Origin of the sequence: Manganibacter manganicus, from assembly GCF_002075885.1 — a bacterium.
GTDB lineage: Bacteria > Pseudomonadota > Alphaproteobacteria > Rhizobiales > Rhizobiaceae > Mesorhizobium > Mesorhizobium manganicum.
In genome coordinates this window covers 57,672-114,524 of sequence record NZ_MDET01000001.1, presented here as the reverse complement: position 1 = coordinate 114,524, position 56,853 = coordinate 57,672, and the positions used below count along the sequence as shown (strand labels likewise).

The following is a 56,853-nucleotide window of genomic DNA, read 5'->3' as shown; positions in this document are numbered from 1 at the left end:
CGGGACAGGCTTTCGGCACCGGCCATCATGGCACGACCGCCGGCTGCCTCGAAACGCTGGAACGCGTGACCGCGGCCGAGCAACCGAAAAATGCTCTCGATCTTGGCACCGGCAGCGCCGTTCTGGCCATTGCGCTCGCCAAGCTCGCCGAAATTCCTGTGCTGGCGACGGACATCGACCCGGTGGCGACGAAGGTCGCGGCCGGTAACACCGAATTGAACGGCGCCTCCTCACTGGTCGAGACTGTGACCGCCACTGGCTTCGATGACCCGATCTTTGCCGCACGCGGCCCGTTCGACCTGATCGTTGCCAACATCCTGGCCGGTCCCCTGATGGACATGGCGCCCGACATGGCCGCCAATCTTACGCTTCATGGATCACTTGTGCTTTCCGGCATTCTCGACAGGCAGGAGGACGCCGTGCTTGCAGCCTACGCACAAGCGGGTTTCAGTCACGTCGATACATTGCATCGCGAAGGCTGGGTGACGATCCATCTCAAGCGTTGACAATGCTCGCCGGATCGGGCGGCGATGATTGTCAGCCACCCATCTTGCGATTACGGTCGGGCGCAATAACGCTCCGAAAGGCGATCCATGTTCCAGACATTCGATTCCGTCAGCGATCCCGCTGTCGGCAAGCCTCGGGTTGCAAAGCTGCGTGAATGGCTCTCCGAAAACGAGTTGGACGGCTTCATGGTACCGCGTGCCGACGAGCATCAGGGCGAATATGTGCCAGCACGCGCCGCCCGGCTGAAATGGCTGACCGGCTTTTCCGGCTCCGCCGGCGTTGCCATCGTGCTCGCCGACCACGCCGTGATCTTCGTCGACGGCCGCTATCAGCTTCAGGTACGCGATGAGGTCGATCTCGACATCTTTGGCATCGAAAGTCTCGTGGACAATCCGCCCTCCTCCTGGCTTGGAGAAAATCTGGCAAAAGGCACCAGGCTCGGCTTCGACCCATGGCTGCACACCATCGGCGAGATCAAGGCACTTCGGTTAGCCGCCGACAAGGCCGGCATGGTGCTTGTGCCGGTCGGACGCAATCCCATCGACATCATCTGGCAGGACCAGCCGGCAGCACCGGCGGCACAGGTCGAGCTTCATCCGATTGCCTTCGCCGGTGAGTTGGCCAGAGACAAGCTCGAGCGGCTGGCGGCAGATATCGCCAGGGACGGCGCCAGCCATGCGGTGTTGACAGACCCTTCGTCGATTGCCTGGGCGTTCAATATCCGTGGTGATGACGTGCCGCACACGCCGCTGGCGCTCGGCTTCGCCATTCTCGCCGCCGACGGCAAGCATCGGCTTTTCATGGACAAGGCCAAATTCTCGCTCGAAGTCGAGGCCTATCTCACGCAACTGGCCGACCTGCATCAGCCCGACGAATTCGAACGCACCGTTGCCGATCTCGCCAAAAGCAGCGCCAGGATCGCGCTCGATCCGGCACTTGTCGCCGACAGGCTGCGCATGATCGTTGAGGAAAATAACGGTGCTGTCGTTGAAGCAGCCGATCCAGCACGCATTCCCCGCGCGGCCAAGAACAAGGCCGAGATCGCCGGCAGTCGTGCAGCGCATCGCCGCGATGGAGCCGCCGTGGTCAAACTGCTTTGCTGGCTGGATCGCCAGATCCCTGGCTCGCTCGACGAGATCGCCGTGGTGACAAAGCTGGAAGAATGCCGCCGCCAAACCGGCGAGGAAACGCAGATGCCGCTGCGCGACGTCTCCTTCGATACGATTTCGGGGGCCGGCCCCAATGGCGCCATCATGCACTACCGCGTGTCGCGCGCCACCAGCCGCAAGCTGAATGCAGGCGAACTGTTCCTGCTTGATTCCGGTGCGCAATATCAGGACGGAACCACCGACATCACCCGCACCGTGCCAGTCGGAAATCCGACGGCAGAGATGCGTGAGCGCTACACACTGGTTCTGAAAGGCCTGATCGGCATTTCCACCTTGCGTTTCCCGGCAGGGACGCGCGGTTCCGAGATCGATTCTGTTGCCCGCATGGCGCTGTGGAAGCACGGCCACGACTTCGCCCATGGCACCGGCCACGGTGTCGGCTCTTATCTCGCCGTGCATGAAGGACCGCAGCGCATTGCCCGCACCGGCACGCAGAAGCTGTTGGAAGGTATGATAATTTCCAACGAGCCGGGCTACTACAAGAACGGCCATTACGGCATCAGGCTGGAAAACCTGATCCTCGTCACGCCTGCCGAAGATCTCGAAGGCGGCGACATCGCCATGCACCGCTTCGAGACACTGACGCTGGCTCCGTTCGACACCCGCATGGTGGAAACCGAACTGCTGACCCGTGACGAATTGAACTGGCTTGATGCCTACCACACCCGCGTTCTGGCCGAGATCGGCCCGATGCTGGACGGCGAGGTGCTGGCATGGCTTGAGAAAGCCTGCGCGCCGCTACCGTATCAGCCCAAGGGCTGATCCGCCTTCACCCCATGAATTGCCGCGCGACGATCAGCACGGCCGCACCGGCCAGAAACATCGAAAGCAGGTTGCCGCGCAGCGCCACCAGCGCTGCGACGATCAACGCTATCCATTCCGCCGGTCCGGCGCCAAGCACGGCCGGCGCCACCAGCGTGGTCAGCACCGCCGCCGGCACCGCATTCAGGCCGGCCTCGACGCGTGGATGAATGCGCTCGAAGCGCGACAGCACCAGATGCCCGCCGACGCGGGTGAGATAGGTGGCGATCGCCGCAGCAACCGTGATCCAGAGGGTCGTGCTCATGGCAATTTCTCGATCTCGGTTTCGCCCGGCTCAATACCGACACCGCTATGGTGCGGCGGCAGGATGACAGCCAGCGCGACGCCCGCCAGCGCGCCGAGCGAGACATGCCAGGGCGAGCCGACAAGCTTGTAGGCAAGGATCGACGCCACGGCACTGACCGCGACAATGGGCAGCCACAGCGGCCGCTTGCGGAAATCCATCACCAGGCCGAGAAAATAGATCGGCAGCAGGAAATCGATACCGAGCGCGCCGGTATCCGGAATGAACTGGCCGAAGAAGGCACCGAGTGTCGTGAGGATCACCCACGAGACATAGACGGCAAGTGCAGCCCCCATATACCAGACGAAACCGACCTTGCGGCCGCCCAGCGCCTCGCTCTCCGCAAAGGCATATTGCGGATCGGTGAGCAAGAAATAGGCCGCTGCCTGCTGGGCAAGCGGCCAGTGCGCAAGCTGCCGGCCGATCGCCGCCGAATACAGCATGTGACGGAAGTTCACCGCGAAGATCGACAGCACGATCAGCCACGGCGCGACATGATGGCCGAACAGTTCGATGCCAACCATCTGGCTGGCGCCGCCGAACACGGCCGCGCTCATGAAAAAGGCCTCGAACACCGAGAAGCCGTTGTCCACCGCGAGCGCGCCGAACAGCATGGCGAACGGCCCGGATGCCACCATCACCGGAATTGCCAGCCGCGCGCCGCGCCAGAATTCGCTCGATGCGGGCCGTTCCGAAATCGCCTGCGCGGACATCTGCTTCTCCTTGAGAAGGTGGGTTCTAGGAGGCACACCGGCCACTGTCACACGAATTCATTTGAGCCAAACGATCAGCGAAAATGATGTATCCGGCCCCTACCCTTTTCCCACCAGCGCGAACCAGGCGTCCTCGTCGATCACCTCGATGCCCAGTTCGGTCGCCTGCTTGAGCTTGGAGCCGGCCCCCGGCCCGGCCACCACAAGATCGGTCTTCTTCGACACCGAACCGGCTGTCTTCGCGCCAAGCTTCTCCGCCATGGCCTTGGCTTCGTCGCGCGACATTTTCTCCAGCGCCCCGGTGAACACAACGGTCTTACCCGCGACAGGCGACGACACGTCGCCCACCTGTTCCTCGTCGAGCACGGTCACCTGCTCCAGCAATGTCGCGACCACCTCGCGGTTGTGGGCCTCGTTGAAGAATTCCACCACCGCCTCGGCGACAATCCCGCCTATGCCGTTGACGCCATTGATCTCCTGCCAGGCGGCGTTGCCTTTGTCGCCCTTGCCTTCAGGGATTTCGGCCGCTTCACCCGCCGCCACAAGTGCGGCGAAACTGACGAAATGGCGCGCCAACCTCCTGGCATTGGTCTCGCCGACATGGCGTATGCCAAGCCCGAACAGGAGCCGGGAAAACGCGATCTCGCGCCGGTCGTCGATGGCGGCGAACAGCTTCTTCACCGAAACCGCGCCGAAACCGTCGATATTCTCCAGCTTGGTCAGCGATTGCTCCTGCCTCGCCTTCAGCGTGAAGATGTCGGCAGGCGAACGCACCGCCAGCGCCGGATCTTGCGCCTGGAAGAAGAACTCGATCTGTTTTTCGCCAAGCCCCTCTATGTCGAAGGCGTTGCGCGACACGAAATGCCTCAGCCGCTCCACCGCCTGTGCCGGGCAGATCAGCCCGCCGGTGCAACGCCGGACCGCCTCGCCCTCCTCGCGCACCGCATGGCTGTTGCAGGCCGGGCAGCGGTCGGGGAAGATGTACGGCACGGCAGTGGCCGGCCGCTTTTCCGGCACGATATCGAGGATTTGCGGGATGACATCGCCGGCGCGCTGGATCATCACCGTATCGCCGACCCTGATGTCGCGGCCGTCGCGGATCGGCAGGCCGGTATTGCCGATGCCCTTGATGTAATCCTCATTGTGCAGCGTGGCGTTCGTCACCACCACGCCGCCCACCGTCACCGGCTCCAGCCGCGCCACCGGCGTCAGTGCGCCGGTGCGGCCGACCTGAATGTCGATGCCGTTGAGTATGGTGAAGGCCTTTTCGGCCGCGAATTTGTGCGCCGTCGCCCAGCGCGGGCTGCGCGAACGAAAACCAAGCCGCTCCTGCAAATCGAGGCGGTCAACCTTGTAGACGACACCGTCAATGTCATAGGGGATTTCGGCGCGCTCGGCCTCGATGACATGATAATGCGCAAGGATTTCCTCGACCGAATGGCACCTCTGCATAAGGGCGTTGATCGGGAAACCCCAATCGCCGAAGCGCTTCACCACGTCGTATTGTGTTGCGCCCAGCGGCGCGCTTGTCTCGCCCCAGGCATAGGCGAAGAAGCGCAGCGGGCGCGTGCGGGTGACTTCCGGGTCCTTCTGGCGGAGACTCCCGGCAGCCGCGTTGCGCGGATTGGCAATCGACTGGCCGGTTTCGGCAAGTCTTGTCTGCAATGCGAAGAAATCGTCGCGGCGCATATAGACTTCGCCGCGCACCTCCACCACGTCCGGCGCGTCGTCGGGCAGCGTCTCGGGAATATCTTCGATGGTGCGTATATTGGCGGTGACATTCTCGCCTGTCGTGCCGTCACCGCGCGTTGCCGCCGTCACCAGTCTCCGGTTTTCATAACGCAGTGACATCGACAGCCCGTCGATCTTCGGCTCGGCGGTGAAGACGATTTCGCGCTCAGCCGGAAAGGCAAGAAAACGCCGCACGCTGGCCAGAAAATCGCGCACGTCGTCGTCGGAAAAGACATTGTCGAGCGACAGCATCGGCACGGCATGCACGACCTTGCCGAAAGCGCCGGATGGCGCGGCGCCCACCTTTTGCGACGGCGAATCGGCGCGCACCAGTTCGGGAAAGCGCGCCTCGATCTCAGCATTGCGGATTCTCAGCGCATCATAGTCGGCGTCCGAAATGGTCGGCGCATCCTCGCCGTGATAGCGCCGGTCGTTCTCGGCGATTTCCGCGGCAAGCCGCTCCAACTCCTTTGCCGCCTCTTCAAGCGTGAGCGTGTCAACGGGCTTTTCGGACAATGACATGGCGGTTTCCGTGGTGATCTCGCGGCGGCGACTATGAGCGCATGGCAGCGCAAGGTTCAAGAGGCCACACTTCATTGCTGCCACGCTGCCTTTCGGCCCTGGCCATTTCAAAGAACTGACCTTTCTGGCTGAAAGGTCGGGAGACGGCGCATGGCATTGCGCCTGATTGATTAAGTAGTGACGCTCTGCCATGCGCCGCCGGCGTTTCTACCCTTGCCTTTCCCGGCCCATCGCCCATTTGCGAGCGCGAGCATCTCAGGTCCGGTTCGGGCCGGGCGGTTCCGTTCACTGTTACGGATAACGCACCCGGCGCCACACTTGCCTGGATGCTCGAGTGTGCACACCCGTTCCCGCTGGCAAGCTGCTGTGGGGATTATGGGGGAGCGGTGGAGGGTGTGGATAAAGCGGGCAAGAAGAAATCGTCGCGGACTGGATAAACGCTTGATCGGTGACGGAATTATCTTTTTCGATGATTGGCGTCGTGATTTTTCATCCACGCCAATCGCGACTGTTCGCGGGACAACACCCCCCTCTGGCCTGCCGGCCAGAGGGGGGTGCTTTCAAACTCCAACCTTCCCTCACCCTGAGGTGATAGTCCGAAGGGCGAGCCTCGAAGGGTCGAAGCACGCGCCCTACCCCGCCGACGCCAAATTCTCCTTCAGCAGCCGTTCGGCAGCGGCTCGCGCCTCGTCGGTGATCGTCGCGCCTGCCAGCATGCGGGCGATCTCTTCCTGCCGCGCTGCCTTGTCCATCTCGGCAACGCTGGTCGCCACTTTGTCGGCACCACCCGATTTCGAGATCAGGAAATGCGTGTTTGCCCGCGCCGCGACCTGCGGCGCATGGGTGACGGAAAGCACCTGCACGCGCCTGGCCAGCCGCGCCAGTCTCTGCCCGATGGCATCGGCCACCGCACCGCCGACACCGGTGTCGATTTCGTCGAAGACAAGCGTCGGCGCCGAGCCGCGGTCGGCCAGCGCCACCTTGAGCGCCAGAAGGAACCGCGACAATTCCCCTCCGGAGGCCACCTTCATCATCGGCCCTGCCCGCGTGCCGGGATTGGTGCGCACCCAGAATTCGATGCGATCGATACCCTCTTCCATGCGGTTGTCCGGCTCGCTCGCCATCTCGACCAGAAATTCAGCGCGTTCGAGCTTCAAGGCCGGAAGTTCGGCCATGACGGCGCGCACGATGCCGGCGGCGGCAGCCTCGCGCAATTCCGATAAATGTGCCGCGCACACATCATAGGCTTCACGGGCGGCGCGGGCCTGCTTTTCCAAGCCGGCCAGCCGCTCCTCGCCGGCATCGAGATCGGCAAGATCGGCGGCCATGGTGTCGCGCAATTGCGCCAGATCGTCCACCGCGACATTGTGCTTGCGCGCGACGGCTCGCAGCGCAAACAGCCGCTCTTCCGCCTTTTCCAGCCGCTGCGGATCGTACTCCGTATCGCGCAGCGCAGCCTCCACACTCTCCTGTGCGGCATCCAGCGACAGCATCGCCTCGTCCAGAGACGTGATGACCTCATCCAGCAGGCCGGGCGCTTCGTTGACCTTGCGCTGAAGCCGCCGCAGCAGGCCGGCAAGCTGCGGCAGCGGCGAACTCGGCCCCGAAAGCACGTCCTGCGCATCCCTGATTTCGGTGGCGATCTTTTCCGCCCGCATCATCGCCGTGCGCGTTTCGGCAAGATCGCTCTCCTCACCGGGTTGCGGATCTATGCGCACGAGTTCGGCGACAGAAGCGCGCAGATAATCCGCCTCGCGCGCCGCCGCCTCCACTCTGGCGCGGTGGCGCGAAAGCTCATTCTCGCAGCCGCGCCAGTGACGCCAGGCCTCGCCAACGGCGCTGGCCGCGCTCTGGTGAGCGCCAAAGGCATCCAGCAGGTCGCGATGCGCACCGGGATCGACCAGTGCGCGTTCGTCGTGCTGGCCATGGATTTCCACCAGAAGACGACCGATATCGCGCATCAGCGTCACGCTGGACGGCTGGTCGTTGACGAAGACGCGCGTGCGGCCGTCGGCATTCTGGACACGGCGCAGGATGATGTCGTCGTTTTCGTCGATCGCGTTTTCGGCCAGAAGCGCGCGCGCCGGATGGTTGCGCGGCACGTCGAACACCGCCGTCACCTGCCCCTGGGCAGCACCATGGCGTACCAGCGAGGCATCGCCGCGCGCGCCGAGCGCCAGCGAAAGCGCATCCAGAAGAATGGATTTGCCGGCACCGGTCTCCCCGGTCAATACGGACAGACCGGTGGAAAAGTCGATGTCCAGCCGTTCAATCAGGACGATATCGCGAATCGACAACCTGGAGAGCATCGCAACGCTATAGCATGGAGCCGCACAAGCGCTCCATGTGCCTTATCAGGACGCGCCGGTGATGAGCTTGCCAGCCTTGGATATCCAGGACGCGCTGTTCTCACGCGGCTGCAAGCCGTTGTTTTGCAGCAGCTTGTAGGAATCCTTGTACCACTGGCTGTCAGGATAATTGCGGCCGAGCACGGCTGCCGCCGTCTGCGCCTCGCTCGTCAGGCCCATGGCATAGTAGGCTTCGGTCAGGCGCGCCAGCGCCTCCTCGATGTGGCGGGTATTGGAATAGTTCTCAACTACATTGCGGAAGCGCTTGATGGCGGCGATATATTCGCGGCGTTCCAGATAATAGCGGCCGATCTGCATTTCCTTGCCGGCCAGTTGGTCCGTGGCGAAGCGGATCTTGGCCTTGGCGTCATCGACATATTCGGAATCCGGCCACCGCGTCACGACGTTCTGCATCGCCTGGATGCACAGGCGCGCTTCCTTCTGCTCCTGGGTGACGTCCTTGATCTGGCGATAATAGCTCAGGCCGATGATATACTGGGCATAAGCGGCGTCATCGGTCGAGGGATAGAGATTGAGGTAGCGCTTGGCGCCGGAAATCGCATCCTCGTAATTGCCCTGCCGGTAATTGGTGAAGGCGCCCATCACCATCGATTTGCGCGCCCATTCGGAATAGGGATGCTGCTGATCGACGGCGGCGAACTTTTTCGCCGCCTCGCTCAGCCGGCCGGCATTGAGATTGGCCAGGCCCTGGTTGTATAGCACGTCTCCCGGTTCCGTCTGGTCGACATAGGTGGACAGGTCGATGTCTTTTTCCGAAGACATGCAGGCCGACAAAAGCAGCGGCGCACCGACCAGCGCGCAAGCCATGAGAGCGGCTCTGGCCGGCCCCTTCACTCGATCAGCCCGTTTGGAAGTCATGCAGAATATCGCCCCTTCGGCGGATTTTCATCGTCGGCGTGCAGCCATAGCCCAAAACCGCCCTACCCAGCAACGCTATCGACAGGCAATCGCACATTTTTGTGGCAAGCCGAAAAGCTGGCCATACAGCCTGCAATCGAACTGGAGCATGGTGCAATCGGGCAACACATATTTGCGGCGAGTTGCCGACGAGGGCAGCGGTCAAATCACCCAGGGCGCGTGAACAGGTGCGCTGACGGCGCTCATCTCGAGGCCCCGCCCGCGCTCCGGCCGCGACGTCTCGACAATCTCGAACGCCGAGCGGTCGGATAACAACCGGCGCAGCGCCGCAGCATTCATCCTGTGACCGCCGCGATAGGAGCGGAAGCAGCCGATGAAGCGCGCGCCGGCCAGGGCCAGATCGCCCATCGCGTCCAGCATCTTGTGGCGTACGAATTCATTCGGATAGCGCAGCCCGCCCATATTGATGACGCGGTTGTCGTCGCCGATCACCAGCGAATTTTCGAGCGAGGAGCCGAGCGCGTAGCCCGCCGCCCACAGCCGCTCGACATCCTTCATGAAGCCGAAGGTGCGCGAGCGCGAAATCTCGGTGCGGAAGGTCTCAGCCGTAAGATCGCAGGCGAAATGCTGGCGGCCGATCGCCGGACTCTCAAAATCGATCTCGACGTCGAAGCGGGTTCCCGCATAAGGCTGGAACTCGGCCCAGGAGGCGCCGTTTTCGATGCGCACCGGCTTCAGGATACGGATGAAACGGCGCTTGACCGGCAGAATCTCGATGCCGACATGGTCCACCGCTTCAACGAACGCGGCGGCACTGCCGTCGAGGATCGGCACTTCGCCGCCGCTGATCTCGATGAAAAGATTATCGAGGCCGAGGCCGAGCACGGCCGCCATCAAATGCTCGACGGTGGCGACATGCCCACCGTTCGGATCGCCCAGCATGGTGCAGAGATCAGTGGAGCCGACCTCCGACACCAGCGCGCGGATTTCCTTGCCCTGCTGCGGCCCGTCGAGAAGCTGAAAGACAATGCCCGTGTCGGCATCCGCCGGCATAAAATTGACCGACACCGGCTTGCCACTATGCACACCCGTGCCCGAAAGCGTCACGCGCGATTTGATCGTCGTCTGATAGATATTCAAAATGAGCCCCGTACGCCCAAGCTTGCGTGCCGTCCTGACAGATTCATCATGCGGCTCTTTTCTATCGGCAGGGGCCAATCCCCACAAACCCATACCGACCTTGTTTCGCTGGCGAAGATAATGTCGGGTCCACTGAAGTCCAAATCACGCTTTCTTTCCCTGTGTAATGCCGAAAGAGTGTTGACAGGCGCTCGCAACCCCTTGTTTCAAAAGGCTTACACATAAAAACAGGCAGGCGGTGGCCCCGTCTGCCTGTTAACACATGTTACATTCCGTTAACGGATCAGTTGGCCTGGCGGCGCAGGAAGGCCGGAATCTCGAGCTGATCCTCCTCATGCGCGCGCTGAGTCGGTACCGCCAGGCGGCCGTGATCGTCAAGCTGGCCACGGCGCGGCGCGTAAAGCTGCGCGTCCTGGCTGGCGAGACGCCGCGTCTCCGGCGCGGCCTGGCGCAGTTTCGGCTCGCGCGGCTGGGCGGGCTGCAGGCGCGCCGGCTCTTCCTCGCGGCGCGTCAGGCCGTTGGTCAGGCGCTTCAGGAGTCCCATCGGGCCGCGATCCTCATGGTCGATCGGATGCGTCTTGGCTTCGACCTCGGCGCGAACGACCGGCGGGAAATCTTCGACACGCGGCATGCGCTGCGGCGCCTGCTGGACCGGTTGCGCCTGCTGCACGTCGCGGATCTGCGGTGCAGCCTGCACCGGCGCGGGCTGGGCCGGCTGGGGCGCCTGCTGTTGCAGCGGCACATGGCGAAGGTCCGGCTGCGGTGGCGGCGGCGACTGGAACAGCCTGCTGTGCGGGCGGAAATCGTCAGTCGAAGCAGCAGCTGCCGGCCGCGTTTGCGACGGCTGCCGGCTCATGGCCGCGGCGTTGGCCTCGGCCTGCTGGATCGCTTCGGCGACGGGGTCGGCCCGGACCGGCTCGGTTGCCGGTTGCACCACTGCGGCGGCGGGTTGGCGGCCCTCGGCCGCAGCCGGACGCGGCGCAACCGCTGCCTTGGCCTGCGCCGGGCGAATGGCGATCGGCGCGGCAACCATGTCGGCGGCCGACTTGTCGATGCCGGTGGCCACGACCGACACGCGGATCACGCCTTCCAGTTCCTCGTCGAAGGTAGCACCCAGAATGATGTTGGCGTCCTGATCGACCTCCTCGCGGATGCGGGTCGCCGCCTCGTCCACCTCGAACAGCGTCAGGTCGCGCCCGCCGGTGATCGAGATCAGCAAGCCCTTGGCGCCCTTCATCGAGGTCTCGTCGAGCAGCGGGTTGGCGATCGCGGCCTCTGCGGCGGCCATCGCGCGGCCCTCGCCCGATGCCTCGCCGGTTCCCATCATCGCCTTGCCCATCTCGCGCATGACCGAACGGACGTCGGCGAAATCGAGATTGATGAGGCCTTCCTTGACCATCAGGTCGGTGATGCAGGCAACACCCGAATAGAGCACCTGATCGGCCATCGCGAAGGCGTCGGCGAAGGTCGTCTTGTCATTGGCCAGCCGGAACAGGTTCTGGTTGGGAATGACGATCAGGGTGTCGACGCATTTCTGCAATTCCTCGATGCCCAGATCCGCCGTCTTCATGCGGCGCTGGCCTTCGAAATGGAACGGCTTGGTAACGACGCCGACGGTCAGAATGCCCTTTTCGCGCGCAGCGCGGGCGACCACCGGTGCGGCCCCCGTGCCGGTGCCGCCGCCCATGCCGGCGGTGACGAAGCACATATGGGTGTGGGTCAGGTGGTCGACGATCTCATCCAGGCATTCCTCGGCAGCCGCGCGGCCGACTTCCGGCTGCGAACCGGCGCCCAGCCCCTCGGTGACATGCGCGCCGAGCTGGATCAGGCGCTCCGCCTTCGACGTGGTCAGCGCCTGGGCATCGGTGTTCGCCACCACGAACTCGACGCCGCGCAAGCCCGCGGTGATCATGTTGTTGACCGCGTTGCCGCCACCGCCTCCCACACCGAAAACGGTGATGCGTGGCTTCAGCTCGGTAATGTCCGGCTTTTGCAGATTGATGGTCATAATCCTCGTCCTTTTGCCTTTTCCGCCGCTACAATTATGGGGCAGTCCCCTACAAACTCATGGCCTCAACGCCGGCCCTAAAAACTGTCTCTCAACCACTGACTCATGCGATGCAGTTTCCCACCTGTCCCCGTCATCCTGAAACGGGAAGCTCCTTGCGCAACATGGCTCTCGAAACTCGCCATTTGCGGATAAATCAAAAGCCCGACCGCCGCCGAGAAGGCCGGCCCCTTGGCCGCTTCCGGCAATCCGGCCACGCCGAGCGGCCGGCCGACGCGCACATTACGTCCGAGAATGCGCCTTGCCGCTTCCGGCAGGCCCGAAAGCTGGCTGGCGCCGCCGGTCAGGACGATGCGCCGGCCAACGACATTGCCATAGCCGGATTTGCCGATGCGCTCGCGCAACATCTCCAGCGTCTCGTCGATACGGGCGCGCACGATGCGCGTCATCACCGCACGCGGCACCTGCAAAGGCGTCTCGCCCTCTTCGCCGATCGGCTGGATGCTGATGAGGTCGCGGTCGTCGGCGCTGCCCGGCAGCGCCGAACCGTGCATGACCTTGAGCCGTTCGGCGGCGTCCAGCGTCGTCGAAAGCCCCTTGGCCAGATCCAGCGTCACATGGTTGCCGCCGACGGGAATGGAGTCGCCATGAACGAACCGGCCCTCGGCAAAGATGGAGATTGTCGTCGTTCCACCGCCCATGTCGATGCAGGCGGCGCCCATTTCCAACTCGTCGTCGACCAGCGCCGCAAGACCGCTGGCATAAGGCGTCGAAACCATGCGCTCGACCGAAAGGTGCGAACGGTTGATGGCCAGTTCGAGATTGCGCAGCGGCGCGGCATCGGCGGTCAGCACATGCATGTCCACGCCGAGTGTCTCGCCCACCATGCCGCGCGGGTCGCGCACGCCACGCTCGGCATCGAGCGAAAAACCGACCGGCAGCGAATGAACGACCTCGCGCTCGGATTTGAGCGCCTGTTTGGCGCCCGCACCGAGAACCCGCTTGATGTCGGCCTCGTCGACCTCGTGCCCGCCGAGGTTGATGGTGGCCGAAAACGACTGACTCTTCAGCCGTCCCGCCGTCATGTTGACGAAGAGTGAATCGACCGTCAGTCCCGCCATCCGTTCGGCCGCATCCACGGCGAGCCGGATGGCCTGCTCGGCGCGGTCGAGATCGATGACGACGCCGGATTTCACCCCCTGCGACTTCTGGTGGCCGATACCGATCACACGCGTCTGATGAGAGCGCCCGCGCAACAGCTTGCCGTCTTCGCATGGCTTCAATCGCGCGACAACGCAGCACACTTTGCTCGACCCGACATCGAGCACCGTCAACACGCCGGAGCGGCGCATGGAAAGATCGCCGTACCCGCTCAGCCAGCTCATATCCTCGCCTCCGCCCTGCGCTTGACAGATTTTTCCGCTTCCTTGAGCGCGGTCTGCCGGGCTTTCACCCCGTCCGGCGTCAGTTCAACAATCAGCCGGTTGGAGATGCGCATGTCCACGGTGACGATATCGCGCTCCAGAAGCCCTTTTTCATGCTCCAGGCGCACGATGTCGGCGATGGCCTGTGCTTCGTCCTCCTCCGGCAATTTCACCGTGACGCCGTTTTCCAGCCGCAGATCCCAGCGGCGCCCCCCAACGCGGATGTAGGCTTTGATCCGCGACGCGAAGTCGGGATATCTGTCGATCTCGGCGAGAAACTCAGGCGCCGGCGCCGCCGCGTCGGAACCGACCAGCAACGGCAGAAGCGCGTCCTTGCCGCCCGAATAGGGCACGATGACCCGGCCCGAGCGCTCGATCACGTCGAGCCGGGAGCCCTGCTGCAACAGCGCGAACGGCGCGCGCTCGGCGATCTTCACTTCCAGCGTATGCGGATAGACCTTGCGCACAGCCGCCCGCTCGACCCAGGGCAGTTGCGCGACGCGTTCCCTCGCCTGCCCCACATCGAAACCGATCAGCGACGTCCAACCATCGAGACCCAGCGCGCCGAGCACGTCGATCTCCGAGGTACGCTGGTTGCCGACGACCTTGATCTGATCGACGGCAAAGCCGGTGCGCGCGGTCACGCCCTGCACGAAACCGTCGAGATGGCCGCCGAGATAGCCGCCGTAAATGGAACTGGAAGCAAGCAGCACCGCCGAAAGGACGGTCGCCGAAAAAGGCGGCGCCTGGAACTCACCGTCATTGAGACGGGCGAAGAGACGCACCGGCCGGCGCAGCCAGCGCGGCAGCACGAAACGGTCAAGCGAAAGCGGCAGACCGAACAGCGCCAGCCTTGCCGCGCCACTCCTGTTCTGGCTCCACCTCAACGCAGACACGAAGCGTCCTCCACCAACCAACTCAACAGATCACCGAACGAATGCCCCGCCTGGGCTGCGATCTCAGGGACCAATGACGTCGGCGTCATGCCAGGTTGCGTATTGATCTCCAGCCAGACAAGTTCGCCATTTTCCGAATGGCGGTCGTCGTAGCGGAAGTCCGACCGGGAGACGCCCCGGCAACCGATAGCTTGATGAGCCTTGAGTGCCAGTGTCTGTATTTTTTGGTAAATATTCGGTGAAATTTTTGCCGGGCATTCGTGTTTTGAGCCGCCCGGCACATATTTCGAATCATAATCGTAGAAGGAATGGCCGGTCGGAATGATTTCGGTAACGCCGAGCGCGACGTCGCCCATCACGGCGCAGGTCAGTTCACGTCCATGAACATAGCGCTCGACCATGACGCGCTCGCCATATTTCCACTCGGTCGAGCTGATGATCTGTGGCGGATGCGACTGATCCTCCTTGACGATCACCACGCCGAAACTCGATCCTTCATTGACCGGCTTCACCACGTAGGGCGGCGGCATCGGATGCTGGTCGCGCACCGCAAAGCGGTTGATGAGCTTCGATTCCGCGACCGGAATGCCAGCGGCGGAAGCCACCGTCTTGGCCAGATCCTTGTTCATCGCCAGGGCCGAAGCCAGCACGCCCGAATGCGTGTAGGGAGCAGCCAGATATTCGAGGATTCCCTGGATAGTCCCGTCCTCGCCAAAGGGACCATGCAAGGCATTGAAGCAGACGTCAGGCTTGAGCGCGAGAAGCACCGGTCCGATATGACGCCCGACATCGACCCTCGTCACTTTATAGCCAACATCCTCAAGGGCGGCAGCGCATGCATTCCCCGACGAGAGCGACACGGGCCGTTCGGAAGAAAAACCACCCATGAGAACGGCAACGTGCTTGTTTTTCATACCCCGTCATCCCCTCTTGCGGCGGGTCGCGACATGTCTCCCTGATATTGAGTCCGAGTCTCCCGGCAGGCTACCCCCCAAGCGGAAAACGCGGTCACGCGTCGAACGACTCAAATCAGGAAACGCTCTATGCCCAAAGAATCAGAGAGTTGATTCCCTGACAAGGGCCTAGGATTCGCGGAGATTCACTTTCCGTGAAAACAGGGCAAATAATTCGCCGGAAAGGCGGCTAACCACTACAGCAACTGCCCGAGAAACTCCTGTACCTCATGGCCGGGGCGAAAATCGCCAATGCGCTTGATCTCCCAATGGAGCCGGATGCCGGAGTTTTCCAGCACGCGCGCGCGTACCGTCTCGCCGAGATATTCGAGTTCGTAACCGGTGGCCGCACCGGTGTTGATCATGAAATTGCAGTGCATGGGCGACATCTGCGCCCCGCCCACCATCAGGCCACGACAACCAGCCTTGTCGATTTCCTTCCAGGCGGACGTGCCTTCGGGATTCTTGAAGGTCGAGCCACCGGTCTTCTCGCGGATCGGCTGCACCGTCTCGCGGTGATGCTGCACGCCATCCATGGCGGCGCGGATCGTCTCGCGGTCTTGCCCGTAGCCTTCCAGCACGGCGGACGTGAAAATGAAATCCGCGGGCACGGAGGAATGGCGGTAGGCATAGCCCATATCCGCATTGGACAGCACATGCAGTCGGCCCTCACGGTCGAGCGCCCGCACCTCGACCACGCGCTCGCGAGTCTCGACGCCATTGGCGCCTGCATTCATACGCAGCGCCCCGCCGATGGCGCCGGGAATGCCGTGATAGAAATGAAAACCGCCGATGCCGGCCTCCAGTGCCGCCGCTGCAACCCGCTTGTCAGGCGTTGCCGCGCCGGCCTGGATGCGAGTGTCGGAAAGCGCCCGCGCCTCGCCGAACCCTTTGGCCGAAAGCCGTATCACGAAACCGGGAATGCCGCCGTCGCGCACCAGAAGGTTGGAGCCGATGCCGACCACCATCAGGGGAATGTCGCGCGGCACCGCCTTCAGGAAGGCGGCGAGATCTTCCTCGTCGGCGGGCTGGAACAGCGCATCGGCCATGCCGCCGGCACGAAACCAGGTGATCTTGTCCATCTCGGCGTTGGGCGTGATGCGCCCGCGCAGGCCGGCAAGCCTGTCGCCGAGTTTTGCAACAAGCGCCTCGCCACCTCCGGTCATGCGCCCTCGCCCAGTTCCTTCGGCAGCGCATAGGCCCATTGCGTGATGTTGCCGGCACCGAGGAAGACGACGAAATCGCCCGGCTTGGCGAGATCGCGCACCAGCGGCGCAATGGCCTGCGGGCCTTCGATATAGCGCGCGTCGCGATGGCCGCCAGCACGGATGCGCGAAACCAGCGCATCCGAAGTCGCCGCATCGATCGGCTCTTCGCCGGCTGAATAGACGGGCGCTATCGCCACCGTATCGGCATCGTTGAAGCAGACGGCGAAATCCTCGAACAGGTCGTGCAAACGGGTGTAGCGGTGCGGCTGGGCGATGGCGATGACGCGCCCCCTGGCCGCGCCGCGCGCCGCCTTCAGCACCGCCTTGATCTCGACCGGATGGTGGCCGTAATCGTCGAATATCTCGACACCGTTCCACGAGCCGGTGTGGGTGAAGCGGCGCTTGACGCCGCCGAAGGAGGAAAGCCCCTTGCGGATCGCGTCGGCCGAAAGGCCGAGTTCATGCGCTACTGCGATCGCCGCTGTGGCGTTGGAGACATTGTGGTGGCCGGGCATCGGCAGCCTGAGGCCTTCGATCAATGTCTGGCCGCCGCCCTTGCGCGCGCGGATGGTGACGTCGAACTCCGACGACGCGCCGTTGACGCGATGATTGACGAAGCGCACGTCGGCCTGCGCGTTCTCGCCATAGGTGATGACGCGCCGGTCGCCGATGCGTCCGACCAACGCCTGCACCTCCGGATGATCGATACACATGACGCCGAAGCCGTAGAACGGCACGTTCTCGACAAACTGCTTGAACGCATCACGCACCTTGTCGAAGGAGCCGTAATGATCGAGATGCTCGGGGTCGATATTGGTGACGACGGCAATGTCCGCCGGCAGTTTGAGGAAGGTGCCGTCGCTCTCATCGGCCTCCACCACCATCCACTCACCGTCGCCCATGCGCGCATTGGTGCCGTAGGCATTGATGATGCCGCCATTGATGACGGTCGGGTCGAGCCCGCCGGCCTCGAGCAGCGTCGCCACCATGGAGGTGGTCGTGGTCTTGCCATGCGTGCCGCCGATGGCAACGGCCTGACGGAAACGCATCAGTTCGGCCAGCATCTCGGCGCGGCGCACCACCGGCAAAAGCCGTTCGCGCGCGCCGATCAGTTCCGGATTGTCCTTCTTGATGGCGGTGGACACCACAACCACCTCGGCATCGCCGAGATTCTCTGCGCTATGGCCGACAAAGCATTCGATGCCTTTCTCGCGCAGCCGCTGCACATTGGCGCCTTCCGCCTGGTCCGATCCCTGAACCTTGTAGCCGAGATTGTGCAGCACCTCGGCAATGCCGCTCATGCCAATGCCGCCAATGCCGATGAAATGCACGAGGCCGATAGTCTGCGGCATCTTCATGCGCGCGCTTCCTTCCTGAAATCCTCAATCGATCTGCCCGAGGCAATAGCCTCTGTGAAATCGGCGAGCAACCGTACCGCTTCCGGCCGGCCCACCGACTTCGCCGCCGCGGCCATTGTCGCCAGCCGTTGCGGTTCGGCCATCGCCGCACTTAACAGCGCCGCGATCCTCTCCGTCGAAAGCGTGGATTGCGGATGCACCTCAGCCCCTCCGGCCGCCGCCAATGCCGCCGCGTTCGCCGCCTGGTCGTGGTCGAGCGCATGCGGGTAAGGCACCAGAAGCGCCGGGCGGCCGATAACCGCGATCTCCGACACCGTGGATGCGCCGGAGCGCGAAATTACCAGATGCGCCGCCGCCAGATGCGCCGCCATATCGGTGAAGAAAGGCGAGACCTCGGCACGCACCCCAAGTTCGGCATAGATCGCCTTGACCCGCTCGGCATCGTCGGCGCGCGCCTGCTGCGTCACCACCAATTGCCCGCGCGCCGGCGAAGACAGCCGCGCCACCGCCTGCGGAACGGCGTCGGAAAAGAACTTCGCGCCCTGGCTGCCGCCGAAGACGAGAAGCCGGAACGGCGTGCCGGCGGACGACGGCGCATAAGGCGTGGCGGCAGCCGCGAGCACCTGCGGCCGGACCGGATTGCCGGTAATGACGGTCCTGGCGCCGGCTACACTTTCATCTTCAGGCAGGAAGCCGCCGGCAATGGCGCTGACCCGGCTGGCCAGCGCCCTGTTCGCCCGCCCCATCACCGCGTTCTGCTCGTGGATCAGGGTTGGCACACCACGCCGCGTCGCCGCATAGAGCGGCGGTAGCGTCGGATAGCCGCCAAAGCCGACCACGGCTGCCGGCCTGATCCGGCGAATGACCGCCGACGCCTGGCGCACGCCGCCCCAGATCGTCCAGAGCGCGCGGGCGAGAGCGACGGGATTCTTCGAGCCGAACGTGGCCGAGCGGATGCGATGCACCTCTTCTGCCGGAAAATTCGCCGCAAAACGCTCGACGCGCTCATCTGTCGCCAGATGCACGCTCCAGTCGCGCTGGTTCAGCGCATGCGCCAGCGCTTCAGCCGGAAAAAGATGCCCGCCGGTTCCACCCGCCGCAAGAAGGATCGTTCCTTTGCTCATTGGCCGCGACTATTCCGCCGCCATGGTGCGCTGCACGAAATCGGCGAGTCCGAGCGATTTGCGCCGTTCCGGCTTCTTGCGTGTCAACGCCAGCACCATGCCCATCGAAAGCGCGATCGCGATCTGTGACGAGCCGCCATAGGAGATGAACGGCAAGGTCATGCCCTTGGCCGGGATGAGTTGCAGATTGACGCACATGTTGATGATTGCCTGCAGGCCGAACACCGTCACCAGTCCGCCCACCGCATAGCGGGTAAAGTCATCTTGCTCCTTGAGCGCCTTGTTCAATCCGCGGATGACGATAAAGGCAAAGATGAGCATGATGAAGAAACACAGAACCAGGCCAAACTCCTCGCCGGCTACCGCAAAGACGAAGTCGGCATGGCTGTCGGGAATAAGGCGCTTATAGGTGCCTTCGCCCGGCCCGACGCCGAACCAGCCGCCATTGATGAGCGCCTCGCGCCCCATGTCCACCTGATAGGTGTCGCCCTCGCCGGTCAGGAAGCGGTTGATGCGGCCCGAAACGTGCGGAAACACTTCATAGGCGGCGAATAGGCCCAAAACGCCGCCGGCACCCAGCAGAACGATCCATATCCATGACAGGCCGGCCATGAAGAACATGATGCCCCATGTGCCGGAAACCAGCATGGTCTGTCCGAGGTCCGGCTGCGCGATCAGAAGCGATATGACCAGCACCAAAAGGATCATGGAAAACAAATTGCCCGGAATGTCGGGCTGGCGCTTGTGCTCGGCAAACAGCCAGGCGCATACCACGACGAAAGCCGGCTTGAGGAATTCGGACGGCTGGATCGATAGCCCGATGATCGACACCCAGCGCCGCGCGCCCTTGACCTCGACGCCGATGTAAAGCACGGCCACCATCAGCACGAGCATGACGCATAAAATGGCCAGCGACAGGCGTCTGATCTGGCGCGCGTCGAGGAATGAAACGGCCAGCATCACGCCAAGCGCCGGAATGGTATAGATGATCTGGCGATCCGCGAAGTGGAAAGAATCGAGGCCGATACGTTCCGCCACCGCCGGGCTCGCGGCAAAGGAGAGCACGATGCCGAGCCCCATCAGCAACAGGAATGCGGCGAGGAACCATCGGTCTATGGTCCACCACCAGACCGCGACCGGGCTTCTGTCAAGTCGGCTTGCCTGCGCCATTTTAGACCATGCTCCCTTTGATGGGTTTCACGCCTTCGATAGCGTTCACGGCTTGCCTGAAGGCTTCGCCGCGGACCTCGAAATTCTTGAACTGATCGAAGCTGGCGCAAGCCGGTGAAAGCAGCACCACCGCCTCGCCGCACGCATCGCCGGCGGCATCGGCCGCCGCATGCTCGACAGCCGCCGCAAGCGTGCCGGCAATCTCATAAGATGCCGCTTCGCCAAGCGTCGCCGCGAAGACCGGCGCGGCCTCGCCGATCAGATAGGCTTTGGCGACGCGCGGAAAGAAGCCGCGCAGAGGCTCGATGCCGCCTTCCTTGGGCAGGCCGCCGGCAATCCAGTAGATCCGTGCAAAGCTGGAAAGAGCCGGTGCCGCCGCATCGGCGTTGGTCGCCTTGGAATCGTTGACAAACAAGATATGATCCTTGCGGCCGACCTGCTCCATCCGGTGCGCAAGACCGGGAAAGCTTTCCAGTCCGGATTGGATTTCGCCAAGCTCAAGCCCGACCTTGAGACAGGCGGCGACCGCCGCGAGCGCATTCTGCGCATTATGCTGGCCGCGCAGTGAACCAATGCCTTCGAGGAAGGCGATGCGGCTGTAGCGGCCGTCGATGGCTTCCATGAGATTGCTGCCATCCGCGAAATAGCCATCGGCCAGAGGCAGCCGCTTGGAAATGCGCACCACCGGCTTGCCGGCGCGCTCCAGCCGGTCGGCGATCTGCGCGCACCAGGAATCGTCAACGCCGATGATCGCCGTCTCCGATCCGGCCACCAGCCGTTCCTTGATCAAGGCGTAGTGCTGCATGGTGCCGTGGCGGTCGAGATGGTCCGGCGTCAGGTTGAGCAGGATGCCGGCAGTCGGATTGATCGAGGGCGCGAGATCGATCTGGTAGGAGGAGCATTCCACGACATAGTTGCGATCCGGCGCCAGCGGATCAAGCGTCATCACCGCACGGCCGATATTGCCGCCCATCTGGGCATCGCGGCCCGCCGATTTCAGGATATGGGCGGCGAGCGCCGTAGTCGTCGATTTGCCGTTGGTGCCGGTTATGGCAATGAACGGCGCGGTCGGGGCCTGTCGTGTGCGCTCGCGCACGAAAAGCTCGACATCGCCGATGATTTCGACGCCCGAGCCGCGTGCAAGCTCCACCGTCCAGTGCGGCTTGGGATGGGTAAGCGGCACGCCGGGCGACAATACCAGGGAGGCAAAATTGCCCCAGTCCTCGGCGCGCAGATCGGCGGTGCCGATGCCCTCGGCCTGAGCCTTGGTCACGCTGCCGGGATTGTCGTCCCAACCGACAACATCGGCACCTCCCTCGATGAGCGCGCGCGCCGTGGCGACGCCCGAACCGCCGAGCCCGAACAGGGCGACGCGCTTGCCGGAAAATGACGTGGCGGGGATCATCGCGACCGCGATCCTATCTGAGCTTGAGGGTGGAAAGGCCGATCAATGCCAGCATCACCGCGATGACCCAGAAGCGGATCACCACCTGGCTTTCGGTCCAGCCAAGCTTCTCGAAATGATGGTGGATCGGCGCCATCAGGAAGACGCGCCTGCCGGTCATCTTGAAATAGCCGACCTGGATGATGACCGAAAGGATTTCCAGTACGAACAGGCCGCCGACAATGACCAGCACGATCTCGTGCTTGGTCGAGACGGCCACCGTGCCGATCAAGCCACCCAGCGCCAGTGAACCCGTGTCGCCCATGAAGATCGCCGCCGGCGGCGCGTTGAACCACAGAAAGCCGAGGCCCGCACCGATAACCGCGCCGAGGATCACCGACAGTTCGCCGGTGCCGGGCACGAAATGAATTTGCAGATATTCGGCGAACACCGCGTTGCCGGACAGATAGGCGATGACGCCGAAGGATGCGGCCGCGATCATGATCGGCACGATCGCCAGCCCGTCGAGACCGTCGGTCAGGTTCACGGCATTGCCGGCGCCCACCATGACGAAGGCGCCGAAGGGAATGAAGAACCAGCCGAGATTGATCAAGAATTCCTTGGCGAAGGGAAATGTGAGCGACGAGGAAAACGGCTCCTGGCCGTTATGCATGATGATCCATGCGGCAATGCCGGCGATGACGAATTCGAGCGCCAGCCGCGCCTTGCCGGAAAAGCCCAGATGCGATTGTTTCGTCACCTTGAGATAGTCGTCATAAAAACCGATGCCGCCGAAGCCGAGCGTCACCAGAAGCACGACCCAGACATAGACACTGGACAGGTTCGCCCACAGCAGCGACGAAATGATGATGCCGGTGAGCATCATCAGCCCGCCCATGGTCGGCGTGCCGGCCTTCTTGAAATGGGTCTGCGGTCCGTCGGCGCGGATCGGCTGGCCCTTGCCCTGACGCAGCCTGAGTGAATTGATGATGGCCGGGCCGAAAATGAAAACGATCAGCGCGGCAGTGATCAGCGCGCCGCCGGTTCGAAAGGTGATGTAGCGGAAGACGTTGAAGACCGTGATCTGGTCTGCGAAGTCGACAAGAAGCGTAAGCATGCGGTTTCGTCCCCCGATTCCGCCTAAATGTCTGGCTGCCCGACGCGCTGCGCCGGAAATGTCTTGAGCATGGCCTCGACCAGTCTGGAAAAGCCGATACCCTTGGATGACTTGACCATGACCACGTCGCCCGGCCTGATCGCATCCAGAAGCATCGGTTTGAGTTCGTCGGCGCTGTCGCGGTGCTCGACTGCAACATCACTCGGCAGGGCATCCGTCAGCGCCCTCATCTCCGGCCCGCCGAGAAACGCGACATCGACGTTCGCATCGGTGACGAAATTGGCCAGCGCGGCATGCAGCTTGGCCGAATGCGAGCCGAGTTCCAGCATATCGCCCAGCACGGCGATGCGGCGGCCATCGCCGGAAACCGGCGTCGTGGCCAAAAGGTCCAGCGCCGCCTTCATCGAGGTCGGATTGGCGTTGTAGCTTTCGTCGATAAGGGTAAAGGGCCCTTCGGGATGCGCCAGGACATGACGCTGCCCCCGCCCTCTCTCCGGCGCCAGATCGCCCAGCGCCTGCGCGGCGCGCGCGACATCGGCGCCGGCAAGATGCACGACCCCCAACACGGCCAATGCGTTTTGCGCGATATGGCGGCCCGGCGCGCCGATCCGCGCGACAACCTCTTGCCCGGCAATTTTCGCCGTCATGATCGAGTGATCGGCATCGAGCACGCAATTCATAAGCCGATAGGTGGCGCGCGTGTTCTCGCCGAAGCCGTAGAGGTGTTCGATGCCGGCTTCACGCGCCATCTTTCCCAGCAGGCGCGAACGCGGATCGTCACGGTTGAGCAGCGCTGCCCCGCCCCGCACCACGCCCTCGAAGATTTCGGCCTTGGCCTTGGCGATTTCGTCGAGGTTGCGGAAAAAACCGAGATGCGCCGGGGCGATGATCGTGATCAACGCAATATGCGGACGCACCATCCTGACCAGCGGACGGATCTCACCGGGATGGTTCATGCCGATCTCGAACACGGCATAATCGCAATCCTCGGGCATGCGCGCCAAAGTCAGCGGCACGCCCCAATGATTGTTGAAGGATTTGTCCGAGACATGCACCTTGGCCTGTGCGGCAAGCACATGGCGCAGCGCCTCCTTGGTGGTGGTCTTGCCGACGGAACCCGTCACGGCGATGATCTTTGCCTTTGTGCGTGCCCGTGCGGCGACGCCGAGCTTGACCATCGCTTCCAGCACGTCCGGCACGACGATCATCGGCGCGGTCAGCCGGCCGAGCGCCGGCAATCGCCCCTGCGCCACCACCAGCACGCCCGCGCCCGCCTTGGTGGCGGCGGTCGCGAAATCATGGCCGTCCATCGTCTCGCCCTTGATTGCGAAGAAAGCCTCACCGGGTTTCAGCGTGCGGCTGTCGATGGAAATTCCGGTGATACCCTGCGGCAGCTGACCGAGCGGCCGCCCGTCCATGGCCGCGACCAGCGCATCCGAGGTCCAGAGCATGCTCATGCGCCGGTTTCCTCCAATACCATTCCGAGCGCCGCGCGCACCGCCTCATGATCAGAGAACGGCAGGGTCCGGTCGCCAACGGTCTGTCCTTCTTCATGCCCCTTGCCGGCAACGATCAGCGTATCGCCTGCATGCAACATGCCGACCGCCTCTTCGATTGCCTGGCGGCGGTCGCCGATCTCGATGGCATCGGGCGCTGCCGCCAGGATAGCCGCGCGGATTTCGGCCGGCGCCTCCGAGCGCGGATTGTCATCGGTAACGACGACGACATCGGCAAGGCGCGTGGCAATCTCGCCCATGATCGGGCGCTTGCCGCGGTCACGGTCGCCGCCGCAGCCGAACACCACCACCACGCGGCCGGTGGTGAAGGGCCGCACGGATGCCAGCACATTTTCCAGCGCGTCGGGCTTGTGGGCATAATCGACATAGACCGGCGCGCCCTCAGTCGTGGTGCCGACAAGATCGAGCCGCCCCGGCGCGCCTTTCAATTTTTCCAGTGCGTGCAAGGCCTTGGCCGCCGGCGTTCCGGTAGAGATCGCAAGCCCTGCCGCCACCAGCGCATTGAAAATCTGGAAATCGCCGGCCAGCGGCAGATCGATTTCGTAAAGCGTGCCTCCGGCCTCGATCTCCGCGCGCTGGCGATGCCGCTCATGCTCGACGCGCTTGAGTTGCAGGAAGGCCCCGCCCCTGCCAACGGTCAGAACATCCAGCCCGGCCGCCCTTGCCGCCCGCACCGTCAGCTCCGACCAGGCGTCGTCGGCAAAGATCACGGCCGGCGCGCCCTTCGGCAGAAGCGTATCGAACAGCCGCAGCTTGGCGCGGTGATAGTCCTCCATCGTCGGATGATAATCCATATGGTCGCGGCCAAGATTGGTGAAGGCGCCGGCGGCCAGCCGCACGCCGTCGAGCCGGCGCTGGTCGAGGCCATGGCTGGACGCCTCCATCGCCGCGTGGGTAACGCCCGCCTCGGCGAGTTCGGCGAGCAGCCGATGCAGCGCCACCGGATCGGGCGTCGTCAACGAACCGTAATCGTTGCGGCCGGGCGCCACCACGCCCGTCGTGCCGATCGACGCCGCAGCAAGGCCAGCGTGCTCCCATATCTGGCGCGTGAAGGCGGCAACGGAAGTCTTGCCGCTGGTGCCCGTCACCGCGACCATGGTTTCAGGCTGGCGGCCGAAGAAGCGTGCCGCCGAAAGCGCAAGGGCCAGCCTTGGATCGTCGGCACTCATCACCGGCACACCCAAGCCTTCCAGCGCCGCACCCGGCGCGGCCACCACGGCCACGGCCCCGCGGGCCACCGCATCGGCGGCAAAGCGCGCGCCATCGGCCTTCGTGCCGGCCAGCGCGAAGAACACCATGCCGGGACCGATCTGCCGCGAATCGGCGGAAAGTCCGGCCACGTCCACATCCAGGGCGCTTGTCCCCTTGGCAGGCAGGACACCGGCTAGGTCTTTGAGCTTCATGGAAATCCAGTCATCGCAACGAATTGGGGCGCGCCACGCCGCTTGGCCGGGCAGGCAGGGGGTGAGTATCGACGCCGTTCAAGAATCATTCATACGAAACCAGCGTTGCCGCATCTTCATGGCTGAAATCTGGCTTCACACCAAGCATGGCAGCCGAGCGGGCGATGATGTTGTGGGCAATGACGCCAGCGTTCCAAGCCGCCGTTTCTCCCATGCCGGGCTTTTCCGCTTTCGGCTCGTCGGCGATGGTGAGCACGATATATTCCGGATCATCCATCGGAAACGCGGCCACGAAAGCATTGAAATTCTTATCGTGCGAATAGCGTCCGTTGACCACCTTCTCGGCCGTGCCGGTCTTGCCGCCGACCCGATAGCCCGGAACAAGCGCCTTGCGGCCGGAACCCTTCACCGCATTGAGCCGGTAGACATAGCGCATGGCGCTCACAGTGCTGTCCTTCACCACGCGCTTCGCCACCTCCATCGCCTCCTGCGGGGTGCGCATCAGGAATGTCGGTTCGATCAGGAAACCGCTCATCAGCGCAGCGCAGCCCACCGCGGTCTGGAGCGGGGTGGTCGAGACGCCGTGACCGAAGGCAATGGTGATGGAGTTGATCTTCTTCCACACTTTCGGCTCGGTCGGACGGGCCACTTCGGGCAGTTCCGTATCCATTCGTTCGAGGATCCCGAGACGATGCAGGAATTCGCGATGCCCGTCGATGCCGACGACATCGGCCTCCCGCGCAGAGCCGATATTGGACGAGTAGATAAAGATCTCCGGAATTGTCAGCCAGCGATGCTTGCCATGGAAGTCATGGATGGTCTGGCCGGCGATGCGCAGCGGCTTGGTGGCGTCGAGCTTGGTGTCCATCGTCACCTTGCCGGAATCCAGCGCCATGGCGGTGGTGAAGCTCTTGAAGGTCGAGCCCATTTCGTAGAGGCCGGCGGACATGCGGTTCAGCCGATCCTTATCCTCGACATTATACGGATTGTTCGGGTCGAAATCCGGCACCGAGGCCATGGCCAGCACTTCACCGGTCTTGATGTTGAGCACGACCGCACCGGCGGCAATTGCATGATAGCGCGCCATTCCGGCCGTGATTTCATCATGCACCACATGCTGAACCCTGAGGTCGATCGACAGGCGAACCGGTTTCATGTCCGTGGCCAACCCCACCGACTGGAGATCGGTCAGGCCCTGATCGTCCAGGTATTTCTCCATGCCGGAGATACCTTTGTTGTCGATATTGGTGAGTCCGACCACATAACCCGATGTCGAACCGCTCGGATAAAACCTGCGCTTTTCGCTGCGGAAACCAACACCGGGAATGCCGAGCGCGAAGATTTCGCTTTGCTGCTTCGGTGTAAGTTGGCGCCGCAGCCACACGAAACCCGCACCGCTCTTCAGCTTGCGGTAAGCCTGCTCGTAGTCGATGTCGGGAAGCACGGTCGCGAGTTTCTCGATCGCCTCGTCGGCGTCGACGATACGGCGCGGTTCGGCATACAGCGAGAACGTCTTGATATCGGTGGCCAGCACCTCGCCGTTGCGGTCGAGAATATCCGGGCGCGAGGCGGTGACGCGGCTTTGCGGCGGCCCTGAATCGTCGATATCCTTAAGGCCGAAATAGACCAGCCGCCCGGCAATCGTGGCGTAGATGGCGAAGAAAACCGCAATGGTCATCGCGACGCGCGCGCGGCCATTGCCTCCCGATGCCTTGCGGGCGCTGTCCACCACGATGGAACCGTCGTCCGCTGTCGTCGTACCGCGTTTCAGCGGCTTGCCGAGCTTTCCGATCATTGACCGATGCTCCCGGTCACGATCGCATCTGTGTCGCTGCCATTGCCGGCGACCCTGCCCGAACGGGCGACCAGTTGCTCGATGGTCAGGGGCTTGACGGGAAGCGTGTCGATCCCGCTGAACTGATGCGGATCAACGGGAACGAGACCGAGTTGGTCCTGGTAAAGTTCAGTGAGTTGCTGCAAGCGGGCGGGTTGGGTAAGAAGGCTCCAATCGGCCTTCAAAAGATCGATCGTATCCTCTTCAGTATGGATCTGTGCCTGCAACTTCTGCACCATTTCCATCTGGTTCTCGGCATCGCGCTTGATCTTGTAGGTCATGGCGGCGGCTGAAACCATTACGGCGATCAGGATAATATCTGTGGTGCGAAACACGCGCTTACCTCTCACCCATGGCGCCGGGGCCGGGAAGCCGCGGCAGGCCGAAAACTGAAAAATCACCGTCGCGCGCCGCTGCGTCGGCGCGCACCGCAGCCCGCAGGCGCGCCGAGCGCGAACGCGGATTGGCGGCAAGCTCGACTTCGCCCGCCGTCACACCGCCACCCAGCTTGCGAAATGTCGGCGCCTGCACCGCCAGTTGCGGCATGTGGCGCGAGCCCGCCGCCTGCTCCGAGCGGTCGCTCATGAAGCGCTTGACGATGCGGTCTTCCAGAGAATGGAACGTCACCACCGCCAGCCGCCCGCCCGGCTTCAACACCCGCTCGGCCGCCAGCAACGCCTTCGCCAGTTCGCCCAATTCGTCATTGACGAAGATGCGCAGCGCCTGGAACACCCGCGTGGCAGGATGGATTTTGTCACCGGGCTTGCGCCCGATATGAGTCTCGATGGCGTCCGCCAGATCGAGCGTACGCTCGAAAGGACGTTTCTGCCTTCGCGCCTCGATCATGCGCGCGATGCGGCCGGCATGACGTTCTTCGCCAAGAAAACCGAAAATGCGCGCCAGATCGCCGGCCTTGAATTGATTCACCACGTCGGCCGCACTCATGCCGGCCTGCGCCATGCGCATATCGAGCGGCCCATCGGCACGAAAGGAAAAGCCGCGATCCGGCTGGTCAAGCTGCATGGACGACACGCCTATATCGAGCACCACGCCGTCGGCGGCATCGCTATGGGCATCGAGCGTCGAGAACGGCGCCTGAACCAATCTCAGCCGGCCATCGGCTTCGCGCTCCAACACCCGCCCGGCTTCGATCGCGTCGGGGTCGCGGTCGATGGCAACCACCGAAGCGCCGGTGTCGAGGATCGCCCGCGCGTAGCCACCCGCGCCGAACGTTCCGTCGATGAGGAGATCGCCCGGTTTCGGCGCCAGCGCGCCCAGAACTTCTGTGAGAAGGACCGGAATGTGACGGGCCGGTCCGCCAGCGGCGTCAAGGTCATCGCCGTGGTCCGCCATCACTCCGGCCACTCCCCAGGCTTCGTCCCCTGCCGAAGCTGCAACAGCCGGGCGCGCGCTTGCGCACGATAGGCGGCAAGCCTGCCCGGTTCCCACATCTGGAAGAAATTGCCGCGCCCGAGAAAAGCCACCTCGCTGGTGATACCCGTATGCTCGCGGATGAAATCGCTCACCCCGATACGCCCGTCCTGATCGAGCTTCAGAAAGCTGCTGTCGCCATGGCAGTAGAAGGACATATCGTCCGCGGTCTGCAAGAACGGATCTTCCTGTGCAATGCGCTGTTCGTAGCGATCGAGAAGGTCCAGCCCGCCGACATCCAGCGCCGCCACGTCCAGGCAGCGCAAGGCGTAAAGTTCCGTATAGCCACGCTTCAGCACCACCGAGCGGAAATGCGCCGGAACCGAAACCCGGCCCTTGGCATCGATCCTGTTCACGGCACTCGACAGAAAACGGTCCATGACGCTTTACAACGGCTTGCGCCGCCGCACCCCTTTCCATCCCTGCGCCTCTGCCTTTGCGGCACGATCCATTCCGAGAAAACTTCCCTCCCGCATAGCTGCGCGAAAGCCAACGCGCGACCGCAGCGGCGGCCCGATCGGCGTACGCTTCACCCTGACACGGAACAAAGGCTTGAGTATCGAAATGGGATAACATGGGACATCATGGGCGTCAACGGGAACAAACTGGGTTTGCCTGCCATCCGGACCGCGCATGGCGACCGTGACGGCATCCTCGCCTTTATCTTCCATTAAGCCTAACGAAGTGTTTAAGCCGCATGGATCGACGCGCAGCGTGCTTGCCTTGTCAGGCGCACAGGCCTAAGCAAAACGGAGCCAAACGCGGACCTTGCGTGGTCCCGTCCGCCGGCCAAGAGGTTCACTCCATGACAGACACTGCAAACGCGCGCGCCGCAACTCTAGCCCATCTGCGCAAGCCCAAACTGGCCAAGGGCGACCCGATCCCGCTGCCTCTGGTCATGGCCTCGGTCTTTCATGCGCCTGGCGATGCGACCGGCTATAACCAATATGGCCGCTTCTCCAATCCGACATGGAGCGAACTGGAGCACATGCTGGCGCATCTTGAGGACGCGCCGTGCGTGGCCTTTCCTTCCGGCATGGCCGCAATCTCGGCAGTATTCTTCGGCTTATTGAAAGCCGGCGACCGCATCCTTGTCGCGGCTGACGGTTACCCGACCACGCGCGGCATCGGCGAGCGCTACCTGAAAGGCTTCGGCGTGACGATGGACGTCCGCCCCACTGCCTCCTTCCTCGACGGCGGGTTCGATGGCTATAAACTGGCCTTCGTGGAGACGCCGTCCAATCCGGGCCTCGACATTTGCGACATCGCCGCTGTCGCCAACACCGCGCACCAAGCCGGCGCCCTGCTCGTCGTGGACAACACCACCATGACGCCTTTCGGCCAACGCCCGCTTGAACTTGGCGCCGATATCGTGGTGGCTGCCGACACCAAGGCGCCGAACGGCCATTCAGACGTGCTGTTCGGCCATGTCGCCAGCCGCAACCCCGAAATCGTCACCGCCGTCCAGGACTGGCGCAAGACCACCGGCAGCATTCCCAGCCCCTTCGACGCATGGATGGTACATCGCGGGCTGGAGACGCTGGAACTGCGCTTCGAGCGCATGTGCGCCAATGCCGAATTCATCGCGCCTCGCCTGCGTGAGCATCCGGCCATCAGCGCCGTTCGCTTTCCCGGCCTTGCCGACGACCCCTCGCACAATCTCGCCCGCGCCCAGATGGAGCGCTTCGGCTTCCTCATCAGCCTGGTGCTGGATTCGGAAGAAAAGGCAGAGGATTTCATCAATGGCTGCGCGCTGATTGAGGCAGCCACGTCCTTCGGCGGCGTTCACACCTCGGCGGAGCGCCGCACCCGGCGCGGCGATGTCGTGCCGCCGGGCTTCGTGCGGTTGGCGGTCGGCTGCGAACCAGCCGAGGAATTATGGGCTGCGATCAAAGCGTCGCTCGACCGGCTTTGACCACGATTTCGTGGCAACCAACTTTGAATCTGTTTGCCGCCGTTCCTTCCTGACCGATCGGGAAGAAAAGCAAAAGTGCCAGTCGGCCTGTAAGCCGGGTTTTGTATGGCCCCGCCTCTTGCGAAACGGGAACGTGGCGGCCATTCATCTTGGATGCGTGTTGCCACGCATCTCACGCAACCTACCCGGATGGCGAGCCGGAAACAGCCCCTGAAGGTTGCCCTCCAAGCCATCCCTATTCGGTCTTGCTCCCGGTGGGGTTTGCCGTGCCGCTCCTGTTGCCAGGCGCGCGGTGGGCTCTTACCCCACCCTTTCACCCTTACCGCGCAATAAGCGCGGCGGTCTGCTTTCTGTGGCACTTTCCCTGGGGTCGCCCCCGCCGGCCGTTAGCCGGCACCGCATTTCCATGGAGCCCGGACTTTCCTCACCCACCACCTTTCGGCGATTGCGGGTGCGGCCGCCCGGCCGACTGGCAGGGCGTATAAACGGGCTGGCGCACCAAAACGCAAGCCCGCTTCACTCACGCAGACGAACCAAGTGCGGCCAACCGCACCTTGACCTTGCGGCAATAGGCCGAGGATACGGGGTTCATGCGCGTTGCGGCATGGCCGGCATTGTATTTCAATATGGTGCCGCAGGTTGTGCCATTGCCGAGTTCCTGCGCCATGGCCAGGTATTTCATACCGTATTTGATATTGGTTTCGGGATCATAGAGGCCTTTGACCGAGCCATTATAGCCGAGCATGCGCGCCGTCGCCGGCTTGATCTGCATCAGACCGACCTCGCCGGCGCTGCCGGTAATGTTTGGACGATAATTGCTCTCGACATGAATGACGGCGCGGGCCAGTGAAACCGGCACGCCGTAGGCCGAGGCATAGCGGGCGATGATCGCCGAATAGGGCTTGCTTCCATTGGTCGAAGCGGCCTTGTCCTTTTCCTTGCCGATCGACGCGGTGGTGAAATTATCCACCTGGACACGCGCCGATTTATGCCGGGCCTTACCTTTGCGGACCTTGGCCTTGGCGCTTTTCCCGGCCGGCTTGGCTTTGTCGCTTTTTGGGGCGGGGGCTTGCGCCTTCTTGTCTTCCGACTTCTTGCAGCCGAACAGATAGGGGCACGGCGCCTCTGCCTTCGCATTCTTCTGCTTGGCCTTGGCTGTAACCGGCTTTTTCACCACGGCAACGCTCTCACGATCACGTGGACTTTTTGCGACGGCTTCGCCATTTGCGGCAAAAGTCATCATGCCGGCAGCAAGCGCTGCCGCTAAAATGGTCAGTCTGTGCATGGAGTCCTGTTTGTCTGATCGCGCTACGGGAGGGGACGGCGCGACAATCCACATTGAATGAGCAGTAGCTAAATTAGCAACGCGTCATCGGCGTGTCTCTGCCTTTGGACGTGGAACCGGCCCCAATAAGGGCAAGGCGAATCACTTTGCGTGACGACTTGTAACCGCGGTCTGGGTCAGCCGAGTTGCGCGGCAACCCCATCCAACGCGGTGCGCAATGTGCGCAGCGTCGAACCGTCCGCAATGCCGTCCACCCGGCGCGGCCGGAAATGGCGCTGAAAAGCCTCGACCGCGATGCGGGTCTGGTCGTCGAATTGCCCGGTGATCTCAACGCCATAGCCATAAAGCGCGAGCATGGATTGCAGTTCCTCGACCGCGCAGCCTTGATCGCCAAGACAAAGGCTCGGCCCGCGCCGGATCGGCGCTGCGGGCACCCAGTGTCCGATACCGGCGGTGGCAAGCGCCTTCCACGGAAACTTCTCGCCGGGGTCGATCTTGCGACCAGGTGCCACATCGGAATGGGCGAGGACCCGTTCGCCCGCAATGCCGTGACGTTGCACGATACCGGTACAAAGGCCGATCACCGCCTCGATCTGTCGGCGTGGAAATGTGCGATAGCCGAGCGCGTGTCCAGGATTGACGATTTCGACCCCCACAGAGCGGGAATTGATATCGGTGACTCCGGCCCATGAACTCTTGCCGGCATGCCACGCCCGGTCACTCTCGCGCACCATCTGAACGATGCGCCCATCCTTATGGACCAGGTAATGCGATGACACCTCGCTCGCCGAATCGCACAGCCAGGCCTCGGCGGCAGCGCCGGTCGGCATGCCGGTATAATGCAGGACGATCATGTCCGGCCGGGCGACGCCAAGGCGCGGCCCGAAATTCGGCGAGACACGCACATCGGCTCCGGCATGGTCTGGCCGAAAGCCGGTCATGCCGCTTTCAGCCGCCGTTCGATCGTCTCATAAGCGGCATTGATCGCGGCCAACCGTGCGGTGGCGATCTTGATGAATTCCTTCGGCAGCCCGCGCGCGATCAATCTGTCGGGATGATTGTCCGCAACCAGCTTATGGTAACGCTTCTTGACCTCTTCCAGCGGGCGCCCGCGCTCGATACCCAGCACTGTATAGGGATCGGCCTCGCCGAGATGGACGTGCCGGGCAAGAATGGTCTGGTAATGTTCTTCGTCAATGCCGAAAATTCCCGAAACCCGGTGCAGGAACTGCCCTTCGCGCTCGTGCAGCACGCCATCGGCGGTGGCGATGTGAAACAGTCCGTCGAGAACATCTTCCAGCATCATGCAATTGGGCTGCCCGGAGCCGCAAAGCTGCGCCAGTTTCTCGGCGTAAATTTCGTAGCCGGCCACGTCGCGCTTGGCGAGATCGTAGAGCCGGGCGACATGCCCCACCTCCTCGGGCGGCACCTCGAAGATCGCGCGGAAGGCGCGAATCTCATCCTGGGTGACGACGCCGTCGGCCTTGGCCATCTTGGCTGAAAGCGCGATCATGGCAATAGAGAAGGCCACCCGGCGCCGCAAATCCGCGTCCCCGGAAAAGACCGTGCGCACCGCCTCCACGAAATCGGCGATGCCGGACGCAGTGGAGGCCGATATACGAGCGATGAAGTCGCCGAGACGATCCCAGATGGACATGGGCGCTTCTTAAAGCGAACGCCCCCTTGCTATCAAGTCAAAGAAGGATGGCGAGAGGCCTTCATGTTGGTTCACGCGAATTCTTCGCGACAGAATTATCAAGGACGTCGATTTTCGGGTCCGGCAACAAATTGCCAATAGGCATCACGGATTGACGCAGCTAGATTTCCGGCCGTCAATAGTGGAGGGCTTTCTTGAATGAAGAAATTTGCGATAGCGATCGTGGTCGCCGGACTGAGCGGGTGCCAGTCAGTCCCTCAAAGTGCGGCGCATTTGGGCGTCAATTTTCAGTTTTCACCAAGCAGTCGGTGCTCGCCGGTCAATCCCCAGATCACCTTAACCGGTGTTCCGACGGGAACAGCGAAATATGCCGTCCATATGACAGATCTGGACAAGCCCGATTATAATCACGGCGGCGGGACAATTATTGCGAGCGGCAACGTTATCCCATCTGGCGCTCTCAAGGTTTATAAAGGCCCTTGTCCGCCGGCCGGCCCCCACAGATACGAAATTTCCGTGAAAGCACTGGACGCTTCTGGCGAGATTGTCGGCTTCGGCAAATCGAGCCAACGTTTCCCTTGATAGCAAAAGGCCCGCCATGACGGCGGGCCTTCCTCGTTAAAACCAGTTTACTGCGCGGGCGCAGCCGGTTGCATCGTGCCGCCGTCAGTACCGGTGCCGGTATCCGGCTGCATGGTGTCGTTGGCCGGCGGGGCCGCTGGCTGTTCGGTGGCGGGCGGATTCGTGCTTTCCGTCGTCGTATTATCCGTGCCGCTGTCGCTGCAAGCCGCAACGCCAAACAGGGCCAAAGCCGAAACCGACGCTAAAATAAGCTTCTTCATCGCATCTCTCCTTGTAAACCGGCACCTCCCTCAGGCGCCGCTCGCAAGGATAATGCATGCCCGCGAAATCCGTTTCGTCACGTTGCATTTCGCAGCGTAATCTTGCCGCTCCCCCTTTATTCCATGGCAATCCCTCGCCCTTGCCATTGATTTCGCGGCTGTCCTTCCGCAAGGTCGTCCGGCGATCTGGCCGAGAATCAATGCCATTCGTGACAGGCCGCAATAGCATCGATATCGGCTGCAAACGGGGTTGGCGGGTTTGGGAAAAATGACGCGCAGCGCGACAGCCTTGTCCATAATGTTTATCCTGGGCGGCTGCACCACGATCGAAGACCTTGCCCCGACACCCGGCGCTTCCGCGCGTGCAACGAGCCACACGCCGCGCTTCACCGATAGTGACCCGTATAAGTGGGAGGGCACTGCGCCCTGGACCTATGGCGTGCACGGCACGGACGTTTCCAAATACCAGACGTCGGTGGATTGGCACAAAGCACGGGCAAGCGGAATTTCCTTCGCCTTCATCAAGGCGACGGAGGGCGGCGACCGCTTCGACGAATATTTCAACGAGCACTGGCGCCGCACGAAAGCCGCAGGCATCCCGCGCGGTGCCTATCATTTCTACTATTTCTGCACGCCAGCGGCAAAGCAGGCGCGCTGGTTCATCGAGCACGTTCCCAAGGACGCCTCGGCCATGCCGCCTGTGCTCGACATGGAATGGAACCCGCATTCACCGACCTGCAAACTGCGCCCCGGCAAGGAAACGGTACGAAGCGAGATGAAGATTTATCTCGGCATGCTGGAACGCCATTACGGCAAGAAGCCGATTATCTACACCACGCTCGATTTCTTCGATGACAATGATCTGTCCACGTTCCGCGGCTATCCCTACTGGCTGCGCTCGGTCGCCGGCCACCCGAGCGAAAAATACGGCAGCCACCCTTTCACCTTCTGGCAATATACCGGCACCGGAGTGGTGCCGGGCATTGACGGCAATGCCGATATCAATGTCTTCAACGGTTCCAAAGTCGCCTGGGAAAAATGGCTGCGGCTCAACACAAATTGACCGGACTTAACTTGCCTGTTTTTTGCCATTTGTGGCAGGCACAGAACGCAGCCGACAACGAAGGTCTGGAGAAATATCGATGCGAGCACCCCTGAGTGCCCTCGCGGCAACGTTGCTTTTTACCGCCGCCGGGACGGTTTCGGCCATGGCACAGGAGTGCGGTGGCGATTTCCAGGCATGGAAGCAGGGCGTTGCGGCCGAGGCCAGGGCGGCAGGCGTCGGTGAAAAGGGCCTTGCGGCGCTGGCGGCCGCAACCATCGATGACAAGGTTCTGGCGCGCGACCGAGCGCAGGGCGTATTCACCCAAACCTTCATCGAGTTCTCCAGCCGCATGATTTCGGCCTATCGCCTCAAGCATGGCGACGCCAATCTGAAGAAATACGCCGACGTCTTTTCGCGCGCGGAGCAGGAGTTCGGCGTACAGCCTCCGGTCGTCGCCGCCTTCTGGGCGCTGGAGACGGATTTCGGCGCGGTTCAGGGCGATTTCCACACCCTCACCGCGCTGGTGACGCTGGCGCATGATTGCCGGCGCCCGGAATTGTTCCGGCGCCAACTCGTTCCCTTGCTGACGCTGATCGATCGCGGCGTCGTGCCCGCCGATGTCGAGGGCGCCTGGGCCGGCGAGATCGGCCAGACCCAGATGCTCCCCGTCGATTATCTCCATGACGGCGTCGATGGCGATGGAGACGGCCAGGTGGATCTGCGCAACAGCGCGCCCGATGTCATCATGACCACCGCGAAGAAGTTGCAGGTCATGGGCTGGAAGCCGGAGCAGCCCTGGGTCGTGGAAGTGCGCGTGCCCGACCAGATGCCATGGGACCAGACCGGGCGCGACAACAAGCTGCCGCTTGCGCAATGGTCGCAATGGGGCGTGACGCAACGCGACGGTGCGCCGCTGGAAGACAACGGCCTGAAGGCCGGGCTGGTGCTGCCCATGGGTCGCAAAGGCCCGGCGTTCCTGGCCTTCGACAATTACGATGTCTATCTCGAATGGAACAAGTCGGCGACCTACGCGCTGACCGCCGCCGTATTGGCGACCCGCCTGGCCGGCGCACCGGCCTATGACCGGCGCGATCCGGACCCCGGCTTCAGCGCCGAAAGAATGAAGGCGCTCCAGACCAGGCTGGAAGCGAAAGGCTATGACGTCGGCAGCGTCGATGGCATCCTCGGCAACAATACGCGCGAGGCGATCCGCCAGGAACAGAAACGCCTCGGCCTGCCGGTGGATGGCTGGCCGACCGCGGAATTGCTGGCAAAATTATAAGTGCAAACCGAACGCTCCGCGGAGACGAATCACGGTAGGGCCGGAATCCTGCCATGATTTGTACACAACCGGCTGACCCACCTTTTGTTGAGGGTTTTCAACCGCTAACGGGCTGTTTCAGGTCGCAAATTCCACAATTCCGTCGCAATGCAGCAAATTTTTCACTTGTCTGTAGCGCAAATGCCCTTAGATTCTGGCGATAGCTTTTCAACAGGAGGCTATCATGGGACTGACAAAGCCAATCAACGCATTGATGATTTGTGCTGCGTTCGCCTTCATCGGCGCCCTCATCATGGGCGTTCTTCCATAGACAGCGCCAGAGAGAAGAAACGAGATAAAAAGGCCGGGCATTTTGCCCGGCCTTTTTCATGCAAGCGATAACCTGGTCAAGCTGCGGCCGACCCGACGATCCCCTGCGGCGACCGTATGCCGATCATGTGACAGATGGCGACGACGAGGTCTGCCCGGTTCATCGTATAGAAATGGAAGTCGCTGACGCCACGTTCGACAAGGTCCATCACCTGCTCGGTCGCCACAGCGGAGGCAACGAGCGCATGCGTCTGCGGGTCCTGTGCAAGCCCCTCGAAACGCTCCGCCAGCCATGCCGGGACATGAGTGCCGGCGCGGGAGGCGAAATTCGCCACCTGCCGGAAATTGTGCACCGGCTGTATACCCGGCACGATCGGGATATAGATGCCGGCGCGGCGCACCCGCTCGACATAGCGTTCGTAAAGATCGTTGTCGAAGAAGAACTGGGTGATGGCTCGTGTCGCGCCATTATCGACCTTTCGCTTCAGCATTTCGATATCGGTGGCGAAATCCGGACTTTGCGGATGCTTTTCGGGATAGGCGGCCACGGAAATATCGAAATCCGCAATCGACTTCAGCCCGCCAACCAGTTCGGCCCCGTTCTGATAGCCGCCGGGATAAGGCTGATAGGCTTCGCCAACGCCGTTTGCGGGATCGCCCCGCAACGCGACGAAGCGGCGGATGCCCATGGCATCATACTCGCGAATAACTGCATCAACCTCTTCCCGCGTCGCGCCGACGCATGTGAGATGCGCGGCTGCCGGGATGCCGGTCTCGGTCAGGATACGCTTGATGGTACGCCCGGTACGCTCGCGCGTCGTGCCGCCGGCGCCGTAGGTCACAGAGACGAAATTCGGCCTGAGAGGCTCCAGCCGCGTTACGGTGTCCCAAAGGCGGGTTTCCATCTCGTCGGTTTTGGGCGGAAAGAATTCAAACGACACGCGAATGCGTTCGCCGATATCCGGCTGGCGGGAAAAGCGGAACTGGTTCATCAGGCGATCTCCCCCAACGGGCGGGCATTTGTCGATTGAATGGCGCCGTTGGATTGCGGCCGATCGGCCGGATCGGCAATCAACAGGCGACGGTCGCGGCCAAGCCAGAGCTTGACGGTAAGCCCCGCCTCGCTGCCGCCATTCGGCGCGAAATCCTGTGTCTCTTCGAGGTCGAGCCCCGCCTCACCCAGCCATTCGCTAATTTGCCGGTCGCCAAAACCGAGACGCTGGTGCGCATGCGCGTCGCGCAAAAACTCCAACGCATGCGGCGCAAAATCAACGATCACCAGCCGCCCTGCCGGCCTCAGCAACCGTGCCGCTTCGCGGACCGCGCGGCCCGGATCATCGAGATAGTGCAGAACCTGATGGATGGTGACCAGATCGAACGCGTCGCGATCGACCGGCGGCGAGAAGATATCGCCCTGGCGCACCTGCGCATGAGAAACGCCGGATTTGTCGAGATTGGCGCGCGCCACCGCCAGCATCTCGCGCGACATGTCGATGCCGATGCCGCGGCGATAAAGCGGCGCGAAGATTTCCAGCAGCCGGCCGGTGCCGGTGCCGAGATCGAGCATGGACTGGAACGGCCGTTTGCCGATGAGCTTGAGTAGCGCAGCCTCGACCGCCTTGTCCGGCACGTGCAGCAGCCTGATCTGATCCCAGCTTGCGGCGTTGCGCGAAAAATATTCCGCTGCCCTGTCCTGACGGCGCCGCTTGACCGCGCTCAACCTTTCAAGGTCGCGCTCGACCTGCGCATCGCCGGCATCGATGTTTGAGACCAGGCGGAGCACGAAGTCGTGTGCCGCATCGGCATCCGACAGCCTGAAGAAGGCCCACGAGCCTTCCTGATAACGCCCGATCAGGCCGGCTTCCAGCAGCAGCTTGAGATGGCGCGACACGCGCGGCTGCGACTGGCCGAGGATTTCCGTAAGATCGGAAACGGTGAGGTCGCCGCGCGACAACAGCGCCAGAATCCGCAAGCGGCTGGATTCGGCGGCAGCCTTCAATGTATCTACCAATGTGTCGAGCGCAGGCATGAACGGCATTGCTCCAGAAAAGATATAAAGATATGTTTATATCATATTTTATCTTGTGGCAAGCGCGTGTCGTTAGAAAGCAAGAAAATGACGCATCAGAGATTCACCTCGCCCGACCACGCAGACACTGGAAAGGTTAGAGCGATGTTCGATATCCGCGACGGCGAACGGGTGCTTGTTGACGATCCAGTGACGATGGCCGCAGATGGCCACATCGTCTTTATCGGCCGCATCGCCTCACCCTGGACGACGCGCGAGGCCTGCCCGAAGAACATGCGCGCGGCGCGTGAGGCCGCTAAGTCCGCAACGCTCCACCTCGATGAACCCTATCGCGCCGGTCTCCTGGGCCTTGAAGGCGCCAGCCATGCCGTCATCCTGACATGGCTCGACCGCGCGCCGCGGAATCTGATTGTTCAGAAACCACGCCACGCATCTGAAGCGAAAGGCGTTTTCGCTTTGCGCTCACCGGTGCGGCCGAACCCTATCGGCCTTCATATCGTCCACCTGACGGCACTCGACATCGACAAGGGGCGGCTGGAACTCGACGCCATCGACGTCCTCGACGGCACTCCGGTCATCGACATCAAGCCTTACTTCCCTTCCAACGACGCATTTCCCGATGCCGTCACCGGGCGGAGCGGTGCATGAGGCGCTATACCGGCCGCCGCCGGGCGATTGCCAGGGCGCTTACGGCGCTGCTGCCGATGGCGCCCTATGCCGACATGGAAGCGATCCGTGCCGATGCCGGGGCCGCCCACCTCAAGACACTGCCGCCCTCCATCGCCGTCTGGCTGGCGACGGTGGCGCATGTCCGCCATGCCCATACCGGCTATGAGCAACTGCTCGCCGAGGGGTACGACCGCGACGCCGCGCGCTTCTTCGTCATCGACGAGATCAACGCCGTCCTGACCCGATGGCGTGCTACGCGCCTGCTCGACCCGGACGACGACGAAATCTGACTGCCAGTGGCCATCACATCATTCTGAGCAGCGCACCGCCGATGGAATAGCCGGCGCCGAAAGCGCAGAGCAGGCCGAAATCGCCGGCCTTCATGTCGGCATGATATTCCGACAGCGCGACGACCGAACCCGCGCCCGCCGTATTGCCGAGCCGGTCGAGCACCATCGGCGCGCGATCCTGATCGACATCGTGGCCGAACGCCAGCCGCAGGATCATCGCATTCATGCGCGCATTGGCCTGATGCAGCCAGAACCGCCTTATCCCCTCCGGCGTCTGCCCATGCTCGGCCAGAAAATCAACGATGAATTTATGGCCGGCCACGGTGACCTCCTTGAACACCTTGTTCCCGACCTGCTTGATCATGTTGCCTTCCAGGTCGATCCGATAGGGGTCGTCCAATGCGGTGCGGGTGAGATAACCGAGATTGGTGCGGATATTGTTCGACATCTGCGTCCACAGCCGCGTGTCCAGTACCTCGAAGCGGCCCGACTGCTCCTCCCCCTCCTCCAGCGCCTCGATCACCATCGACACCGACGCGTCGCCGAAAATGAAATGCGTCTGGCGGTCGCGGAAGTTGAGATGGGCGGTGATGATTTCCGGCACCGTTACCAGCACCCTTTTCTGCGCGCCGGAGCGCACAAGATTGGCCGCGACATGCAGTGCAGCAACAGCCGACGAGCAACCCAGCCCCATATCGAACGCCGCGCCGCTGGTGCCGAGCGCCTGCTGCATCTCGATGGCGAGGGCCGGGTAAGGCCGCTGCAAGTGCGACGACGAACACATGACGAGATCGATCTGCGAAGGCGCGACATCGGCGTGGGCAAGCGCCTTACGCGCCGAGGCAAGCCCGAATTCGGCCTGTATGGAAAGCGCATCGTCCGGCCGCGCCGGAATGTGCGGCGCCATGCGCGCCGGGTCCAATATGCCCTCGCGCTCGACCACATGGCGGCTGCGAATGCCAGAAGCATGCACGATAAAATGGCTGTCTGATCTTTGTAGCGGCGGCTCGCCCCGCGCTTCACGGGCCGGATTTTCGACATCGACCCAGCTATTGAAGCTCGCCACCAATTCCTCATTGGTAATCGAGGCTTCGGGAATTTCGACCCCCATGCCGCTGATGATGACGCGTTTCATGCTTTATGTCCGTCTGGAGCGCGGCGACTCTCGGATGGGCCGACCTTGAACGACGCCAATGCCCGGACGGCAAACACCGCCAAAAATCGTCGCGGAAGCGAATATCGGCGCTGAATTGCGCATGGCTGGCGTGGCGGGTCAAGCCGCCAAGCCAGCCATGCAGATCAAGATTTGCGGCGTGCGCTAATGAACAGGCGCGGGAAGCGCAACAGCACCTTGCCGCCGGCGGCCGGCTGATAGGCCTGCCGCAGCTTGGCCGCGTAGCGGTCAAGGAACCATCGCCGCTCGTCATCGGTCAGCGGATCGAGGAACGGCCGCAACCCTGTCGCCTTGAGCCATTCCACCACCGCATCGGCACCCGCAAGCGGATGGTTATAGATGGTGTGCCAGATGTCGAGCCGATCCGACAGGGGCAACAACAGGTCGTAATAGGTCGAAACAGGCGGCAGCGGTGCTTTTTGTGCGTTCCTGAGCTTATCCGCGAACGGCGATTCGGCTGCCGCTTCCACCATCAGGCTGTGGGATGGCTCGCCGAGATTGTCCGGCATCTGCACCGCCAGCACGCCGCCGGGTGTCAGAAAACCCATCAGCCGCTTCAGGATCGCCGGATGTTCCGGCAGCCACTGGAACACGGCATTGGCGAAGATCACATCGACCGGCTTCGCCGGCTGCCATGTCGCCGCGTCGGCAAGCTCGAAGGTAAGGCCGGGAAGGCGCTTTTGCGCCTTGTCGATCATGTCGGGCGAAGTGTCAAAGCCGCTGACCTGAGCCTGCGGCCAGCGTGCGGCCAGAAGTTCGGTGGAATTTCCCGGTCCGCAGCCGATATCGACCACGCGTCGCGGCCTGTCTATCGGCACCTGCGCCAGCAGATCGCGTGCCGGCCGCGTGCGCTCATCCTCGAATTTGAGGTAAAGAGAAGCGGACCAGTCTGCCATCAAGGCCTCCTCGAAACGAAAACGCCCCGCAAAAGCGGGGCATTGTAGAATCAGCGCGTCAGTCTCTTGTGCGTCATGCGGTGTGGGGTCAGCGCCTCCGGCCCCAGCCGGCGCACCTTGTCCTTCTCGTAATCCTCGAAATTGCCCTCGAACCACTCGACATGCGCATCGCCCTCGAAGGCCAGCATATGCGTGGCCAGCCGGTCGAGAAACATGCGGTCGTGGCTGATGATGACAGCACAGCCGGCATAGGCCTCCAGCGCATCCTCAAGGGCGGCCAGCGTCTCGGTGTCGAGATCGTTGGTCGGCTCGTCGAGCAGGAGCACGTTGCCGCCATTCTTCAGCATCTTGGCCAGATGCACGCGATTGCGCTGGCCGCCGGAAAGATTACCAACCTTCTGCTGCTGGTCGCCCCCGCGGAAATTGAACGACGAGCAATAGGCGCGCGAATTGACCTCATGCTTGCCGAGCTTGATGACCTCCGCACCGCCGGAGATTTCCTCCCAGACGGTCTTGTTCGGATCGAGCGCATCGCGGCTCTGATCGACATAGCCGAGCCTGACCGTCTCACCCTTGCGGATCGAGCCAGCATCGGGCTGTTCCTGTCCGGTAATCATCTTGAACAACGTCGTCTTGCCGGCGCCGTTCGGGCCGATGACGCCGACAATGCCGCCGGGCGGCAGCTTGAACGACAAATCCTCGATCAGCACCTCATCGCCATAACCCTTCTTCAGGTCCTCGACCTCGATGACGACATTGCCCAGCCGTTCGCTGGTCGGGATAACGATCTGCGTGTCGGTCGGCTTGCGTTTGTTGGCCTGTTCGAGCAGGTCCTCATAGGCGCTGATGCGCGCCTTGGATTTGGTCTGCCGCGCCTTGGGCGAAGACGCGATCCACTCGCGCTCGCGCCAGATCGCCTTCTGGCGGGAGTCATCCTCGCGACCTTCCTGGATGAGCCGCTTGGCCTTGGCGTCGAGATATTTGGTGTAATTGCCCTCATAGGGAATGCCGCGGCCACGGTCGAGTTCGAGAATCCAGCCAGTGACATTGTCGAGGAAGTAGCGGTCGTGGGTGATGATCAGCACCGCGCCCGGATAATCGCGCAGGTGCTTTTCCAGCCACTGCGTCGTCTCGGCGTCGAGATGGTTGGTCGGCTCGTCAAGCAGCAGAAGGTCAGGCTGCTCCAGAAGCAGCCGGCACAGCGCCACGCGGCGACGCTCGCCACCCGAAAGCGAAGTCACGTCCGAATCCTTGGGCGGGCAGGCCAGAGCCTCCATCGCCATCTCGACCTGCTGTTCGAGATCCCACAGGTTCAGGCGGTCCATCTCGTCCTGAAGCTTGGCCGACTCGTCCGCCGTCTCGTCGGAATAGTTCATCATCAGCTCGTTATAGCGATCGATGATCGCCGTCTTCTTCTTCACGCCATCCATGACGTTTTCGAACACGGTCTTTTCCGGATCAAGATGCGGCTCCTGCGCCAGATAGCCGACTGTCGCGCCTTCGGCGAGCCAGGCTTCGCCGGTCCATTCCTTGTCGAGCCCGGCCATGATCTTGAGAATGGTCGATTTGCCGGCGCCGTTAGGGCCGAGAATGCCGATCTTGGCGTCGGGGTAGAAGGAAAGATTGATGTTCTCCAGCACCTTCTTGGTGCCGTAGGCCTTAGAAAGGCCGGCCATGTGATAGATGAATTGGCGTGCCACGCGCGCGGTTCCTGTCGTACGAAGATGGATTGAACGGAGGTTGCGGGCTATGTAGGCGATGCGGCGCCAAACGGCAAACCCTTTTGGCTGTGCCAAACCGCTGCCACGGCCGAAGAGGCGGCATCCTGCCTTGAAATATCCTACTGTATTCCGGCCGCATCCACGATCCCACGCGGGCAACCGGCGTGCCGCGTGGGTGCGGAAGCGGCCATCAGATCACGCAGCGGAACGTCCGGCCCGATCGGCCCGGCAAGGCCGAGCGTCACTCCGCCGATCATCCGCTTGCCGCGATCGCGAAAGCAGGAGATCCGAACCCGTTCGCCCGCGCCCGCACCGAACGCCTTGTCGAAGGCGGCACGGATTTGTTCGGCCGTCAATTCCTTGCCGATATGGCTGGCGAAAAGAACGCGCACGGCAGATGCATTCACCGCCCCCGCCATGGCCAGCGCAGCAGAAAAATAATCCTGCTGGCTCTTGCCGGAACAGGTGCCGTGCTTGATCCATTCATGCCGCTCCAACTGCGACGCCGTGCCGGGCATGACCCGATCGAGTTCAGCACGAACCTTCGGATCGAGCCTGACCCGCGGCAATTTCCACCAGCGACCGGATTTATCGTCACGGCGGTCTCCGCGACCGACATTGCAGTAGAATTTGTCGTTCGGTTGTGGCCACAGGCCGTGCAGGGTGAAATGCGTGGCGTCATACCTGTTTGCCGTCTGGCTCCGACATTCGGGTTTGCGCGGCCTCGTCTCGCAGAAAGCCGGCTGCCAGTTTAGCGCCAGCACATATCCGGACTTTGCCGACGCGGCCATTGCCGCCTTCGTCTGCCCGATAGGCGACAGGGCAAGACAAGCGACAGCAAGCGCAAGGACCGACCGCATAGACAATTTCCCAACCAGAAGCGTGGCATCATTGCCAGTACCGTGGCGATGTCCCACAAAGGAAAAGACCAGGCAAGGCAGGGTGGCGATGCATTTCAGCGAACACAAGACCCTGCATTCGCCTACCGGCGCCGCGCTCAGCCTTTATGTCCGCCAGGCCGCCAGGCCAGCGCGCGCGGTCGTCCAGGTCAATCACGGGCTGGCCGAACATGCAGGCCGCTATGGGCGCTTCGCTGGCTTCCTTGCCGCCCAAGGCTGCCATGTCTATGCGCATGACCATCGCGGCCATGGCCGCACAACCGCGCCCGACGCGCCGACCGGCCGTTTCGCGGCCCATAATGGCGCGGCCAAGGTGATCGCCGACGTTGCCGCCGTCCACGATTTGATCGCGAGCGAGCATCCCGGCCTGCCGGTGGTCATCTTCGGTCATTCGATGGGCGCGGTGATTGCGCTGCGCTTCGTCCAGGCCCATTCGCAAAAGCTGCATGGCGCGGCCATCTGGAACCCGGTTTTACCCACGGTGCCGCAATGTCGCGCTGCGCAGGCGCTGCTCACCTGGGAACGGTTCAGGTTAGGTTCGGACGTGCCTTCAAGGATCATGCCGAAACTGACCTTCAGGGCATGGGCTCGCGCAGTCCCCTATCACCATTCGGGCTTCGGCTGGCTCACGCGCGACGAAGACGAGATCGCCCAATATATGAAAGATCGGCATTGCGGCCGGGATTCCTCCATTTCGCTATGGCGCGATCTGCTGCACATCACCTTGACGGCGATGAATACCGGCCGATTTGCATCGGTGCGAAAAGACCTGCCTTTCAATCTGCTGGGCGGCGGCGCCGACCCTGCAACTGAATGTGGCAAGGCGGTCGAGCGGCTGGCTTCGCAGTTGCGGCGTCTCGGCTTTTCGAATCTGGTTTCAAGGATTTACGACGAAACCCGGCACGAAAGCCTGAACGAGTTGAATCGAAACATCATCATGGCCGATTTCGCCCACTGGCTCGATGAAATCCTGAAATAGCGGTCTTTGCAGGCTGGCCCAGCGCAAGGACCGTGACATCGTCCCGCCGGGTTGATAGAGCCTGCCACACAGCATCCGAAGCATTTTCTGGTGATCCATGGCCGAACCTCCGCTGAAAGGCGTCCGCGTCATAGAGCTTGCCCGCATCCTGGCAGGGCCATGGGCGGGCCAGTTGCTCGCCGATCTCGGCGCCGACGTCATCAAGGTGGAAAGCCCGGACGGCGACGATACCCGCAAATGGGGGCCGCCCTTCGTCGAGGGCAAGGAGGGCGAGAACCTTTCAGCCGCCTATTATCATGCCTGCAATCGCGGCAAGCGCTCCATTGTCATCGATTTTTCGACACCGGAAGGCGCCGCGACCGTCAGGAAACTGGTCGCCACCGCCGACGTCGTGATCGAGAATTTCAAGCTCGGCGGCCTCAAGAAATACGGGCTAGACTATGAAAGCCTGAAGGCGGTTAATCCGCGCCTTGTCTATTGCTCGATCACCGGCTTCGGCCAGACCGGGCCTTACGCGGCGCGCGCAGGCTATGATTTCATCGTGCAGGGCATGTCCGGCCTGATGTCGATCACCGGGCCGGCCGGCGGCGAGCCGCAAAAGGTCGGCGTCGCCGTCACAGACATCTTCACGGGGCTTTATTCCGTCATCGCCATTCAGGCCGCCCTGCGCCACGCCGAGGCCGGCGGCGAAGGCCAACATCTGGACATGGCGCTGTTCGACGCACAGATCTCCGTGCTTGCCAACCAGAATTTGAATTACCTCGTATCCGGTGTGTCGCCGGTGCAGATGGGCAACGCCCATCCCAACATCGCGCCTTACGAGGTGCTGCCGGTCAAGGACGGGCATTTCATTCTCGCGGTTGGCAATGACGGCCAGTTCCGCAAGTTCTGTACGGTCATCGGCAAAGGCACATTGGTCGACGATCCAGCTTTTTCGACCAATTCGGCGCGAGTTGCCAATCGCGTCGCGCTGAGGGAGGCGATCCTCGGCCCGCTTGCAGAGGTCACGCGCGACGACTTGCTGGCGAAACTTGAGGCCGCCGGCGTCCCCGCCAGCCCGATCAACAATATCGGCCAGATGTTTTCCGACCCGCAAGCCATCGCGCGCGGCATGCGGCTCGATCTGGACGATCGCCATGGCAACGCCCTGCCCTCAGTGCGCGCGCCGATTGTCATGTCGGCAACGCCGCTTGCCTATGAGCGCCCCTCGCCGCGCCTTGGCGAACATACCGATGAAATTCTGGCCGAACTGGAGAAAACCGGAAAATGAAGACCGGCGGAAAACTGATTGTCGAAGCCCTGGAAGCCAATGGCACGGATCGCGTGTTCTGCGTGCCGGGCGAATCCTACCTCGCCGTTCTCGATGCCCTGCACGATTCGAAAATCCGCATTATCGTGTGCCGGCAGGAAGGCGGCGCGTCGATGATGGCCGACTGCGAGGGCAGGCTGACCGGCAGGCCCGGCATCTGCTTCGTCACGCGCGGTCCCGGCGCCACCAATGCCTCGGCCGGCATCCATATCGCCATGCAGGATTCCATTCCGCTGATCCTGTTCATCGGCCAGGTCGCCAGCCACGCCAAGGAGCGCGAGGCCTTCCAGGAGGTCGATTACAAGCAGTTTTACGGCAGCATCGCCAAATGGGTGGTCGAGATCGAGGACGCCGCCCGCATCCCCGAATTCATCACCCGCGCCTTTGCCGTGGCGACGTCCGGCCGTCCCGGCCCCGTCGTCGTGTCATTGCCTGAGGACATGCTCACCAGCGAAGTCGAGGCCCCGGTTGCGTTGCCATTCACGCCGGTCGAAACCCGCCCCGGCGAAGCCGAACTCGATGAACTGGAAAAGTTGCTTGGTGCAGCGAAGCGACCGTTCGTCATTCTCGGCGGCACACGCTGGAGTGCCGAGGCAGTCGAGAATATCAAGCGGATTTCGGAGAATTGGGCGCTGCCGGTCGGCGTCGAATTCCGCCGCCAGATGCTGTTCGATCATCTGCACGCCAATTATGCCGGCGATGTCGGCATCGGCATCAATCCGAAGCTGGGCGCGGCCATCAAGGCGGCCGATCTGGTGCTGCTGATCGGCGGGCGTTTCGGCGAGATGCCGTCTTCGGACTATACGCTGCTGAAAAGCCCCTATCCCGACCAGAAGCTTGTTCACGTCCATGCCGACGCCAACGAACTTGGCCGCGTGTTCAGGCCGACATTGGCGATCAACGCTTCGCCAGCCGCTTTTGTCGAGGCCTTCGCAAAGCGGAAAGCATCCGCACCGCCGGATTGGGCCGCGCAGACCGAGCAGTTGCATAAATTCTATCTGGAATGGTCCACGCCTCCCAACACCGGCCCCGGCGCGGTGCAGATGGGCCCTATCGTGGAATATCTGGAAGGCGCGCTACCGGACGACGCCATCATCTGCAACGGCGCCGGCAATTTCGCCACCTGGATGCACCGCTTCCACCGCTACCGCCGCTACAACACACAGGCCGCGCCCACCAGCGGTTCCATGGGTTACGGCGTGCCGGCGGGTGTCGGCGCCAAGAGCGTGTTCCCGGACCGCGAGGTGATCGTATGGGCCGGCGACGGCGATTTCCTGATGCACGGCCAGGAGTTTGCCACCGCCGTCCAACACGACCTGCCGGTAATCGTCGTCATCCTGAACAACGGCATCTACGGCACCATCCGGATGCACCAGGAACGCGACTATCCCGGCCGGGTGAGCGGCACCAGCTTGAAGAACCCGGATTTCGCCGCCTACGCCCGTGCCTTTGGCGGCCATGGCGAGACAGTCGAAAAGACCGAAGACTTCGTCCCGGCCTTCGAGCGCGCGCGCGCCAGCGGCAAGCCGGCCATCATCGAGATCAAGCTCGATCCCGAGGCGATCACGCCGACACGCACGCTGAGCGACATTCGCGAGAAGCGGTGAGACAAGCGAAGATGTCGTACGTCCTTCGAGGCTCGCTCCGCTCGCACCCCAAGATGAGGGAGGCGGGCACACCTCAGCAAGCGGACTACAGGTGCCAATTGGCTAGAGGGCAATCGCCGACAACCTTTCTCATTCTGAGGTGCGAGCGCAGCGAGCCTCGAAGAACGCACAACGACCCAAAACGAGCGTCGATACATACGCAAAAAGGGGCGGTCGCCCGCCCCTTTCCGTTCATATCGAACTGCTTGATCGCCTCTATTTCAGCGCCTTGTCGGTGATTTCAGTCGTATAAGCGCCTTCCGGCTCCTTTGTGATGATCTTCTGATCGAGCAATGCCTTGGCGGTGCGCTCGTAAAGCTCCGGATCGAGCTTGCCGTCACCGATCAGCTTGGCCACCTCGCCGACCATGCGCTGCTGGTGGTGCTCGTCCTGCCCGCCATGCTCCATCACCATCTCCGCCGCCTCGTCGGGATGTTCCACGGCATAGTGCCAGCCTTTCATCGAAGCGCGCACGAAGCGCACCATCTTGTCCTGGAAGGCTGGATCCTTGAGCTTGTCCTGCATCACATAAAGGCCGTCTTCCAAAAGGTCGTTGCCAAGCTTGGTGTAGTTGAAGACGATCAGGTCTTCCGGCTTGAAACCGGCATCGATCGCCTGCCAATATTCGTTATAGGTCATCACCGAAATGCAGTCGGCCTGCTTCTGGATCAGCGGCTGCACATCAAAACTCTGCTTGAGAACGGTAACGCCGTCCGGTCCGCCCTCGGTCGAAAGCCCGAGTTTATGCATCCAGGCGAAGAACGGATATTCATTGCCGAAGAACCAGACGCCGAGCGTATGGCCCTTGAAATCGGCTTCCGTCTTGACCGGCCCGTCCTTCAAGCAGATCAGTTCCAGGCCGGACTTCGCGAACGGTTGGGCGATATTGACCAGATTGACGCCCTTGTCGCGCGCCGAAAGCGCAGCCGCCATCCAGGTCACGATCACGTCGGCGCCGCCACCGGCGATCACCTGCTCGGGCGCAATGTCCGGCCCGCCATTCTTGATCGTGACATCGAGCCCTTCATCTTCATAAAAGCCCTTGTCCTTGGCGACGAAATAGCCGGCGAACTGGCCCTGTGCCAGCCATTTCAACTGCAATGTGACCTGATCCGCGGCCCATGCCTGAACCGCCGCCAGCGACAGGGCGCCGGCCAGCATCGAAACTACCAGTCTTTTCATTTTTCTCACCCTCTGAAGCGCCTACCCACCACGGATAGACGGATGCCAAAACGTGACTGCCCTTTCGAGCAAGGCAACCCCGCCATAGAAAACCGAACCGGCCACCGCCGCAACCGCGATCTCGGCCCACACCATGTCGATATTCATGCGCCCGACCTCGGTGGAGATGCGAAAGCCCATGCCGACCACCGGCGTGCCGAAGAATTCGGCGACGATGGCGCCGATCAGTGCCAGCGTGGAATTGATCTTGAGCGCATTGAAGATGAAGGGCATTGCGGCGGGTAGCCTGAGCTTGAACAGCATTTGCCAATAGCCGGAAGCATAGGTGCGCATCAGGTCGCGTTCCATATGGCCGGCCGAGGAAAGTCCGGCCACGGTGTTCACCAGCATCGGGAAGAAGGTCATGACGACGACGACAGCCGCCTTTGATTCCCAGCCGAAGCCGAACCACATCACCATGATCGGCGCCACGCCGATGATCGGCAGCGCCGCCGCCATATTGCCGATGGGCAGAAGGCCGCGCCGCAGGAATATGAAACGGTCGGCCGCAACGGCCGCCGCAAAGCCGGAAATGCAGCCGATCGCATAGCCGGCCAGCACCGCCTTGAAGACGGTCTGGTTAACGTCGGCTGCCAGGATCGAAGCCGAACTGACGATACGCGCGCCGATGGCGCTCGGTGCCGGCAAAAGCAGGAACGGAATGCCGGCGCCGCGAACGATCGCTTCCCACAGAATGAGAATCCAGACACCGAAGATGACGGGAATGATCAGGCCAAGCGCGGCCGCCGCCTGCCGCGAGGCCGGTTTGATGGCCGAAAGCGCGGTTACACAGCGCCAGGCAAGCAGCCAAGCGCCCACCAGCGCAAGATAGAAGGACGGCCCGGCATTGCCCTCATGGCCGGCAATACCCGAAATGAGCAGCCAGGCGGCACCATGCGCGCCGATAAAGGCGATGCCGGCCTCGATAAGCGGAGCCGTCGCGAACAGGCTTCCGGCAATCGCCGCCACCAGTACGAGGCCGAGCGCCGGCCAGATATTGGCGGCAGTTCCCCCCTGCATTGTCTCCAATGCCATTCCGCCAAGCACAAGCACAAGTGCAGCGGCCATCTGCCACGCGAAAGGTCGACTCATGCCGGCCTCCCGCCCATGGCCCGCCCGGTAATCCGCTCGGCAAGCCCCACCAGCATCACCAGCACCACGGCGACCAGCGAACCGGCCACCAGCGCCGCCCATATCTCGATGGTCTGGCTGTAATAGGAGCCGGCGAGCAACTTTGCGCCTATGCCGGCGACCGCACCGGTCGGCAGTTCGGCGACGATGGCGCCAACAAGGCTTGCGGCAACGCCGACTTTCATCGAGGCGAACAGGAAGGGCAGCGACGCCGGCAACCGCAACTTCCAGAAAACCTGCGAGGCCGTGGCGTTATAGGTGCGCATCAGATCGAGATGCATGAGTTCGGGCGAGCGCAGGCCCTTGACCATGCCGACCGCCACCGGGAAAAATGACAGATAGGTCGAGATCAGCGCCTTGGGGATCAGGCCGGTAATGCCGATCGAGGCGAACACCACCACCACCATCGGCGCAATCGCCAGGATGGGAATGGTCTGCGAAGTGATGATCCACGGCATCAGGCTGCGGTCGAGCGACGTAAAATGGACGATGCCGACGGCGATCAAGATGCCGAGCATCGCGCCGAAGACGAAGCCGACAAAGGTGGAGGAAAGCGTCACCCAGGAGTGATAGACAAGGCTGCGCCGGCTCCACGGCTTGACCATGAAGGTCGTGTTGAAAAAATTCTGCGCCACCTGATGCGGCGCCGGCAGTGTCGGCTTCGGCTGCGACCATGTTTCGACCAGGAACCCGGCCAGGCCCGGCGAGCGGCCGGCGCGCCGATCAAGATCACGCTGGAACGGCCCGTTGAGCACGACCGCGAAGGCGTACCAGGCCACGATCATGATGCCGAGTATGGTCAGCACGGGAACGATCTTGGAGCGAAGCGGGTCCATGCTAGCCCCCGTCCAAAATTTTTTGACAAACTGCATCCTTCGAGGCTCGCTGCGCTCGCACCTCAGGATGAGGACCGTTTGTTGCAAACTCTTGCAGGAGATGCCGATGCACGACCTCCCTCGTCCTGAGGTGCGAGCACATAGTCGGCTCAATCCTCATAGGAATGCCCCGCCCTCAACCCGTCGCGCACCCTCGCCGCGATGGCCAGGAACTCCGGTGACTCGCGAATGTCGAGCGGGCGCTCCTTCGGCAGCGTCGATTCAATGATGTCGGTAACGCGACCGGGGCGCGGCGACATCACCACGATGCGGGTGGACAGATACACCGCCTCGGGAATGGAATGAGTAACGAAGCAGATCGTTTTTTCTGTGCGCGCCCATAGCTTCAATAATTGCTCGTTGAGATGGTCGCGCACGATTTCGTCGAGCGCACCGAACGGCTCGTCCATCAGCAAAAGGTCGGCATCGAAGGCCAGCGCGCGGGCAATCGAAGCGCGTTGCTGCATGCCGCCAGAAAGCTGCCATGGATATTTCTTCTCGAAGCCAGTCAGGTTGACCAGTTCGAGCGTGCGACGGATGCGCTCCTGCTGCTCCGACCGAGACAGCCCCATGATCTCCAGCGGCAGCGCGACATTGCGCTCGATGGTGCGCCACGGATAAAGCGCGGCAGCCTGGAAGACATAGCCATAGGCGCGTTTTTCGCGCGCCTGCTCCGGCGTCATGCCATTGATGCTGATCGTGCCTTCGGTCGGCCTTTCGAGGTCGGCGATGACACGCAAAAGCGTGGTCTTGCCGCAACCCGAAGGGCCGATGAAGGAGACAAACTCGCCCTTGCCGATAGTCAGGTCGACATCAGACAGAGCCTGAACCGGCCCGTCGCCGGTCTGGAAGGCAAGGCCGAGTTTTTGGGCTTCGACGACCGGCTCATTTGCCGGGGCTTCATTCGCTGGCTTCACGCTGGCACTCACTCCGACGGAGGGGCGGATCGTCATACGCTTCACACACCCGTCGCCGGAATGCCAGTGCGTTCGACCTTGCGCGGCGCGGTGATCTCTTTCCACGTCGAAAGCGCCCGGTTGACCGCCTGATAGGGCTCGCGCGGCACGAATTCGCCGTGACCCGATCGAGCTTCCACCTTGCTTTCCTCAATGGCCAGTTCGCCGCGCGTGAAGACAAAACGTGGCGCGCCCGTAACCTCCACGCCTTCAAAGACGTTGTAGTCGATCACCGACTGCTGCCCCTTGGCGGAAATGGTCTTCTTGCGCTTGGGGTCCCACACCACAATGTCGGCATCGGCGCCTTCCACGATGGCGCCCTTCCTCGGATACATGTTGAGGATCTTCGCGATATTGGTGGACGTGACTGCCACGAACTCGTTCATGGTCAGCCGTCCGGTGTTGACGCCTCTTGTCCACAGAACCGGCATGCGGTCTTCCAGGCCGCCGGTGCCGTTGGGAATCTTGGTGAAATCACCGACGCCGGTGCGCTTCTGTTTGGTTGTGAAGGCGCAATGGTCGGTCGCCACCACCTGAAGCGAGCCCGAAGACAAGCCCGCCCACAAAGAATCCTGATGCATTTTGTTGCGGAAAGGCGGGCTCATCACGCGCCGTGCGGCATGGTCCCAGTCCTTGTCGAAATATTCGCTCTCGTCCAGCGTCAGATGTTGGATCAGCGGCTCGCCGTAGACGCGCATCCCCTTCTGCCGGGCGCGCCTGATCGCCTCGTGGCTCTGTTCGCACGAGACATGCACGATATAGAGCGGCACACCGGCCATGTCGGCAATCATGATGGCGCGATTGGCTGCTTCGCCCTCCACTTCCGGCGGGCGCGAATAAGCATGGCCCTCCGGTCCGTTATTGCCGTCGGCCAGCAGCTTTTCGCTGAGCGCGGCCACCACATCGCCATTCTCGGCATGCACCAGCGGCAGTGCGCCCAATGCCGCGCAACGCTGGAACGACGCATACATCTCGTCGTCGTCCACCATCAGCGCGCCCTTATAGGCCATGAAGTGCTTGAAAGACGGGATGCCCTTGTCCACGACGGTCGCCATCTCGTCGAACACCTGCTTGCCCCACCAGGTGATCGCCATGTGGAAGGAATAGTCACAAGACGCCTTCGAGGTCTTGTTGTCCCACATCTGCAAGGCCTCGAGCAGCGATTGCTGCGGCGCCGGCAGGCAGAAATCGACCACCATGGTGGTGCCGCCGGCAAGGGCCGCGCGCGTGCCGGACTCGAAATCGTCCGCCGAATAGGTGCCCATGAACGGCATTTCGAGATGGGTGTGCGGGTCGATGCCGCCAGGCATCACATAGCAGCCTGTAGCGTCGAACTCGTGATCGCCGTGCAGATCGGGACCGATCGCCTCGATCTTGTCGTGCTTGATCAACACGTCCGCTTTCCACGTGCGATCGGCGGTGACGATCGTGCCGTTCTTGATGACTTTGGACATTGATGTTCCCTTTTTTCGGCTTCGCGCTTCTTGTGAGCGGCGTTCAGTAAGCGATTCAATTCACGCGACGATCTCCGCCGTCTCCACCACGGCGTGGAACAGCACGTCCGCCCCGGCCGCGGCCCACTCCTTGGAAATATCCTCCGCCTCATTGTGCGAAAGCCCGTCCACGCAAGGGCACATCACCATGGTAGCCGGCGCGACCCTGGCAGCCCAGCAGGCATCGTGCCCGGCTCCGGAAATGATGTTCATATGGCTGTAGCCGAGATCCTCGGCGGCCTTGCGCACACGATCGACCAGCACCGGATCGAAGGTGACGGGATCGAAATGGCCGACCGCTTCCACCGAGCAGCCAACGTCGAGTTCCACGGCAATCCTCGCCGCCTCCTCCTCGATCGTCGCGCGCATGCCGTCCAGCTTGTCCTGATCGGGCGAACGGATATCGACGGTGAACACCACAGTGCCAGGCAGCACATTGCGCGAATTGGGCGAAAACTTCATCTGGCCGACGCCGCCGACCGCGCCCGGTTGGTTGGTCATGGCCACATGCTGCACCATCTCGAAGATGCGGGCCATCGCTAGCCCGGCATTGACGCGCATGTTCATCGGCGTCGAACCGGTATGCGCCTCCTTGCCCGTCAGCGTGAATTCCAGCCACCACAGGCCCTGGCCATGCGTAACGACACCGATCTGCTTGTTCTCCGCTTCGAGGATCGGTCCCTGCTCGATATGATATTCGAAATAGGCGTGCATCTTGCGCGCGCCGACCTCCTCGTCACCCAGCCAGCCGATGCGCTTCAGTTCGTCGCCAAAACTCTTGCCGTCCATGTCCTTGCGGGCATAGGCGAAGTCAAGCGTGTGCACGCCGGCGAAAACGCCGGAAGCCAGCATCGCCGGCGCGAAACGCGCGCCTTCCTCATTCGTCCAGTTGGCGACGACGATGGGATGCTTCGTTTTGATGCCAAGATCGTCCAGCGAGCGGACGATTTCCAGCCCGGCAAGCACGCCGAGCACGCCGTCATATTTGCCGCCGGTTGGCTGGGTATCGAGATGCGAGCCGACATAGACAGGCAGAGCCTCGGGGTCGGTGCCCTCGCGGCGGGCAAACATGGTGCCCATCTTGTCCACGCCCATCGAAAGGCCGGAGGCGTCGCACCACGATTGGAAAAGCGCGCGGCCTTCCTTGTCCGAATCCGTCAATGTCTGGCGATTGTTGCCGCCGGCCACGCCGGGCCCGATCTTGGCCATCTCCATGATCGAATCCCAGAGACGGTCGGCATTGATGCGCAGGTTCTCGCCGGGTGCGGCCATCCCCTCTTCTCCTCCCAGATATGTCGGACAAGGCCGGAGGCTCCTCCCTTCGGCCTTGCCCGTCGTTTCGTCAGTCGATCATGCGCAGGACTTCGCGCACATGGTCGATCATTTCATCGATCTGCCCCTTGGTGATGATGAGCGGCGGCGACAGCGCAATGATGTCACCGGTGGTGCGGATCAGCAGGCCGCGCTCGAACGCCTTGATGAAGGCCGAGAACGCCCGCTTCGTCGGCTCGCCGGCAATCGGCGCCAGTTCGATCGCACCGACCAGACCGATATTGCGAATGTCGATGACGTTCGGCTCGCCCTTGAGCGAATGCAGCGCATCCTCCCAATAGGGAGCCAGTTCCTCGCCGCGAGTCAGCAGACCCTCTTCCTTGTAGGTGTCGAGGGTCGCCAGCGCCGCCGCCGAGGCGATCGGGTTGCCCGAATAGGTGTAGCCGTGCATGAACTCGATCAAGTGTTCCGGGCCGTTCATGAAGGCGTCGTGGATTTCCTTCTTCACGAACACCGCGCCCATCGGGATAACGCCGTTGGAAACGCCCTTGGCCGTCGTCATGATGTCGGGGACCACGCCGAAATAATCGGCGGCGAAGGGCGTGCCGAGACGACCGAAACCGGTGATGACCTCATCGAAGATCAACAGGATGCCGTGCTTGTCGCAAATCTCGCGCAGGCGCTTGAGATAGCCCTTCGGCGGCAGGATGACGCCGGTGGAACCGGCGACCGGCTCGACGATGACCGCCGCGATGGTCGAGGCATCGTGCAGGGCGACGATACGTTCCAGTTCGTTGGCGACGTCGGCGCCATGCTCCGGCACGCCACGCGAAAACGCGTTCTTCTCCGGGAAATGCGTGTGCGGCATATGATCGACGCCGGTAAGCAGCGTACCGAACATCTTGCGGTTGGAGACAATGCCGCCAACCGAAATGCCGCCGAAATTGACGCCATGATAGCCGCGCTCGCGGCCGATCAGGCGGAAGCGCGACCCGTCTCCCTTGGCGCGATGGTAGG

At 62.5% G+C, this 56,853-nt stretch carries 52 protein-coding genes and 1 other RNA gene (2 of these 53 running past the window's edge); 12 read left to right on the top strand and 41 right to left on the bottom strand.

Features of this window, described 5'->3' with window-relative positions:
• Both BFN67_RS00500 and BFN67_RS00495 read left to right on the top strand, forming a co-directional pair.
• On the top strand, nt 1–506 hold the 3' portion of the coding sequence (locus tag BFN67_RS00500) for a 50S ribosomal protein L11 methyltransferase (RefSeq protein ID WP_080917631.1). The gene continues 370 nt to the left of window position 1, outside the view; only the last 506 of its 876 coding nucleotides appear in the window; the start codon falls outside the window, past its left edge; the stop codon is at nt 504–506.
• Nucleotides 507–593: 87 nt separating this feature from the next.
• Nucleotides 594–2,438 (top strand): aminopeptidase P family protein, encoded by a 1,845-nt coding sequence (locus BFN67_RS00495; protein ID WP_080917630.1) that lies wholly within the window; start codon nt 594–596, stop codon nt 2,436–2,438.
• Nucleotides 2,439–2,445: 7 nt separating this feature from the next.
• Here the strand turns inward: BFN67_RS00495 and BFN67_RS00490 are convergent, their stop codons facing one another.
• The 5 genes from BFN67_RS00490 to BFN67_RS00470 all read right to left on the bottom strand — a co-directional run bounded on the left by BFN67_RS00490 (nt 2,446) and on the right by BFN67_RS00470 (nt 8,923).
• Nucleotides 2,446–2,742, bottom strand: a complete 297-nt coding sequence (locus BFN67_RS00490; RefSeq protein WP_080917629.1) for an AzlD family protein — start codon at nt 2,740–2,742, stop codon at nt 2,446–2,448.
• Nucleotides 2,739–3,494: an AzlC family ABC transporter permease gene (locus tag BFN67_RS00485; RefSeq protein WP_080917628.1), complete on the bottom strand. Its 756-nt coding sequence runs from the start codon at nt 3,492–3,494 to the stop codon at nt 2,739–2,741. The genes BFN67_RS00490 and BFN67_RS00485 overlap by 4 nt, the downstream gene beginning before the upstream one ends.
• Nucleotides 3,495–3,593: 99 nt before the next feature.
• On the bottom strand, nt 3,594–5,741 hold the full coding sequence (gene ligA, locus BFN67_RS00480) for an NAD-dependent DNA ligase LigA (protein WP_080917911.1): 2,148 nt from the start codon (nt 5,739–5,741) through the stop codon (nt 3,594–3,596).
• Nucleotides 5,742–6,379: 638 nt separating this feature from the next.
• Nucleotides 6,380–8,056 (bottom strand): DNA repair protein RecN, encoded by a 1,677-nt coding sequence (gene recN / locus BFN67_RS00475; protein ID WP_080917627.1) that lies wholly within the window; start codon nt 8,054–8,056, stop codon nt 6,380–6,382.
• A 45-nt stretch (nt 8,057–8,101) separates the two neighbouring features.
• Nucleotides 8,102–8,923 (bottom strand): outer membrane protein assembly factor BamD, encoded by an 822-nt coding sequence (locus BFN67_RS00470; protein ID WP_425349726.1) that lies wholly within the window; start codon nt 8,921–8,923, stop codon nt 8,102–8,104.
• 49 nt (nt 8,924–8,972) lie between these two features.
• On the opposite strand from BFN67_RS00470, the gene BFN67_RS23795 reads away from it, so the two are divergent.
• Nucleotides 8,973–9,197 carry a hypothetical protein gene (locus BFN67_RS23795; RefSeq protein WP_139788964.1) on the top strand — a complete coding sequence of 75 codons (225 nt, stop codon included), beginning with the start codon at nt 8,973–8,975 and terminating at the stop codon, nt 9,195–9,197.
• On the opposite strand, the gene lpxC is transcribed toward BFN67_RS23795, so the two are convergent.
• The 17 genes from lpxC to mraZ all read right to left on the bottom strand — a co-directional run bounded on the left by lpxC (nt 9,176) and on the right by mraZ (nt 29,321).
• Nucleotides 9,176–10,114 carry a UDP-3-O-acyl-N-acetylglucosamine deacetylase gene (gene lpxC, locus BFN67_RS00465; protein WP_245295116.1) on the bottom strand — a complete coding sequence of 313 codons (939 nt, stop codon included), beginning with the start codon at nt 10,112–10,114 and terminating at the stop codon, nt 9,176–9,178. The genes BFN67_RS23795 and lpxC overlap by 22 nt on opposite strands.
• 283 nt (nt 10,115–10,397) lie before the next feature.
• Nucleotides 10,398–12,122 (bottom strand): cell division protein FtsZ, encoded by a 1,725-nt coding sequence (gene ftsZ / locus BFN67_RS00460; protein WP_080917624.1) that lies wholly within the window; start codon nt 12,120–12,122, stop codon nt 10,398–10,400.
• Nucleotides 12,123–12,199: 77 nt separating this feature from the next.
• Entirely contained in the window at nt 12,200–13,507 is a 1,308-nt protein-coding gene (ftsA, locus tag BFN67_RS00455) for a cell division protein FtsA (RefSeq protein ID WP_080917623.1), read from the bottom strand.
• A complete protein-coding gene (locus BFN67_RS00450; protein ID WP_080917622.1) occupies nt 13,504–14,442 on the bottom strand; it encodes a cell division protein FtsQ/DivIB in 939 nt (312 codons plus the stop codon). Before BFN67_RS00450 ends, ftsA begins: the two co-directional genes overlap by 4 nt.
• Entirely contained in the window at nt 14,430–15,356 is a 927-nt protein-coding gene (locus BFN67_RS00445) for a D-alanine--D-alanine ligase (protein WP_080917621.1), read from the bottom strand. Before BFN67_RS00445 ends, BFN67_RS00450 begins: the two co-directional genes overlap by 13 nt.
• Nucleotides 15,357–15,592: 236 nt before the next feature.
• Nucleotides 15,593–16,561 (bottom strand): UDP-N-acetylmuramate dehydrogenase, encoded by a 969-nt coding sequence (gene murB, locus BFN67_RS00440; protein WP_080917620.1) that lies wholly within the window; start codon nt 16,559–16,561, stop codon nt 15,593–15,595.
• The gene (gene murC, locus BFN67_RS00435; protein ID WP_080917619.1) at nt 16,558–17,961 is read right to left on the bottom strand and encodes a UDP-N-acetylmuramate--L-alanine ligase; all 1,404 of its coding nucleotides are present in this window, start codon (nt 17,959–17,961) and stop codon (nt 16,558–16,560) included. Before murC ends, murB begins: the two co-directional genes overlap by 4 nt.
• Nucleotides 17,958–19,085, bottom strand: coding sequence for an undecaprenyldiphospho-muramoylpentapeptide beta-N-acetylglucosaminyltransferase (gene murG / locus BFN67_RS00430; protein ID WP_080917618.1), 1,128 nt, complete (start codon nt 19,083–19,085; stop codon nt 17,958–17,960). The genes murC and murG overlap by 4 nt, the downstream gene beginning before the upstream one ends.
• 9 nt (nt 19,086–19,094) lie before the next feature.
• Complete coding sequence (gene ftsW / locus BFN67_RS00425; protein WP_080917617.1) at nt 19,095–20,255, bottom strand: putative lipid II flippase FtsW; 1,161 nt, start codon at nt 20,253–20,255, stop codon at nt 19,095–19,097.
• 1 nt (nt 20,256) lies between these two features.
• Nucleotides 20,257–21,660 (bottom strand): UDP-N-acetylmuramoyl-L-alanine--D-glutamate ligase, encoded by a 1,404-nt coding sequence (murD, locus tag BFN67_RS00420; RefSeq protein WP_080917616.1) that lies wholly within the window; start codon nt 21,658–21,660, stop codon nt 20,257–20,259.
• Nucleotides 21,661–21,673: 13 nt separating this feature from the next.
• Nucleotides 21,674–22,756, bottom strand: a complete 1,083-nt coding sequence (gene mraY, locus BFN67_RS00415) for a phospho-N-acetylmuramoyl-pentapeptide-transferase (protein ID WP_080917615.1) — start codon at nt 22,754–22,756, stop codon at nt 21,674–21,676.
• A gap of 23 nt (nt 22,757–22,779) precedes the next feature.
• On the bottom strand, nt 22,780–24,213 hold the full coding sequence (locus BFN67_RS00410) for a UDP-N-acetylmuramoylalanyl-D-glutamyl-2,6-diaminopimelate--D-alanyl-D-alanine ligase (RefSeq protein ID WP_080917614.1): 1,434 nt from the start codon (nt 24,211–24,213) through the stop codon (nt 22,780–22,782).
• Nucleotides 24,210–25,676 (bottom strand): UDP-N-acetylmuramoyl-L-alanyl-D-glutamate--2,6-diaminopimelate ligase, encoded by a 1,467-nt coding sequence (locus BFN67_RS00405; RefSeq protein ID WP_080917613.1) that lies wholly within the window; start codon nt 25,674–25,676, stop codon nt 24,210–24,212. The genes BFN67_RS00410 and BFN67_RS00405 overlap by 4 nt, the downstream gene beginning before the upstream one ends.
• Before the next feature lie 85 nt (nt 25,677–25,761).
• Nucleotides 25,762–27,471, bottom strand: a complete 1,710-nt coding sequence (locus tag BFN67_RS00400; RefSeq protein WP_080917612.1) for a peptidoglycan D,D-transpeptidase FtsI family protein — start codon at nt 27,469–27,471, stop codon at nt 25,762–25,764.
• Nucleotides 27,468–27,845 (bottom strand): cell division protein FtsL, encoded by a 378-nt coding sequence (gene ftsL / locus BFN67_RS00395; RefSeq protein ID WP_080917611.1) that lies wholly within the window; start codon nt 27,843–27,845, stop codon nt 27,468–27,470. The genes BFN67_RS00400 and ftsL overlap by 4 nt, the downstream gene beginning before the upstream one ends.
• A 4-nt stretch (nt 27,846–27,849) precedes the next feature.
• Nucleotides 27,850–28,863 (bottom strand): 16S rRNA (cytosine(1402)-N(4))-methyltransferase RsmH, encoded by a 1,014-nt coding sequence (rsmH, locus tag BFN67_RS00390; protein ID WP_139788963.1) that lies wholly within the window; start codon nt 28,861–28,863, stop codon nt 27,850–27,852.
• Complete coding sequence (gene mraZ / locus BFN67_RS00385) at nt 28,863–29,321, bottom strand: division/cell wall cluster transcriptional repressor MraZ (protein WP_080917610.1); 459 nt, start codon at nt 29,319–29,321, stop codon at nt 28,863–28,865. Before mraZ ends, rsmH begins: the two co-directional genes overlap by 1 nt.
• A gap of 425 nt (nt 29,322–29,746) precedes the next feature.
• Here mraZ and BFN67_RS00375 point away from each other — a divergent pair, with 425 nt between their 5' ends.
• Nucleotides 29,747–30,856 (top strand): cystathionine gamma-lyase, encoded by a 1,110-nt coding sequence (locus BFN67_RS00375; RefSeq protein ID WP_080917608.1) that lies wholly within the window; start codon nt 29,747–29,749, stop codon nt 30,854–30,856.
• Nucleotides 30,857–30,930: 74 nt separating this feature from the next.
• Here BFN67_RS00375 and rnpB read toward each other — a convergent pair.
• From rnpB to BFN67_RS00355, 4 genes are all read right to left on the bottom strand, one after another.
• An RNA gene (gene rnpB, locus BFN67_RS00370) (RNase P RNA component class A) lies at nt 30,931–31,329 on the bottom strand.
• Between the two features lie 47 nt (nt 31,330–31,376).
• The gene (locus BFN67_RS00365) at nt 31,377–32,141 is read right to left on the bottom strand and encodes a lytic transglycosylase domain-containing protein (RefSeq protein WP_080917607.1); all 765 of its coding nucleotides are present in this window, start codon (nt 32,139–32,141) and stop codon (nt 31,377–31,379) included.
• 176 nt (nt 32,142–32,317) lie between these two features.
• Entirely contained in the window at nt 32,318–33,082 is a 765-nt protein-coding gene (locus tag BFN67_RS00360; RefSeq protein WP_080917606.1) for an N-acetylmuramoyl-L-alanine amidase, read from the bottom strand.
• On the bottom strand, nt 33,079–33,798 hold the full coding sequence (locus BFN67_RS00355; RefSeq protein WP_080917605.1) for a J domain-containing protein: 720 nt from the start codon (nt 33,796–33,798) through the stop codon (nt 33,079–33,081). Before BFN67_RS00355 ends, BFN67_RS00360 begins: the two co-directional genes overlap by 4 nt.
• Nucleotides 33,799–33,996: 198 nt before the next feature.
• On the opposite strand from BFN67_RS00355, the gene BFN67_RS00350 reads away from it, so the two are divergent.
• Entirely contained in the window at nt 33,997–34,380 is a 384-nt protein-coding gene (locus tag BFN67_RS00350; protein ID WP_080917604.1) for a YbhB/YbcL family Raf kinase inhibitor-like protein, read from the top strand.
• A 47-nt stretch (nt 34,381–34,427) separates the two neighbouring features.
• On the opposite strand, the gene BFN67_RS00345 is transcribed toward BFN67_RS00350, so the two are convergent.
• Nucleotides 34,428–34,640 carry a hypothetical protein gene (locus BFN67_RS00345; RefSeq protein WP_080917603.1) on the bottom strand — a complete coding sequence of 71 codons (213 nt, stop codon included), beginning with the start codon at nt 34,638–34,640 and terminating at the stop codon, nt 34,428–34,430.
• Between the two features lie 268 nt (nt 34,641–34,908).
• On the opposite strand from BFN67_RS00345, the gene BFN67_RS00340 reads away from it, so the two are divergent.
• Nucleotides 34,909–35,703: a glycoside hydrolase family 25 protein gene (locus tag BFN67_RS00340; protein WP_080917602.1), complete on the top strand. Its 795-nt coding sequence runs from the start codon at nt 34,909–34,911 to the stop codon at nt 35,701–35,703.
• A 79-nt stretch (nt 35,704–35,782) separates the two neighbouring features.
• The gene (locus BFN67_RS00335; RefSeq protein ID WP_080917601.1) at nt 35,783–36,967 is read left to right on the top strand and encodes a lytic murein transglycosylase; all 1,185 of its coding nucleotides are present in this window, start codon (nt 35,783–35,785) and stop codon (nt 36,965–36,967) included.
• A 97-nt stretch (nt 36,968–37,064) separates the two neighbouring features.
• Here BFN67_RS00335 and BFN67_RS23790 read toward each other — a convergent pair whose 3' ends face one another.
• Genes BFN67_RS23790 through BFN67_RS00325 form a run of 3 tightly spaced genes read right to left on the bottom strand, consistent with a single transcriptional unit; the run spans nt 37,065 to nt 39,305 of the window.
• Nucleotides 37,065–37,337 carry a hypothetical protein gene (locus tag BFN67_RS23790; protein WP_139788962.1) on the bottom strand — a complete coding sequence of 91 codons (273 nt, stop codon included), beginning with the start codon at nt 37,335–37,337 and terminating at the stop codon, nt 37,065–37,067.
• A gap of 16 nt (nt 37,338–37,353) precedes the next feature.
• Nucleotides 37,354–38,268 (bottom strand): methylenetetrahydrofolate reductase [NAD(P)H], encoded by a 915-nt coding sequence (gene metF, locus BFN67_RS00330; protein ID WP_080917600.1) that lies wholly within the window; start codon nt 38,266–38,268, stop codon nt 37,354–37,356.
• The gene (locus BFN67_RS00325; RefSeq protein ID WP_080917909.1) at nt 38,268–39,305 is read right to left on the bottom strand and encodes an ArsR/SmtB family transcription factor; all 1,038 of its coding nucleotides are present in this window, start codon (nt 39,303–39,305) and stop codon (nt 38,268–38,270) included. The genes metF and BFN67_RS00325 overlap by 1 nt, the downstream gene beginning before the upstream one ends.
• A 144-nt stretch (nt 39,306–39,449) precedes the next feature.
• On the opposite strand from BFN67_RS00325, the gene tsaA reads away from it, so the two are divergent.
• Nucleotides 39,450–39,953 (top strand): tRNA (N6-threonylcarbamoyladenosine(37)-N6)-methyltransferase TrmO, encoded by a 504-nt coding sequence (tsaA, locus tag BFN67_RS00320; protein ID WP_080917908.1) that lies wholly within the window; start codon nt 39,450–39,452, stop codon nt 39,951–39,953.
• The gene (locus tag BFN67_RS00315; protein WP_080917599.1) at nt 39,950–40,264 is read left to right on the top strand and encodes a DUF2293 domain-containing protein; all 315 of its coding nucleotides are present in this window, start codon (nt 39,950–39,952) and stop codon (nt 40,262–40,264) included. Before tsaA ends, BFN67_RS00315 begins: the two co-directional genes overlap by 4 nt.
• A gap of 13 nt (nt 40,265–40,277) precedes the next feature.
• On the opposite strand, the gene BFN67_RS00310 is transcribed toward BFN67_RS00315, so the two are convergent.
• The 4 genes from BFN67_RS00310 to BFN67_RS00295 form a co-directional block, all read right to left on the bottom strand.
• Nucleotides 40,278–41,399 (bottom strand): beta-ketoacyl-ACP synthase III, encoded by a 1,122-nt coding sequence (locus BFN67_RS00310; RefSeq protein ID WP_080917598.1) that lies wholly within the window; start codon nt 41,397–41,399, stop codon nt 40,278–40,280.
• 164 nt (nt 41,400–41,563) lie between these two features.
• Nucleotides 41,564–42,334 (bottom strand): trans-aconitate 2-methyltransferase, encoded by a 771-nt coding sequence (gene tam / locus BFN67_RS00305; RefSeq protein ID WP_080917597.1) that lies wholly within the window; start codon nt 42,332–42,334, stop codon nt 41,564–41,566.
• Between the two features lie 50 nt (nt 42,335–42,384).
• The gene (gene ettA, locus BFN67_RS00300) at nt 42,385–44,034 is read right to left on the bottom strand and encodes an energy-dependent translational throttle protein EttA (protein ID WP_080917907.1); all 1,650 of its coding nucleotides are present in this window, start codon (nt 44,032–44,034) and stop codon (nt 42,385–42,387) included.
• A gap of 140 nt (nt 44,035–44,174) precedes the next feature.
• Nucleotides 44,175–44,915 carry a ribonuclease T2 family protein gene (locus tag BFN67_RS00295; protein WP_080917596.1) on the bottom strand — a complete coding sequence of 247 codons (741 nt, stop codon included), beginning with the start codon at nt 44,913–44,915 and terminating at the stop codon, nt 44,175–44,177.
• An 88-nt stretch (nt 44,916–45,003) separates the two neighbouring features.
• Here BFN67_RS00295 and BFN67_RS00290 point away from each other — a divergent pair, with 88 nt between their 5' ends.
• From BFN67_RS00290 to BFN67_RS00280, 3 genes are all read left to right on the top strand, one after another.
• Complete coding sequence (locus BFN67_RS00290) at nt 45,004–45,933, top strand: alpha/beta fold hydrolase (RefSeq protein ID WP_080917906.1); 930 nt, start codon at nt 45,004–45,006, stop codon at nt 45,931–45,933.
• Between the two features lie 97 nt (nt 45,934–46,030).
• Nucleotides 46,031–47,203, top strand: coding sequence for a CaiB/BaiF CoA transferase family protein (locus tag BFN67_RS00285; protein ID WP_080917595.1), 1,173 nt, complete (start codon nt 46,031–46,033; stop codon nt 47,201–47,203).
• On the top strand, nt 47,200–48,849 hold the full coding sequence (locus tag BFN67_RS00280) for a thiamine pyrophosphate-binding protein (RefSeq protein ID WP_080917594.1): 1,650 nt from the start codon (nt 47,200–47,202) through the stop codon (nt 48,847–48,849). The genes BFN67_RS00285 and BFN67_RS00280 overlap by 4 nt, the downstream gene beginning before the upstream one ends.
• Before the next feature lie 255 nt (nt 48,850–49,104).
• On the opposite strand, the gene BFN67_RS00275 is transcribed toward BFN67_RS00280, so the two are convergent.
• The 7 genes from BFN67_RS00275 to aptA all read right to left on the bottom strand — a co-directional run.
• The gene (locus BFN67_RS00275) at nt 49,105–50,070 is read right to left on the bottom strand and encodes an ABC transporter substrate-binding protein (RefSeq protein ID WP_080917593.1); all 966 of its coding nucleotides are present in this window, start codon (nt 50,068–50,070) and stop codon (nt 49,105–49,107) included.
• A 21-nt stretch (nt 50,071–50,091) separates the two neighbouring features.
• Nucleotides 50,092–51,201: an ABC transporter permease gene (locus tag BFN67_RS00270; RefSeq protein WP_080917592.1), complete on the bottom strand. Its 1,110-nt coding sequence runs from the start codon at nt 51,199–51,201 to the stop codon at nt 50,092–50,094.
• Complete coding sequence (locus tag BFN67_RS00265) at nt 51,198–52,076, bottom strand: ABC transporter permease (RefSeq protein ID WP_080917591.1); 879 nt, start codon at nt 52,074–52,076, stop codon at nt 51,198–51,200. Before BFN67_RS00265 ends, BFN67_RS00270 begins: the two co-directional genes overlap by 4 nt.
• Before the next feature lie 149 nt (nt 52,077–52,225).
• Nucleotides 52,226–53,068 (bottom strand): ABC transporter ATP-binding protein, encoded by an 843-nt coding sequence (locus tag BFN67_RS00260; protein WP_080917590.1) that lies wholly within the window; start codon nt 53,066–53,068, stop codon nt 52,226–52,228.
• Nucleotides 53,069–53,073: 5 nt separating this feature from the next.
• Entirely contained in the window at nt 53,074–54,525 is a 1,452-nt protein-coding gene (hydA, locus tag BFN67_RS00255) for a dihydropyrimidinase (protein WP_080917589.1), read from the bottom strand.
• A 60-nt stretch (nt 54,526–54,585) separates the two neighbouring features.
• Nucleotides 54,586–55,836, bottom strand: coding sequence for a Zn-dependent hydrolase (locus BFN67_RS00250; protein WP_080917588.1), 1,251 nt, complete (start codon nt 55,834–55,836; stop codon nt 54,586–54,588).
• Nucleotides 55,837–55,906: 70 nt separating this feature from the next.
• A protein-coding gene (aptA, locus tag BFN67_RS00245) for an omega-aminotransferase AptA (RefSeq protein ID WP_080917587.1) crosses the window boundary here: on the bottom strand, nt 55,907–56,853 show its 3' portion. 382 nt of this gene lie beyond the right edge of the window; only the last 947 of its 1,329 coding nucleotides appear in the window; its start codon lies off the right edge, out of view; its stop codon occupies nt 55,907–55,909.

Excerpts from the sequence above, each read along its gene's own strand:
- ftsZ (WP_080917624.1), bottom strand. The coding sequence starts at position 12,122 with ATGACCATCAATCTGCAAAAGCCGGACATTACCGAGCTGAAGCCACGC.
- murB (WP_080917620.1), bottom strand. The coding sequence starts at position 16,561 with ATGACCGGAGGTGGCGAGGCGCTTGTTGCAAAACTCGGCGACAGGCTT.
- rsmH (WP_139788963.1), bottom strand. The coding sequence starts at position 28,863 with ATGGCGGACCACGGCGATGACCTTGACGCCGCTGGCGGACCGGCCCGT.
- BFN67_RS00400 (WP_080917612.1), bottom strand. The coding sequence starts at position 27,471 with ATGATCGGAAAGCTCGGCAAGCCGCTGAAACGCGGTACGACGACAGCG.
- BFN67_RS00360 (WP_080917606.1), bottom strand. The coding sequence starts at position 33,082 with ATGACCGGCTTTCGGCCAGACCATGCCGGAGCCGATGTGCGTGTCTCG.
- BFN67_RS00270 (WP_080917592.1), bottom strand. The coding sequence starts at position 51,201 with ATGAGTCGACCTTTCGCGTGGCAGATGGCCGCTGCACTTGTGCTTGTG.
- BFN67_RS00355 (WP_080917605.1), bottom strand. The coding sequence starts at position 33,798 with ATGTCCATCTGGGATCGTCTCGGCGACTTCATCGCTCGTATATCGGCC.
- BFN67_RS00405 (WP_080917613.1), bottom strand. The coding sequence starts at position 25,676 with ATGAAGCTCAAAGACCTAGCCGGTGTCCTGCCTGCCAAGGGGACAAGC.
- BFN67_RS00365 (WP_080917607.1), bottom strand. The coding sequence starts at position 32,141 with ATGCACAGACTGACCATTTTAGCGGCAGCGCTTGCTGCCGGCATGATG.
- BFN67_RS00325 (WP_080917909.1), bottom strand. The coding sequence starts at position 39,305 with ATGCCTGCGCTCGACACATTGGTAGATACATTGAAGGCTGCCGCCGAA.
- BFN67_RS23790 (WP_139788962.1), bottom strand. The coding sequence starts at position 37,337 with ATGAAAAAGGCCGGGCAAAATGCCCGGCCTTTTTATCTCGTTTCTTCT.
- BFN67_RS00275 (WP_080917593.1), bottom strand. The coding sequence starts at position 50,070 with ATGAAAAGACTGGTAGTTTCGATGCTGGCCGGCGCCCTGTCGCTGGCG.
- BFN67_RS00250 (WP_080917588.1), bottom strand. The coding sequence starts at position 55,836 with ATGGCCGCACCCGGCGAGAACCTGCGCATCAATGCCGACCGTCTCTGG.
- BFN67_RS00310 (WP_080917598.1), bottom strand. The coding sequence starts at position 41,399 with ATGAAACGCGTCATCATCAGCGGCATGGGGGTCGAAATTCCCGAAGCC.
- BFN67_RS00485 (WP_080917628.1), bottom strand. The coding sequence starts at position 3,494 with ATGTCCGCGCAGGCGATTTCGGAACGGCCCGCATCGAGCGAATTCTGG.
- BFN67_RS23795 (WP_139788964.1), top strand. The coding sequence starts at position 8,973 with ATGCAGAATATCGCCCCTTCGGCGGATTTTCATCGTCGGCGTGCAGCC.
- recN (WP_080917627.1), bottom strand. The coding sequence starts at position 8,056 with ATGCTCTCCAGGTTGTCGATTCGCGATATCGTCCTGATTGAACGGCTG.
- ftsA (WP_080917623.1), bottom strand. The coding sequence starts at position 13,507 with ATGAGCTGGCTGAGCGGGTACGGCGATCTTTCCATGCGCCGCTCCGGC.
- BFN67_RS00410 (WP_080917614.1), bottom strand. The coding sequence starts at position 24,213 with ATGAGCATGCTCTGGACCTCGGATGCGCTGGTCGCGGCCATGGACGGG.
- BFN67_RS00315 (WP_080917599.1), top strand. The coding sequence starts at position 39,950 with ATGAGGCGCTATACCGGCCGCCGCCGGGCGATTGCCAGGGCGCTTACG.
- BFN67_RS00445 (WP_080917621.1), bottom strand. The coding sequence starts at position 15,356 with ATGAAAAACAAGCACGTTGCCGTTCTCATGGGTGGTTTTTCTTCCGAA.
- BFN67_RS00490 (WP_080917629.1), bottom strand. The coding sequence starts at position 2,742 with ATGAGCACGACCCTCTGGATCACGGTTGCTGCGGCGATCGCCACCTAT.
- BFN67_RS00340 (WP_080917602.1), top strand. The coding sequence starts at position 34,909 with ATGACGCGCAGCGCGACAGCCTTGTCCATAATGTTTATCCTGGGCGGC.
- mraY (WP_080917615.1), bottom strand. The coding sequence starts at position 22,756 with ATGCTTACGCTTCTTGTCGACTTCGCAGACCAGATCACGGTCTTCAAC.
- BFN67_RS00350 (WP_080917604.1), top strand. The coding sequence starts at position 33,997 with ATGAAGAAATTTGCGATAGCGATCGTGGTCGCCGGACTGAGCGGGTGC.
- BFN67_RS00335 (WP_080917601.1), top strand. The coding sequence starts at position 35,783 with ATGCGAGCACCCCTGAGTGCCCTCGCGGCAACGTTGCTTTTTACCGCC.
- murG (WP_080917618.1), bottom strand. The coding sequence starts at position 19,085 with ATGAGCAAAGGAACGATCCTTCTTGCGGCGGGTGGAACCGGCGGGCAT.
- murC (WP_080917619.1), bottom strand. The coding sequence starts at position 17,961 with ATGAAGATGCCGCAGACTATCGGCCTCGTGCATTTCATCGGCATTGGC.
- BFN67_RS00260 (WP_080917590.1), bottom strand. The coding sequence starts at position 53,068 with ATGACGATCCGCCCCTCCGTCGGAGTGAGTGCCAGCGTGAAGCCAGCG.
- BFN67_RS00290 (WP_080917906.1), top strand. The coding sequence starts at position 45,004 with ATGCATTTCAGCGAACACAAGACCCTGCATTCGCCTACCGGCGCCGCG.
- murD (WP_080917616.1), bottom strand. The coding sequence starts at position 21,660 with ATGATCCCCGCCACGTCATTTTCCGGCAAGCGCGTCGCCCTGTTCGGG.
- BFN67_RS00345 (WP_080917603.1), bottom strand. The coding sequence starts at position 34,640 with ATGAAGAAGCTTATTTTAGCGTCGGTTTCGGCTTTGGCCCTGTTTGGC.
- ftsW (WP_080917617.1), bottom strand. The coding sequence starts at position 20,255 with ATGGCGCAGGCAAGCCGACTTGACAGAAGCCCGGTCGCGGTCTGGTGG.
- tam (WP_080917597.1), bottom strand. The coding sequence starts at position 42,334 with ATGGCAGACTGGTCCGCTTCTCTTTACCTCAAATTCGAGGATGAGCGC.
- metF (WP_080917600.1), bottom strand. The coding sequence starts at position 38,268 with ATGAACCAGTTCCGCTTTTCCCGCCAGCCGGATATCGGCGAACGCATT.
- mraZ (WP_080917610.1), bottom strand. The coding sequence starts at position 29,321 with ATGGACCGTTTTCTGTCGAGTGCCGTGAACAGGATCGATGCCAAGGGC.
- BFN67_RS00280 (WP_080917594.1), top strand. The coding sequence starts at position 47,200 with ATGAAGACCGGCGGAAAACTGATTGTCGAAGCCCTGGAAGCCAATGGC.
- BFN67_RS00295 (WP_080917596.1), bottom strand. The coding sequence starts at position 44,915 with ATGCGGTCGGTCCTTGCGCTTGCTGTCGCTTGTCTTGCCCTGTCGCCT.
- BFN67_RS00265 (WP_080917591.1), bottom strand. The coding sequence starts at position 52,076 with ATGGACCCGCTTCGCTCCAAGATCGTTCCCGTGCTGACCATACTCGGC.
- BFN67_RS00470 (WP_425349726.1), bottom strand. The coding sequence starts at position 8,923 with ATGGCTTGCGCGCTGGTCGGTGCGCCGCTGCTTTTGTCGGCCTGCATG.
- BFN67_RS00495 (WP_080917630.1), top strand. The coding sequence starts at position 594 with ATGTTCCAGACATTCGATTCCGTCAGCGATCCCGCTGTCGGCAAGCCT.
- BFN67_RS00375 (WP_080917608.1), top strand. The coding sequence starts at position 29,747 with ATGACAGACACTGCAAACGCGCGCGCCGCAACTCTAGCCCATCTGCGC.
- BFN67_RS00285 (WP_080917595.1), top strand. The coding sequence starts at position 46,031 with ATGGCCGAACCTCCGCTGAAAGGCGTCCGCGTCATAGAGCTTGCCCGC.
- tsaA (WP_080917908.1), top strand. The coding sequence starts at position 39,450 with ATGTTCGATATCCGCGACGGCGAACGGGTGCTTGTTGACGATCCAGTG.
- hydA (WP_080917589.1), bottom strand. The coding sequence starts at position 54,525 with ATGTCCAAAGTCATCAAGAACGGCACGATCGTCACCGCCGATCGCACG.